Below are 56350 nucleotides of genomic sequence, written 5' to 3' on the forward strand. Positions count from 1 at the left end.
CTGCAGCGTCGGCTCCGGCCTGGCGACGTCTTCGTGGATGTGGGCGCGAACATCGGCTATTACAGCCTGCTCGCCTCGCGGTTGGTCGGGGATATGGGGGCTGTGGTTGCTCTTGAAGCGTCCCCTGACTTCCACCGGGTGCTGCTCAAGCAGGCGGCGATCAACGGGTGCGGCAACGTGCGTGCGGTGAACACCGCGATCTCCGACCGGGACGAGATGCTCACGTTCGTCCTCGCGAGCTCCCACAACATGGGGGCGAACAGCATCGTGCCGTATGCCGGCGAGGCCGAGTCCACCTTCGAAGTGGCTGCTCAGCCGCTGTCGGACGTCCTCAGCTCTGGGGAGATTGCCCGAGCGAGGGTGATCAAGGTTGATGTGGAGGGAGCTGAAGGCGCTGTCGTCCGAGGGCTGGTTCCGTTGCTCGACCAGCTTCGGCCCGACGTCGAGCTGGCGATCGAGGTGACTCCGCAGCGGATGCTTGAACTGGGGGATTCGGCCGACGAACTGCTGGGCGCGCTGAGGGCGAACGGATTCCACATGTACCGCCTTCAGAACGACTACGCCGCCGGACGCTACCCAGCAGCCTTGCGCCACGGATCAGAGGTTCCGATTCGGTGGCGGGAGCCGATCACCGAGGAGAGCGAGTTGCTCTTCTCCCGCGTTGACGCTGAATACTTGCCGTAGTTTCGAGGCGTATAGCCGCTCCGATGGCCGCCCCAGCACATCATCTACCCGACTTCACCAAGGCTTCAGCCGAAGGGCGTCGCGAGTGCCTTGCCCTCAGCGTGTGTCACACCGGACAAGGACTGCGCCGGCGGTGAGAGCACAGGCGAGCTCGGAGAGGTGGGCTGCGGGCCTCCTTCGGACAGAGTGTGGTCAGGCTCGTCGAACGTCACGCTGTTCAGCAATGCCACGATGTCGGAACAGTATGCGTCCCAATGGTCCTCGCACGGTGTTGTGAGGTTGAAGGAGACGAGACACTGCTCCTGAGTCTCCACGCCCTCTGGTACGGGCAAGTGCACCTGCATATCCGCCATCGGCAGGTTCAGCTCTTCCCCCGATGCGGAGGTGTCAGCGGGGATTACGAAGCCGTTTACGCCAGTCAGCACCGCAGCGGGACCGACAGGGGTATCGAGTACGGTTCCGGCCCAGGAGTCTCCTCGTGCGGCGACCAGGGAGCGCACCATACCGCCTGCCGCCACTGCCGCATATCCGAATGTGAAGGGCGTTACCGTAACAAGCAAGGTGCCGAGCGACAGTTCGCCTTCGTAGGGGCGCAAGCAGGTCCCGGCATACAGCGTCCCGGACTCTTCGAGCGCCTGGGACACCTTCTGCAGGTTACTCACATTGTTTTCGTAGCTACGGGCCTCGCTTCGTGAGCTTCCCGTGACACGCGCGACCTCAGTTCCTGTCGCGCTTCTTCGGCAGTCATCCCTATAGGAATCTCCGTAAAGCCCGCAGGTGCGATGAATTCCAACTCTAGTTTCCCTTCTGGTCATGGTGCGGGCTCGCAGAAGGGGAAGGAGGCGGAACGGGGAACTGGGCTGCCTGCTGACGACGGAAACGCTCAAGCAGTCGCAGATTCGCTTGGTGCCAGCTCCTCGTGTAGCGCGGGCCGAGGGCGGCTCCGGGCCAGGCACAGAAGTCCGAGGAGGCAAGAGATGACTGCGGCTGGCACCGTCTCACGAACGGCCCGCGCCAGTGCGAAGAGCCCCACAGCGACGACGCAGCACACGCTGACCAACTGAGCCGGGTGCCATCTCTCGTAGGCTTGGGCTTGCCTCTACGCACGCACGGCGCGTTCCGGATGGATCAGTGGCGGGTCGGTAGCCGACGGTACGTGAGGATCCGTGCCTGACCAAGGCTGGGTAACGGCGCTCCACGAGCCGGCCGCACGCACGCGCTCTGCGGTCGCTTGGGCACGTTGTCAGGCTGACGGGCTGTCGTCACGCCTGAAGTGCAGGCGGCGCTGCCCTCGTCCGTAAGGCTCATCGGTACTGAGCGAATAGCCCAACTCCGCGCCGATCCAGGCAACCCGGTCCGCGCGCATCGCCCCGTACCCGGTGAGGACGACTTCGACAGTCGGGCTTCCGTCAAATTTTGCCGCTACTGTCTCGTCATTCCGGGTGAGATGGGCGCCGCCGTCAAGGGCCAAGAGGGCATTGCGCAACCACCAGCCTGACCCCAGGCAAAGTCAAATGGCCACCGCGACATTGGCATGTCGTGTCGACATCAGGACGTGGCGAAGCGGGATAACGTGGAGCGGCTGTTGAGGGATGAGCTTCACCCCCAACAGCCGCTCCACGGTCGTAACTATGCGGTTCAGTACCGCCAATCGCTCATCCCCGCCAGAACCCGGGCCCGAGCCTCCACAACCGCGAACCGTGCCTCCCGCTCCCCCTCATGAACGTGAGCCGCCTGGTTAGTCGCTTGCCCAGGCCACTTTCGGTACAGCAGCCCCGTCTCGGCGGAGAAGTACCCGCGGCTGACCGCATTCAGAGCCATCAGCAGGCCCGTGTCCTCGCTCGCCGGCAGGGCCATCCAGCCGCCCAGCGCCAGGAGCAGGTCGCGGCGCACGAAGAGGGTCGCCGGGTGGACCTGGGCGCGGTAGTTGTGGGCCTTCCAGTGTTGGAGGACGGCGCCGCGTTCGATCGGGCCCTCGGGCGGGTCCTGGTCGAAGCCGACGGTGGAGCCGTCGGGGAGGAGGTCCAGTACGCGGGAGGTGGCCCAGCCGAGGGAGGAGTCGGATGCGAGGGCCTGGAGGTCGCGTGCCAGGGCGCCCGGGGTCAGCATGTCGTCGGCGTCGAGCACCTTGACGTACTCGCCCTCGGCGCGTGACAGGCCCAGTGTGCGTGCGATCGCGGCGCGGCCCTGTCGGCCCTGGCCGAAGGAGATGCGCGGGTCGTCGGGCAGGTGGGGCGTTACGCCGTCGGTCTCGCCGTCTTCCTGGATCACCCACTGCCAGTCCCAGCCGTCCGGCAGCTGCTGCTCGGTGAGCGACTTGTACGCGTCGGCCAGGAACTTGGCGGCCGGCGGGTGGACGGCTGTGATCACCGTGATGAGGTTCGTCATCGTCACCACCGGTCCAGACGGGTCGTGAAGACCAGCTCGGTGCGGTCACCGGGTCTGATCACGTCGGAGACGTCCACCACCCGTCCCTCGGTGTCGATGGAGATCTTGCGGAGCACGATCACGGAGACGCCCTTCTGGAGGCCGAGTTCCTCGGCCTCCTCTGATGTCGGAGGCCGGGCCATTATCCGCTCGACGATGTGGTCGAGCTCGTTGCCGACGGTGTACAGCCGGCTCTGCGTGCCACCCGGCCACGGCCACTCCTCAAGAGCGCTGGGCTCGATGGGAACCGCGGCCGATGCCCCGGTCGCCACCCGCGCCGTCGAGATGCCCAAGGTGCAGCGCCTGACCTCGGACGTCGTCCTCCGGGCACTGGCCTCCCTTCGACCAGGACCTCGCGGCCGAGGCCACCCGACGTCCAACCGGATACGCGGTCTGCTCACCCAGTTCCACCCCGGCCCGGAACGCGTCATGGCCCCCGCCTGGACCACCAGGCCGTCACCTGGCTGCTGGAACGCCACGGCTGCCCGGCCGCACTGCGCAAAGCCGGCCGCCGCAGACTCCTCGAACCGATCCGGCCCAAGGCCCCAGGCATGGCCGCCCGGCTCATCGACGACGTCTTCGACGCACTCGACGAACAGACCGACGTCGTACCGGACACCGCCACCCTCGACCTCGTCATCCCCACCCCGGCCGCATCCCTGGCCACCGTCCACACCCAGCGCCGGGCCCTGGAAGCCCAGATCAACACCGTGCTGCAGGCCCGCCCTCTTTCCCCGGTCCTGGCGTCGATGCCCGGCGTCGGCGTCAGGACCGCCACCGTCCTGCTGGTCACCGTCGGCGACGGCACCAGCTTCCCCACCGCCGCCCACCTCGCCTCCTACGCCGGCCTCGCCCCGACCACGAAGTCGTCCGGGACCTCCATTCACGGCGAACACGCACCCCGAGGCGGAAATCGGCAGCTCAAACGCGCCATGTTCCTCTCCGCCTTCGCCTGCATGAACGCCGATCCGGACTCCCGCACCTACTACGACCGCCAGCGAGCCCGCGGCAAGTCCCACCCCCAGGACCTCCTCCGCCTAGCCCGCCATCGCATCAGCGTCCTGTTCGCCATGCTCCGAAACGGCACCTTCTACGAACCCCGCGCCCCGAGGACATCGAACTCGCCGCATGACCCCGGCAAACCAAATCACCCCGAACCAAACCCGGGCACCTTGACGAAAGGCATAGAGGCACCCCCAAGCTTTCGTTTCGCTCGGGCGGGGAGGCCCCCTTCGCCACACCTCGTTGGCCCCGCTTCTCGCATCTGCCCATCAGCTCGCGGGCTCGCGGTCGACGTCCGTGAGCTGATCGACAGTCCAGTGCTTGTGTCAACATCTCGGCCTGGCCTGTAGGACCGGCTCGCTGATTCCCCGCCCAGGGCAGGGTGACCGCAGACCACTCTTCAGCACCCCAAACACTATGTACCTCCATAAGCAATGAATGACCTCCTGAGCCCCGGAGTGCGACAAGGTTCTCCAGCCACCCCCCGCTACTCAGTGACTGACTTCTGGTTGCCACCTTCCGGTAGGCGTGCATTATCCTTGACGGCGTGCATAGTTCTGATCAATTACCTTGAGGGGTGAATGATCGGCACCTGGACGGGGGCGCGAATGACTGGCAGGCTTGCGGCCGGAATTAGTAGTCTTGCAGCCAGGCTACGCGGCTACAGCGCACGGCTGATCCGCGTGCACAGCCTTAGAGCGCGACTGAACGGCACGAATATCGCCTTGCTTGCCGCGATTGCCGGCGCATTGATCGGCCTACTGCAATGGCAGTTTCCCAAGTCGACGAACGAGCTAGCTCCAGGCAGTCCATCAACCTCGAACACTTCCTCTGCCTCCAATGAGCGCGCAAGCACCCAGAATAGGCACTCAAGGTACCTGAAAATCGACTTGTTGCGGGCGGGGGACTGCGTAAAGGATCCCGACATTCGAGACACCGACAAGGCGTGGCCGGGAGTTTCCGAAGTGGTGCCATGTGAGACAGAGCATGACGGCGAGGTGTTCTACCGTGGGACTCTCGGGAAGACTGACGGGAAGTATCCCGGATACGAAGTTTTCAATGCGCAGGTTCGCAGCTCGTGCGAAAAAGAATTCCAGAAGTACATTGGCATCGCCTATCGCGAATCAAGCTTGGATTACACCTACGTCGCTCCAGACGTCGAACAATGGAACCAAGGGGATCGAAACATCCTTTGTGCAGCCTATCAACCCAACGACACCCTTTCGTGGAGCGTGCGGCGGTCTCACCGCTGAAAGTGGCCATTGATGCTGCTATGCGGTGAAGAGACGCCAGATCTGGGCAGCACTTTGCAGCACTTTCGAGAGCAGTATCCCCGGCAGCGATAAGGCCGACGACTCCTCGCTGGGGTTCTACGAGGACAAGGTCAGCGACGCGATTGAGCAGCTTCTCGCCGAGGACGCCACGGGCTGGGTGGTGTTCCTGCGCAAGGGCGATGTGCCCGGCAACCGGTCCATGGACGTCTTCCCCATCCGGATCGGCTCCCGGTCGCCGAACTACTCGACCGACAACGAGGCCGCGAAGTTCACCGTGTCGTTCTCGATCACGGAGAAGCCGACGCAGTACGCCGAGACTCCGGCCGCTGATACCCCGCCGCCGAAGTTCGACAAGTAACCCGGCCCCTCCCCGCTTCCGGCCGGGTACGCACACATCGGCGTCCCACCACCTCCTCGGCGTCAGCCCGCGGCCCGGCCGGGCCCCGTTCTCCTGGAGCCCTCCATGCCTGGGGCACCTCCCCTCTCCCACTGCCCCGCCCGCTGAGGTGATTGCCCGTGACGCGCACTGGGCGCGCAAGCTCGCCCGGCTCCGCGCCCGGCAGCTTCCCGAGTACACACTGCGGCTGTGTGACGACATGGCCGCGAAGAAACGTTTCGACCAAGCGAAACTGGAGGCCGCGCGGCTGCGCATGGCCGACGCCGATACGGGCGCCGACCCGGCCGAGGTTGAGCGCGCCGAGGTGGAGCTGAAGGAGGCGAAGGCCGCGTACGAGGCGGCGTCGCTGTCGCTGGCGTTCAGGGCGCTGCCGCGTCCGGTGCTGGACGGGCTGATCCAGTGCTGCCCGCCGACGGAGGAGCAGGCGGAGGACGGGGATGCCTGAAATCCCGAGACGTTCCCCGCCGTTCTGGTCGCCGCTGCCCACATCGAGCGGGACGAGTCAGGTGCGGCGGTCGGGGGCCTCTCCGAACAGGACGCCCAGGATCTGCTGGACGTGTGGCCGGCGAGTGAGACGAACGCGCTGTTCGCGGCGGCGTGGCGGGCCCAGCAGATCAGCCGGGCCAGTACGGAGGAGCTGGGAAAAGACTGATCGCGGACGCGCAGCTTAGGGCGGAGCTGGAACTGTGCGACCGCTACCGCACTCCCACTCTCTCTTTCCCGGCGCCGGGGACGGCCGCTGGTCCCAGACGGATCGGGCCAAGGCGCTGGCGTTCGAGGCGTACCGGCGCAGCGTGTGTGAGCAGTGCGGCACGCGGGCCGCGGAGTGGGACGAGGATCAGGGCAGTGACCGGTAGGCGTACGTGGGCACCACGGTGCGGTGCGTGGGCTGCGAGCTGATCGCCACGGAGCAGGACCAGGTGCCGGGCGGCCCCGACGGCTACGGGATGCGTATCGGTCTGATGCCGCGCGAACAGCACCACCGGCAGTAGCAGTACACCTTGGGGCGTTGGGGCGCCGCCAAAGGTGAAGGGCAGGGCGCGGGGAGTTAGGGCGCCGCCCGGTGTCGGACTACACGCTCAGGGTGCAGATGCGCGTTGATGCGGCACGTCTGCTCTCGCAGGTGCGCCAGGCGTCCCGCGCGATGCGGGACCTGCGGCGCGACACCGACGCCCTGCGCAGCGGCCTGAACATCATCGACCGCACGCCCATCACCTATAGCGCCGACGAATACGCCCCCGGATCAAGTAGCAGCAGAAAGCCCCAGGTCACCACCGGTGACCTGGGACCTTCTCTCTCCGAGCCCCCTGTCGGATTCGAACCGACGACCTACGCTTTACAAGAGCGTTGCTCTGACCAGCTGAGCTAAGGAGGCGTGCCTGGTGAAGTGTACCCAGGCTCGCAGCCTACCTGGCGCCGCTATTTCGTGACCCGCGGGCTACTGACACCGGGCGTCGGCGCGGGTACCGTCACGGTCAGTCCTCAGCAGTGGACTACACCACTCCTTTTACTCGGATCGTCCGGCACGTTCCTGCCGGTGAAGGGACACACCATGGCTACGGTCACGTATGACCAGGCAACCCGGATCTACCCGGGTTCCGAGAAGCCCGCCGTCGACAAACTGGACATCGAGATCGAGGACGGCGAGTTCCTCGTCCTGGTCGGGCCGTCCGGATGCGGGAAGTCGACCTCGCTGCGGATGCTGGCGGGGCTGGAGGACGTCAACGACGGTGCGATCCGTATCGGGGACCGGGACGTCACGCACCTGCCGCCGAAGGACCGGGACATCGCCATGGTGTTCCAGAACTACGCGCTCTACCCGCACATGACCGTCGCCGACAACATGGGCTTCGCGCTCAAGATCGCCGGCGTCAACAAGGCGGAGATCCGGCAGAAGGTCGAGGACGCGGCGAAGATCCTGGACCTGACCGAGTACCTGGGGCGCAAGCCGAAGGCGCTCTCCGGTGGTCAGCGCCAGCGGGTGGCCATGGGCCGCGCCATCGTGCGGGAGCCGCAGGTGTTCCTCATGGACGAGCCGCTGTCCAACCTGGACGCGAAGCTGCGCGTACAGACGCGTACGCAGATCGCCGGCCTGCAGCGACGCCTCGGGATCACCACCGTGTACGTCACCCACGACCAGGTCGAGGCCATGACGATGGGCGACCGGGTGGCCGTCCTGAAGGACGGGCTGCTCCAGCAGGTCGACTCGCCGCGCAACATGTACGACCGGCCCAGCAACCTCTTCGTCGCGGGCTTCATCGGGTCGCCGGCGATGAACCTCGTCGAGGTGCCGATCACGGACGGCGGTGTGAAGTTCGGCAACAGCGTCGTGCCGGTCAGCCGGGAGGCGCTGGCCGCCGCGGCCGACAAGGGGGACCGTACGGTCACCGTCGGCGTCCGCCCCGAGCACTTCGACATCGTGGAGCAGAACGGCAGCGCCGCCAAGTCGCTCTCCAAGGAGGCCGCGGACGCTCCGGCGGGCCTCGCCGTCACCGTCAACGTCGTCGAGGAACTGGGCGCCGACGGGTACGTGTACGGGTCGGCGGTCGTCGGTGACGAGCACAAGGACCTGGTCGTACGTGTCAACGGGCGGCAGGTTCCGGAGAAGGGCACTGAGCTGCACGTCGTGCCGCGTCCCGGTGAGACGCATGTCTTCTCCACGTCGACGGGCGAGCGGCTGAGCGACTGAGAGGCTGAGAGGCTGGGTGACGGGGCGGCTGGGTGACGGGGCGGCTGGGCGGCTGGGCGGCTGGGCGGCTGGGCGGCTGGGCGGCTGGGCGGCTGGGCGGCTGGGCGGCTGGGCGGCTGGGCGGCTGGGCGGCTGGGCGGCTGGACAATGTCGCTGATCGGCTGAGCCGCGGTCGCTGAGGCTCAGCTCCCGCCGAGTGGCCGAGCAGGTGGGTAGGTGAGCGGTCGGCCGGCAGGGATCAGCGCCCGGCATTCCGCAACGGGAAGCCGGTGTCCGCCCCCTCCCCAGCACCCGAATGCCGACGCCTGGAATCCAGCGTCCGAGCAGTGCCTCACAGCGATTCACACGGCGGTGTCGGCCCTTCGGGGCCGCCACCGCCGTTTCGCGTCCGGAGCGCGGCCCGCCCTTGCCCCCCTTGTCGACAAATACCCCGGCACAGCCGTCATTTCGAGCCTGTACGTCAACACCGCGCACCTTCCGAGAGCGAAAATATCGCTCGATTCGGTGACTAAATGTCGCCAAATCATCACTACTCGCTACCATCGCCCCGTGAACTCCGCAGCCCGCCGTATCGGCCGAACCCTCGCCCTCGTCCTTCCCGTCGTCCTCGTCCTGTCCGGGACGCTCGCTGTCACCCGCGTTCCGTGGGCGTCGCCCGGGACGGACTCGCAGATGCTGACCGCGTCCTCCGAGAACGCCTCCACCAAGGCCGGTTCCCGGGCGCCACAGGACGTGCTCCGCGACCGGCTCCTGGTGGAACTCCAGGACAAGAACCCCGGCGTCGCCCTGACCCACCTCCAGGAGGAGACCACCAAGCGGCCCTCGCTGGCCAAGCACTGCATGGCCATCGCGCGCGCCCTGGGCCGTGCCGCGGTCGCCAAGTACGGCGGTGCCACGCACCGTGCGCAGGCCTGGTCCCGGCCGGTCTGCGATACGTCGTTCGCCACCGGCGTCGCCTCTGTCCAGTGACCCCGGCTCGCACCGCATAGGGTGCGAACCATGACAGCCCCGTACCCGCACCCCACGCAGGCCGTGGTCCTGGCCGGAGGCCAGGGTTCGCGACTTCGCCCGTACACCGACGACCGTCCCAAGCCGATGGTCGAGATCCCCGGCACCGGGACCCCGATCATCGGCCACCAGCTCGCCTGGCTGGCCTCCGAGGGCGTCACGGACGCGGTCGTCTCCTGCGGCCACTTGGCCGAAGTGCTCCAGGACTGGCTGTCCCAGGCACAACTTCCCCTGAGTGTGACGACCGTTGTCGAGACCGAGCCGCTCGGTCGCGGTGGCGGTCTGAAGTACGCCGCCGCCTCGCTGCCCCGCCCGGAAGAGCCCTGGTACGCGACCAACGGCGACATCTGGACCCGCTTCTCCCTGCGCGAGATGGCGGACTTCCACCATGAGCGCGGCGCGGACGCCACCCTCGCGCTGGCCCGGCCGCGCATCCCCTGGGGCGTCGTGGAAACCGACGAGTTCGGCCATGTCCTCGACTTCATCGAGGCGCCGCCCTCCCCCTACCTGATCAACGCTGGTGTGTACGTCTTCTCCGCCGCCTTCACCGGGCTGCTGCCCGCGCGCGGGGACCATGAGCGCACCACGTTCCCCCGCCTGGCCCGCGAACGGCGGCTGGCGGGCTTCCCACTGCCGCACGGGGCGTACTGGCGGGCCATCGACACGGCCAAGGACCTGACCGAGGCGGCCAAGGAGTTGGGCGCGCAGGGGTGCTGAGCGCCTGCTCGGGTGCCGGTGCCGGTTCCGGTGTCGGTGTCGGTGTCGGTGTCGGTGTCGGTGTCGAGTACGGATGCCCCATCTCTGCCGGCTCGTGTACGTACAGCCGTACAGCTATGCCTGCGCCGCCGTAAGCCTGGCCCCGCGCCGCCGTACGCCTGGCCCCGCGCCAGGCAGGTGCGCTTCCCCGGCCCCCAGGGACCTCTGCCCTACAGCACGCCCCCTGCGGGCCCTACAGCGCGCGCCCCCGCAGCACAACGATCCGCCCCCATAGCCATTGCCATGGAGGCGGTTCGTCACGTGCAGTTCGGTTAAGGCCTGGCTCCCGTAAGGCGCCGCACAGCGCCCCAGGCCCGCTCTACCCCAGCAGCCCGCCCAGCGTGCTGCCTCGCCCCCTGCCGGTGCTGGAGCTGGTCGAACCACCCTCGCTCGTGCCTCCGTTGGCCCCACCGGCGGTGCCGCCGACGGAGGGCGCCTGGGGGGTCGTCGCCGGGGCCCGTGTCGGTACGGACTGTCGCGGCGGCGTGCCGTTGGGCGTACGGCCGGGCTGCTGTGCCGATCCGGTGACGCTGCCGGTGGCCCGTGCCGTGCCGGGTGCCGAGGCCGACGGGGCCTTGGACTTCGGGGAGCCCGCCTTGCGCGAGGCGCCCGCCGACGGCTTCCCGGGGTGCTTCGGCGTCTTGCCGGTGTGTCCGGGGCCGTGCTGCGCCTTCGAGCCGCCGCCCTGGGACTGCTGGGGCAGCGGTGAGCCGGGCAGGTTGTTCGTGGCGGGCTCGCCGGGCTTCGGTACGGACGGCACCGTGGCGGACCGTACGGCACCGCCCAGCAGCGACCCTGCCAGCAGCGTGAGACCGGCGACGACAGCCGTCAAAACTGCGCCGCGGCGCAGTACCCGGCGCCGCAGGTCCCACAGCTCGACCCGTGGGCCGAGCCGCCGCCACGCCTCCCCGGCCAGCCTGGCGTCCACCGAGTAGACCGGCGCGCCCGCGATGATCAGCGGGCTCCAGGCGGCGAGGTAGATGATGTCCGGCGCGTCGTAGACCGGTACGGTGCGCCAGCTCACCGTCATCAGGAGCGTCGCGGACAGCAGCGCGCCGAACGACGCGGCGACCCGCTGCCACAGTCCGCACATGGTCAGTACGCCGACCACGACCTGGAGGAAGGCCACGGTCAGGCCGGCCCCCACCGGGTGCGAGAGCGCGAAGTCGCGCAGTGGCGCCACCAGCGTCCACGGGTGCAGCGACTGGAGCCACTTGACCATCGAGCCGCGCTCGCCGCCGTCGAAGTAGACGGGGTCGCAGAGCTTGCCCATGCCCGCGTACACGCTGATCAGGCCGAGGAAGATGCGCAGCGGCAGCAGGACGACGCCGAGGTTCATCCGGTGGCCGGGGTAGTAGGCGTGGCGGACCGTCTCACCGCGCCGCTTGGGCCCGTCACCGTGGCGTTCGTACGCGGTGGTGTCGTCGTCGGCGTACGGCGGCTCGTCCTCGTAGTGGTCGTAGGCGCCCGTGGTCGGGCGTACGCCCTCCAGCAGGGTGGTGTCCGCGTCCACGGGGCCGCGCTGGCCGACCACGGTCGAGGACGGGCCGCCGGTGCCCGCGGCGGGCTGCTCCTCGTCGAGCCGGACCCTGGGCAGCACCTGGGTCGTGGTGCCGGCGTCCTCGCCCCGCTCGGCGGCGGTGGTGCGGCCGGAATTCCGTACGGCGTGCAGGAGTTGGCTGGTGGCCGCGGTCGTGCCGCCCGGCTCGGTACGGCCGCTCCACACCACGGGCGCGCGGCGTCTGCCCACGACCGGCTCCCGGACCACGGGGATGCGCGCGGTGTCGGCCATGGCGCTGCTGGTGGCGGCGGGCGCGGCGAGCTGCACACGGAAGCTGGCGTGATTGACGATGACCTGCGCGGGATCGCACGGCACCTTGACCGAGCTCAGCACCGGCTCGTCATCGAAGCCCGGCGAGCGTCCCCCCGTAGGTGTGCGGGGTGTTCTGGTGTCCACGCTCATCTAACCGAGTGACCCGCGTTTAAGACACTGCTTTGACCGCGTCGATCTGTCCGAGGCCCGTCAAGGGGAGAGCGGATCACCGGCGGTCGCGCGGGCGGCCTCCGCGTGACCGCGGGGAGGCCCCTGCCGTACGGACTCCGGCGCACACCAGCGCCGAACAGCCTTCCGGGTGACGGTTCGGACTCACGTACGAGGACGTACGTACGGGGATGTACGTACAGGGATATACGTACGGGGAGTGGACGTGCGGCCAAGGCCAGACCGAGGGCCAAGGGGCCAAGAGGCCAAGGCCAGAGGGCCAAGGGGCCAAGGGCCAAGGGCCAAGGAGCCAAGGCCCCAGGGCAGAGCCGAGGCCGAGGCGCGACAGGTCGGGGCACAGGTCCCAGCCCGTCAGGCCAGCCCGTCAGGCCAGCCCGTCAGGCCAGCCCGTCAGGCCAGCCCGTCAGCCCAGCCCGTCAGCCCAGCCCGTCAGCCCAGCCCGTCAGCCCAGCCCGTCAGGCCGGCCCGTCAGCCCCGCCCACGCGCCCTCACCACCTCACGCGCGCCGTCGCGCCGCCTCCCACAGGACCACGCCCGCCGCGACACCCGCGTTCAGCGACTCGGCGGCGCCCGGCATCGGGATGCGTACGCGTACGTCACAGGTCTCGCCGACCAGCCGCGACAGGCCCTTGCCCTCGCTGCCGACGACGATGACGACCGGGCCGTCCAGCGCCTCCAGGTCCTGGAGCTCCATCTCGCCGTCCGCCGCGAGGCCCACGACGGTCATGCCCGCCTTCTGGTAGGCCTCCAGGGCGCGCGTCAGGTTCGTGGCGCGCGCGACCGGCGTACGGGCCGCGGTGCCCGCCGAGGTCTTCCACGCGCCCGCCGTCATACCGGCGGCGCGCCGCTCCGGCACGACCACGCCGTGCCCGCCGAACGCGGCGACGGAGCGCACCACGGCGCCGAGGTTGCGCGGGTCGGTGACGCCGTCCAGCGCGACGATCAGCGGGTCCTCGCCGTCGTCGAAGGCGGCGGCCGCCAGGTCCTCGGGGTGCGCGTACTCGTAGGGCGGCACCTGGAGGACGAGGCCCTGGTGGTTGAGCCCGTTGGTCATCCGGTCGAGTTCGGGGCGCGGCGCCTCCATCAGGTTGACGCCGCGGTCGGTGGCGAGCTGCAGCGCCTCGCGCACCCGCTCGTCGTTGTCGATGAACTGCTGCACGTACAGCGTCGTCGCGGGCACGCCGTCGCGCAGCGCCTCGAAGACCGGGTTACGGCCGACGACCAGCTCCGAGGTGCCCTTGGCGCCGCCGCGGCGCGGGGCCGGGCGCCGGTTGGCCGCCTGCTTGGCCTTGGCGTTGGCGATGCGGTTCTTCACATGTCCCTTGCGCGCGGACGCGGGCGGGGTCGGGCCCTTGCCTTCCAGGCCCCGGCGCCGCTGGCCGCCGCTGCCGACCTGCATGCCCTTCTTGTTGGACGTGCGGCGGTTCCTGCGCTGGCTGTTGCCGGCCATGGGTCACCTGTCTCTTCACTGCTCTCGACGTCTCGCGACGTGGAGTGGATACGTACGTACGGATGTGTGTCTGGTGCGCCGGGCGCGGGTGTGCTGTGCGCGGATGCGCTGTGCGCCCGATGCGTGTCTGCAAGAAGTGTCGCCTGTAGGCGGCCGGTACGGCCAACCGGCCGGTGCGGCGCGAGCCGCTACCGACCGGTTGCCGTGCGGGCCTGCCTCGGCCGACGCCTCAGGACAGTGACCAGCGGGGGCCCGAAGGGGTGTCCTCGATGGCCAGGCCGGACTGCTGGAGCTGGTCGCGGATGGCGTCGGCGGTCGCGTAGTCCTTACGGGCGCGGGCCGCCTGGCGCTGCTCCAGGACCAGCCGGACGAGCGAGTCGACGACGCCGTGCAGGTCCTCGCCGCGGTCCGTGCCGCCGCCCGACCAGTGCTCGTCCAGCGGGTCCAGGCCCAGCACGCCGAGCATGGCGCGGACCTCGGCCAGGCGCGCGACGGCCGATTCCTTGTCGTCGGCGGTCAGCGCGGAGTTCCCCTGCCGGACGGTGGTGTGCACGATGGCCAGCGCCTGCGGGACGCCGAGGTCGTCGTCCATCGCCTCGGCGAAGGCCGGCGGCACCTCGGCGGCGGGCTCGACCGGGCCGGCCTTCTCCACCACACGCTGGACGAAGCCCTCGATCCGCGCGAACGCGGACTCGGCCTCGCGCAGCGCCTCCTCGCTGTACTCGATCATCGAGCGGTAGTGCGGGGTGCCCAGGTAGTAGCGCAGCACGATCGGGCGCCAGCGCTTGACCATCTCCGAGACCAGCACCGAGTTGCCCAGGGACTTGGACATCTTCTCGCCGCTCATGGTCACCCAGGCGTTGTGGCACCAGTAGCCGGCGAAGTCGTCGCCGTACGCCTTGGCCTGCGCGATCTCGTTCTCGTGGTGCGGGAAGACCAGGTCGACGCCGCCGCCGTGGATGTCGAAGGCGCTGCCCAGGTACTTGTGCGCCATCGCCGAGCACTCCAGGTGCCAGCCGGGGCGGCCGCGGCCCCACGGGGTCTCCCAGCTCGGCTCGCCCGGCTTCGCCGCCTTCCACATGGCGAAGTCGCGCGGGTCGCGCTTGCCGGTCTCGCCCTCGCCGGAGGGCTGGAGCAGGTTGTCCAGCTCCTGGTTGGACAGCTCCAGGTAGTCCGGAAAGGAGCGCACGTCGAAGTAGACGTTGCCGTCCGCCGCGTAGGCGTGACCGCGCTCGATCAGGCCCCGCATCATTTCGATCATCTCGGGGACGTGACCGGTCGCGCGCGGCTCGTAGGTGGGGCGCAGGCAGCCGAGCGTGTCGTAGGCCGTGTTGAAGGCGACCTCGTTCTCGTAGCCGATGGCCCACCACGGGCGGCCCTGGTCGGCGGCCTTCGTGATGATCTTGTCGTCGATGTCCGTCACGTTGCGGATGAACGTCACGTCGTAGCCGCGGTACAGGAACCAGCGGCGCATGATGTCGAAGTTCAGCCCCGACCGGATGTGTCCGATGTGCGGGGCGGCCTGCACGGTCGCGCCGCACAGGTAGATCGAGACACAGCCCGGCGTGAGCGGGGTGAAATCACGAGTCTGCCGGGCGCTGGTGTCGTACAGGCGAATAGTCACGCGTCAAGGGTAGTCCGAACCGGACAGTGCCCCGCGACCCCTGGGGCACTCGGTCACAGAAGCGTGATATTTCCCCTCGGCACGACGCGTGTGGTCACCGCGGCGTCAGAATCGGGCGATCACCTTGCGCGGAGTGATCCGGACGATGACACGCGGGGAGTCGTCCGGCGCGCCGGGGTTGAACTCGTCGTACGGCTTGCCGGTGTACTTGTACGACAGCTCGTCGATCAGCCGCCGCTCCTCGTCGAGGCTCAGGGTGGCCGTACCGCGCATCTCGGCGTACGTGTACGGCGCGTCGAACGGGAGCACGAGGGCCGTCACGCGCGGGTCGCGGCGCAGGTTGCGCTCCTTGCGGCGCCCGACGGTCGTGGAGACCAGCAGATCGTCACCGTCCCGCTTGACCCAGACCGGGGACGCCTGGGGGCTGCCGTCGGGCTGGATGGTCGCGAGGGTCACGAAGACCGGGCCGTCGAGGACGGTCTTGAGGGCGTCGGACAGGGCGACTGCCATGGTGAGTCCTTCCTGCGGGCGGGCGATCGGGCGATCGGGCGACCGGACGATCAGACGGGCGATCATGCGATCGGGCGATCGGCGACGGGCTGCGGGGTTCGGAGTACGGGGGGCCGGAGGCGGGCTGCGGACTGCGGACTGCGGAGTGCTGGGTACGGACGGATCCGTACTGCCGCCGCGCTCCCGACTCTGCCCAACTCCCCTCCCCCGCGCGGCATTCCCGTGCCACCTGACCGGTATTCGCCCCTCGGCGCCGGGGCGCGCGCCCGCGCGCGGCGGCTGAACGAGACGCCTCTTGCGCCCGCGCCCGCCTTGTACGCCGCGCCCGGCTCATACGCCCGCGCTCAGCCGATAATCCGCGCCGGTCGGCGCCCCGGTTCCTACCCCCGCGCCGGGTCCTGCCCCCGAGTCCCGCCGGGGCCTGTCCCCCCGTTCCCCCATCCCTAGCCCGCTAGTCCGCTAGCCTGCCGGCCCGCCGGCCCGCCAACCCCCTAGATCCCCGGCACCAGCAGGGCCGTGGCCACTGCCGCCAGCCCTTCCGCGCGGCCCGTCAGGCCCAGGCCGTCCGAGGTCGTGCCGGAGACCGAGACCGGCGCGCCGGCCGCCTCCGAGAGGACCTTCTGGGCCTCGGCGCGCCGCTTGCCGATCTTCGGGCGTACGCCGATGACCTGCACCGCGATGTTGCCGATCACAAAGCCCTCGGTCCGTACGATGCGGGCCGCCTCGGACAGCAGCGTCACGCCGGAGGCGCCGGCGTACTCCGGGCGGCTGGTGCCGAAGTGGGCGCCGAGGTCGCCGACACCGGCGGCCGAGAAGAGCGCGTCACAGGCGGCGTGTGCGACCACGTCGCCGTCGCTGTGCCCGGCCAGGCCGTAGCCGTCGCTCGCCGCGTCGTCCCAGAGGAGCCCGGCGACCCACAGTTCGCGCCCCTTCTCGAAGGCGTGCACATCGGTGCCGATGCCAACCAGCGGCACCCGCTGCGGCTCATACATAACCATCGGTGGCCCTCCTGCGGGCGAGTACGGCTTCGGCGAGCACCAGGTCCAGCGGCCGGGTCACCTTGAACGCTTCTTCGTGGCCGGGCACCACCACGACGGGCGCGCCGAGCTGTTCGACCATGCCGGCGTCGTCGGTCGCGCCATCACCCTGGAGGGCGACGGTCTCGTGGGCCTTGACCAGGGTCGCCCGGTCGAAGCCCTGCGGGGTCTGCACGGCGCGCAGCCGGGCCCGCTCCAGCGTGCCCACCACGGGCTCCGGCTCGCCGCTGCGCTCCCCGGTGCGCGGTTCGACCTGCTTGACGGTGTCGGCGAGCGGCAGCGCCGGTACGACGGCGGGGGCGCCGTCCCGTACGGCGGCGATCACCGAGTCGACCGTGTCGGCGGGGACCAGCGGCCGGGCCGCGTCGTGCACCAGCACCACGTCGATGGTGTCGGGCAGCGCCTCCAGGCCGCGGCGCACGGACTCCTGGCGGGTCTCGCCGCCGGGCACGACCTTCAGGTCGGTGCGTTCGGAGATCGGGTACTGGTCCAGCAGGTTGCGTACCTCGGTGGCGCCGTCCGGCGGGGCGACGACCACGACGAGGGAGACGGCGCGGGAGGCGGCCATGGCGCGTACGGCGTGCACGAGCATGGGCGTGCCGCCCAGCGCTCGCAGCGCCTTGGGGGCGCCCGGGCCCAGCCGTACGCCGCGTCCGGCAGCGGGGATCACCGCTGCGGTACGCAGCCGGGGTGCGCCGGTGTGACCGGCGGAATCTGGGGATACGTCTGACATCGGTCGCTCCGAAGCCCGGGGAGACCCCGGAATTAGCGCAGACAGGTTTGTTTCCTGAGCCGACATGGGTATGGCCGCAGTGTGCCGGGCGCGACGCCCCGATCCGGACCCTTCCGTGACGACCGGTCGGGACAGCTGCCCGGGCCCGGCACGCCATAAGCCGGCGAGACGGCGGATCTTGTCGGGACGAACACGGGGGCGATCACCACGGGTAACGATCACAGAGTGCGGTAGTGGTGCACCGTTCTGTGCGGTTTCCGCGGCTCTGCGCGGTTGCCGCGGCCTTCGCGGTGCGCCGCATGCGGTCCCCGTGGTGCGGGCTTCCCTGGGTGCGGTCTTCCCGGAGTACGGCGGAGTGCGGTCTTCCCGCGGTGAAGCGGGCAGCACGCAGACGCGGACCACAATGCGGACACAGGCAGAACGGCGCAGGCAGATATGCCGCAGCGCCCGGCAACTGACCGCTCCGAGCCGGAGTCGGCCGCCACTCGGGCACCGCGGCATTCTTACGTCGTCAGGACGCGAGGACCTCGTCGAGCAGGGCCTCGGCCTTGTCCTCGTTGGTGTTCTCCGCGAGGGCGAGTTCGCTCACCAGGATCTGGCGCGCCTTGGCGAGCATCCGCTTCTCACCGGCGGACAGGCCGCGCTCCCGCTCACGACGCCACAGGTCACGCACCACCTCGGCGACCTTGATCACGTCACCCGAAGCGAGCTTCTCCAGATTTGCCTTGTAACGACGGGACCAGTTCGTCGGCTCTTCGGCATACGGTGCGCGCAGCACCTCGAAGACCCGGTCCAGCCCGTCCTGGCCGACCACATCGCGTACGCCGACGAACTCCGCATTGTCCGCTGGTACACGAACAGTCAGATCGCCCTGGGCGACCTTCAGCACCAAGTAGGTCTTGTCCACGCCTTTGATCTGGCGAGTTTCGATGGCCTCGATCAGCGCGGCCCCGTGATGGGGATAGACCACGGTGTCGCCAACCTTGAACGTCATGTGACAGGTACCCCTTCCGTGGCTATCCATGCTAACACGGGAACGAGCTGTTCTGAATGGCGTTTTCGCAGGTCAGGGCATATCTCGGGGCTTGACAACAACGCCCGGAACGTGCTTCGGCGGCCCTCCGGGTGCAGGAATTCGCAGGTCGGAGGCGCTTCGCGCGCGGCTTGAAACACGTACGTCACACCCCGGAAGAGGTCCGGCGGGATGCCCGTACGTCCCGTTTTGCCGGGATCCGGATGCCGTAGTTCCGCTACTCCGTTCGGTTCCGGAGGACGGGTGTCCGCCGAATCGTGAATTGATCATCGGGCACCGGCCGCCGTACGTGATCAATTCCGGGAAGCCCTCGCATTCCCTGCGAATGCCGATTTACCTCCGGGGAAACCGGCGGGCTTCACCCGAACGGCCCCTTGCCCCATATTCGGGTTTCTTCTAGGAGCTCACCGGAGCCTTCCGCGGGGCGGGCCGGAAACTTCCCGGTGGCGGGCGGTCCGCGCCATTCGGACGCCCGGCGGAGGGCGTCCGTGGCGTGCTGTGGAGGGATGTGACGAGGGTGTGATCGTCCTGGGGGCGGGTCGGGTGCGGCGGCCCGGGGGCGGCTCGGTAACCTAGCGGCGCTGACACACCCTTAGGGCGGCTTTACGCGGACGTCGACACGGCGGCCGCGCACGGGCCGCCCAGCCGCCCCCGCGACCGGGCTCGAAGTTCGGCCGCCGTAGTTCGTCCAAGGAGATGCCGCCGCCGTGAGCCGCAGCCTTCGACGCGGCGTCCTCGCCGCCACCGTTCTCACGCTCTCGATCGCCACGCTCTCCGCGTGCGGAGCCGGGAACGACGCCCAGACGCTCCAGGTCAAGCCGGACAACGCCGCGACCAGCGTCGGCGACATCATGATCCAGAACGCCTCCGTCGTCACCCAGCCCGACCCGAAGGCCCAGGGCCCGGCCGTGGTGACCGCGACGGTGTTCAACAACGGCAGCAAGGACCAGACGCTGGAGTCCATCAAGGTCAACGGTACGAACAAGGAAGCCAAGCTGGCGCCCGCCAAGGGCTCCGGGCCGATCGTGGTCCCGGCCGGCGGCTCGATCGTCATCGGCGGCAAGAACAACGCCTCCGCCGTGCTGAACAGCGGCCGCGAGTCCGTGAAGAACGGTGACGCGCAGTCCGTGACCTTCGCCTTCAGCGACGCCGGGAAGGTCTCCCTGCGGGCCTTCGTCGTCCCGGCCAAGAGCTACTTCAAGGACTTCGGCCCGAGCGAGATGCCGACGCCGTCCGGTTCGGCCCGCCCGTCCGGCAGCCCCGCCTCGCCGTCCGGCAGCCCGTCCGGCGCGGCCACCCCGAGCAACTCTCCCAGCGGCAGCGCCACGCCCGGCGGCAACGGCACGCCGCAGTCGCCCGAGGGCCGCTGAGGCCGGGAGGCCGCCGACGCCGGTGGCGGCGCACAGCCGCCACCCGCAGGACGACCGCGAGCGCCGTGCGGCCCCGGGGTTCCGGGGCCGCACGGCGCTCGTATGGCTGTACGTACGTCCATCCGTCCGTACGTGAATTCACGTACGGACGCGGCGGGCATTTCCGTTGCCCGGTGGCAGGCGAGGGGGCTCGGTACCCCGTCGGATCCCTCCTCCCACCGCCTCCCACCATCTCCCGCCGCCTCTTACGGCTCGAACTTGTACCCCAGCCCGCGGACCGTGACCAGGTACCGCGGCGCGCCCGGGTCCGGCTCGATCTTGGCCCGCAGGCGCTTCACGTGGACGTCCAGCGTCTTGGTGTCGCCCACGTAGTCGGCGCCCCATACGCGGTCGATCAGCTGCATACGGGTCAGCACCCGGCCCGCGTTGCGCAGCAGCATCTCCAGGAGGTCGAACTCCTTCAGGGGCAGGTCCACCTTGCCGCCGGAGACCGTGACGACGTGGCGGTCCACGTCCATCCGTACCGGACCGGCCTCCAGGGCCTGCGGGGCGACCTCCTCCGGCTCGCCGCGGCGGCGCAGCACCGCGCGGATCCGGGCCACCAGCTCCCGGGTGGAGAAGGGCTTGGTGACGTAGTCGTCGGCTCCTATCTCCAGACCGACCACCTTGTCGATCTCGCTGTCCTTCGCGGTCACCATGATGACCGGGACGTTGGAGCGGCCGCGCAGCTGACGGCAGACCTCGGTACCGGGCAGGCCCGGCAGCATCAGGTCCAGCAGGACCAGGTCGGCGCCGTTGCGCTCGAACTCGTCCAGGCCGTCGGGGCCGGTGGCCGCCACGGCGACCTCGAAGCCCTCCTTGCGGAGCATGTACGACAGGGCGTCACTGAACGATTCCTCGTCCTCGACGACGAGCACTCGGGTCACGGAAGGACCTCCGGGGCGGGGTGAGCAGGGAGCGGATCGTTGAAGGTCTCGTACGGGCGGTCCTCGTCGTCGAGGCCTTCCGCCGACGGGTCGGAGGCGGTACGCGCACGGTCGCGCACGGCGCCGGCCTCCGGAAGACGCAGGGTGAAGGTGGAGCCCTGTCCCTCAGCGCTCCATACGGTGACCTCCCCGCCGTGCGAGGCGGCCACATGCTTGACGATGGCGAGGCCGAGGCCGGTCCCGCCGGTGGCGCGCGAGCGCGCCGGGTCCACGCGGTAGAACCGCTCGAAGATACGGTCGCGGTCCTTCTCCGATATCCCGATGCCCTGGTCGGTCACCGAGATCTCGATGAGGCCCCCGGTGCCGAGAGCCTGGGAGCTGCCCCCGCCGCCGTGCGCCTGGACGCGGCGGCCCGCGATACCGACCCGGGTACGGGCCGGCGAGTAGTTGACGGCGTTCTCGACAAGGTTGCCGAGGGCGGCGGCGAGCTGGCCGCGGTTGCCCCAGACGTGCAGGTCGGCGGTGCTGGCGGCGGCCATGGTGATCTGCTTCGTGCCCGCCTGCTGGCGGCAGCGGTCGATCGCCTCGGCGACCAGCTCGTCCACGCGTACCGGCTCGGCGTCCTCCAGCGGGTCGTCGTTCTGCACCCGGGAGAGGTCGATCAGCTCTTGCACGAGGTTGGTCAGCCGGGTGGCCTCGTTCTGCATCCGCCCCGCGAAACGCTCGACGGCCTCCGGGTCGTCGCTCGCGTCCATGACCGCCTCGGACAGCAGCGACAGCGCGCCGACCGGGGTCTTGAGCTCGTGGCTGACGTTGGCGACGAAGTCGCGGCGGACCGCTTCTATGCGGCGGGCCTCGGTCAGGTCCTCGACCAGGAGCAGCACCAGCCGCGAGCCGAGGGGCGCGACCCGCGCGGAGACCGCCAGGGCGTCGCCGCCCCGGCCCGTGCCCCGGCGCGGCAGGTCCAGCTCGATCTGGCGTATCTCCCCGTCGCGGCGGGTCTCGCGGGCCATCTGGAGCATCGGCTCGACGGCCAGCTTGCCGCCGCGTACGAGCCCGAGGGCGTACGCGGCCGAGCTGGCCTTGACGACGGCGTCGGCCTCGTCCAGGACGACGGCCGAGGAGCGCAGCACGGACAGGACCGTGTCCACACCGGGCGGCAGCACCGCGTCGGTGTGCAAGGAGGTACGGGTGGGCTTGGCCTGTTCCCGCTCGCTCCAGCGGAACGCCAGCATGGCGAAGACGCCGGTGCACAAGCCGGCGATCGCTGCCACTGCGGCGACGGCCGCGTCCACGTTCATGGCTCCAGGTTATGCGTCGGCTGTGACACTTCCCCAGCCGTTCGAGGGCCTGATCGAACATACGTCGCCCAGAGTTCACCTTGGTGTCGGCGCCGGTTCACTCCGGATGGCAGAACCGGTCGCGTTTGGCCCGGAACGTGGGAGCGTGGGGGTCCCGGCCCCCACGTCACCACCCCGAACACCAGATCACCATCCCGAGCGAAACGTCACCCCCCGAACCGAGAGAAGGTCACTGATGCGGGACGCGTACCACGAGGAGCTGGATTCGATCGGCGAGGGCCTCGTCGAGATGGCCAGGCTCGTCGGCTCCGCGATCGGGCGCGCCACCACGGCGATACTCGACGCGGACCTGAAGCTGGCCGAGGCCGTCATCGCCGCCGACGAGAAGGTCGACGATCTCCAGCGGGACCTGGAGGCGCGCGCGATAGCCCTCCTCGCCCGCCAGCAGCCGGTCGCCACCGACCTGCGCATCGTCGTCACCTCCCTGCGCATGAGCGCCGACCTGGAACGCTCCGGCGACCTGGCCCAGCACGTGGCCAAGCTCGCCCGGCTGCGGTTCCCGGAGCGCGCCGTACCGCGGGACCTGCACGCCACGATCCTGGAGATGGGCCAGCTCGCCCAGCGCCTGATGGCCAAGGCCGGCGAGGTCATCATCACCAAGGACGTCGACCTGGCGCTCCAGCTGGAGCAGGACGACGACGCGATGGACCTCCTCCACCGCACCCTCTTCCAGCACCTGATGGACGACCGCTGGAAGCACGGCATCGAGACGGCCGTGGACGTGACGCTGCTCGGCCGCTACTACGAGCGGTTCGCCGACCACGCGGTGTCGGTCGCCAAGCGCGTCGTCTACCTGGTCACCGGCGAGCACGCGGACGAGATCGCCGCGCCGGCACCGGTGGAGGGCGCGTAGCGGCGCCCACCGCCGCCCGGATGCCGTTCGACGGCGCGCCGTGCCACCGCGCGCCGTTGATGCGCCTCGGCGAGCGGGCCTCCAATGGAAGCGGACGACAAACAATGCCCCTCTTCCCAAGGAGGCACACCATGACGCGCTCCTCCACCCCCGACCCCCGGCTGTCCAACTGCGGCTGCGGCCCCGGCTGCTCCTGCGGCTGCCAGTCCGGCGGCCCGTGCCAGTGCGGGGGCGGGTGCGGGTGACCCCGGAGGCACCCACGGCCGACTGACCAGCAGCGGTCGCCCGAACGTTCCGGCGGGCGTTCGGGGTGTGATCGCGGTTGGGCGTTACGGGCCCCGCTCGACGGTGTGTGACGAGCGGGGCCTTTCTGCTGAGCGGGGAGCCGGCGGCCGGACAGAGGCTGCCGCGGCGCCCGTCATCGCCTCCGGCACCAAGCGGTCAGGACACCCGGATATCCGGCTGGTACATGTCCAGCCAGGTGGCGATGTCGATCGTCCGGTCGAGCTGCTCGCGTACGGCGTCCGGCATCTTGGCCGGGTCCAGCTTCACCATCTCGTCGATCGTTGAGCGGGTGACGAGCTGGAAGACCGGGTGGTCCGCCTCGGAGAGCAGCTGCCTGCCCATCTGCTGCAGCCCGCCCGCGTAGCGTGCGTCCTGGGTGGACGGGTAGGGGCTCTTCAGCCGGTCCACCACCGACTGCGGGAGCAGATCGCCGGCGGCTGCGCGAAGCAGGCTCTTCTCCCTGCCGTCGAAGCTCTTCATCGACCACGGGGTGTTGTAGACGTACTCCACCAGCCGGTGGTCGCAGTACGGCACCCGGACCTCCAGGCCGACCGCCATGCTCATCCGGTCCTTGCGGTCGAGCAGCACCTGGAGGAACCGGGTGAGATGCAGGTGGCTCATGACACGCATGCGCCGTTCGTGCTCGTCCTCCCCGGGCAGCATCTCGACGTCGGCAACCGCCTCGCTGTACCGGTCCCTGAGGTACGTCATCAGGTCACTGGTGGTCAGCAGGTCCGGGTTGAGCCCTCCCCCCACGCTCGCCCTGGACCACGCGGACATGACGGGGACCATCCACGGGTAGATGCCGGCGCGCTGCGCCACCGGGTCCTGGAACCACGGGTAACCCCCGAAGAGCTCGTCGGCCGACTCGCCGGAGAGCGCGACCGTGGAGTGCTCGCGGATCGCCTTGAACAGCACGTACAGCGATACGTCCACGTCGGCGAGGCCGCTGGGGAAGTCCTTCGCGGCTATGACCGCTCTGCGCGCATCGAGATCGGTGAGCGCGGTGTAGGGCAGCACGACGTCCTGGTGCAGCGAGCCGACGTGGTCGGCCACGTCGTGCACGTACGGCGAGTCCGGGGTGGCCCGCATGCTGTCGGGCCGGAAGTTGTCGGCCAGGCCGGTGAAGTCGACGGAGAAGCTGCGCACCTTGTCGCCGTGCGCGGCCAGCTCCCGCGCGGCCAGCGCCGTGATCGAGCTGGAGTCCAGTCCGCCCGAGAGCAGCACGCATTGCGGCACGTCCGCGACGAGTTGGCGCCGCACGATGTCTTCGAGCAGGTCACGGATCGTGGCGACCGTGGTGTCCCGGTCGTCGGTGTGCTCCTGGGTCGCCAGCTTCCAGTACGTCCGCTCGCGCACTCCGGCCCGGTCGACCACCACGAGGCTGCCCGGCCGGACCTCACGCATGTCGGCCCAGATCGCGTGCCCAGGCGTCTTGCACACGCTCAGCAGCTCGAACAGGCCGTCGGCGTCGATCACCCGCTTGAACATCGGGTGGGCCAGGATGGCCTTGGGCTCCGAGCCGAAGAGCACGCCGTCGGCGGTGGGCTGGAAGTAGAAGGGCTTGATGCCCATCCGGTCGCGGATCATGACGAGTTTCTCGTGGCGGGAGTCCCAGACCGCGAAGGCGTACATACCGTTGAGCCGGTCGGCCAGCGCCTCGCCCCACTCCAGGTAACCGCGCAGCACGACCTCGGTGTCGCTGGCCGTCCGGAAGCGGTGTCCGTGGCGACGCAGCTCCTCACGCAGTTCCGTGAAGTTGTAGACCTCGCCGCTGTAGGTGATGACCACCGGGCCGTTGGGGGTGTCGACACGCATCGGCTGCGTGCCGCCCTCGATGTCGATCACCGCCAGCCGGCGGTGGCCGAGTGCCACGTGCCGGTCCACCCAGGTCCCTCCGGCGTCGGGGCCCCGGTAGGCCATGGTCCCGGTCATCGCGTCCACCGTCGCCTGCTCTTTGGTCAGGTCGTGGTCGAACGCGAGCCACCCAGAGATTCCGCACATCTCGGCGCTCCCGTCGTCGTCGGTTGAAATGCCAACGGCCGGATCGTCCCGCGGATCTTTTAGGGATTTCTTTACAGTGACCGGTAAGGCTCCGTGGAGCGTTCCCGATCATGGTTGGGGGAAGGGCCCGGCGGCGGCCACCTCCGGCGCACGTCGCGGCAGGCCCGCGGACGGCCCGAAAGAAACGACGGCCCCTCATCCGCACCGAACGTGCGGATGAGGGGCCTGATCGCGATGCTTACTTCTTCTTGCCCTGGTTCTTCACGGCCTCGATGGCGGCCTTGGCGGCCTCCGGGTCGAGGTAGGTGCCGCCCGGGTTGACCGGGTGGAAGTCGGCGTCGAGCTCGTAGGAGAGCGGGATGCCGGTGGGGATGTTGAGGCCGGCGATGTCGGCGTCGGAGATTCCGTCGAGGTGCTTGACCAGGGCGCGGAGCGAGTTGCCGTGGGCGGCGACCAGGACGGTGCGGCCGGCGGCCAGGTCGGGGACGATGCTGTCGTACCAGTACGGCAGCATGCGCACGACGACGTCCTTGAGGCACTCGGTGCGCGGGCGCAGCTCGCTGGGGATGATCGCGTAGCGCGGGTCGTCGATCTGGGAGAACTCGGCGTCGTCGGCCAGCGGGGGCGGCGGGGTGTCGTACGAGCGGCGCCAGAGCATGAACTGCTCCTCGCCGAACTCGGCCAGGGTCTGCGCCTTGTCCTTGCCCTGGAGCGCACCGTAGTGGCGCTCGTTCAGGCGCCAGCTGCGGTGGACCGGGATCCAGTGGCGGTCGGCGGCCTCCAGGGCCAGCTGCGCGGTGCGGATGGCGCGCTTCTGGACGGAGGTGTGCACGACGTCGGGGAGCAGGCCGGCGTCCTTGAGCAGCTCACCGCCGCGGACCGCCTCCTTCTCGCCCTTCTCGTTGAGATTGACGTCCACCCAGCCGGTGAACAGGTTCTTCGCGTTCCACTCGCTCTCGCCGTGGCGAAGGAGAATCAGCTTGTACGGTGCGTCGGCCATGCCTTCGAGCGTAATCGACATCCGGCCATGGGATCGCCGCGGCCCACTGTGAAGGGCCACGTACGGGGCGGGTGCATGCCGGGGACGGGTACATGCCGGGGCGAGTACGTGTCGGGGACGGGTACATGCCATGGACCTGTGGCGGGGACGGGGAGCTGCAGAATGACGGTGTACACGCGACGTGCCTGTGTGCTGGCGGGGCTGGGGGCGGTGGGGGCTCTCGCGCTCACGGCCCCGGCGGCCAGGGGGACGGAGGGCGGGCGCGGGCGTCGCCCGCGGGGCTCGGGGCCGGTCCGGATGGTGTTGCCCGCGCCGACGGGGCCGTATCAGGTGGGGATCGCCTCTCTGCACCTGGTGGACGGCGGCCGGCGCGACCCCTGGGTGGCCGAGCGCCGGTACCGGGAGTTGATGGTGAGTGTGCGCCATCCGGCCCGTGAGGCCGGCGGATGTCCGCTCGCGCCTCAGATGCTGCCGGGTGAGGCGGCGGCGTTCGAGGAGTGGAGCAACTTCTCGGGGGACATCGCGAAGGGTCTGGCCGACTGGGGCGCCACTCTTACGCACGCGCACCTCGGCGCGCCGGTCGCACGGCATGCCGGGCGGGGGTTCCCGGTGGTGCTCTACTCGCCGGGGGCGGGGGACCCGCGCTCGCTGGGCAGCACGCTCGCGGACGAGCTGGCCTCGCGGGGTTACGTCGTCGTCAGCGTTGACCACACGTACGAGGCTCCTGGGGTGCAGTTTCCGGACGGGCGGGTGGCCCGTACCCGTATGCCGGAGGAGGCCGGGAAGGCGCAGCGGCCCGAGCAGGTCGTCGCGCTGCTGAAGAAGCTGACGGCGGTGCGGGTGGCCGACACGCGGTTCGTCCTGGACGAGCTGGCGCGGCCCGCGGCGCTTCCGCGCGGGCTGCGGGGCGCGCTGGACCTGCGGGCGGTGGGGATGTTCGGGCAGTCCGGTGGTGGGTTCACGGCGGCGCAGGCCATGCACGACGACCGCCGGATCAAGGCGGCGGTGAACATGGACGGCGTGATGGGGTATACGCAGCGTGATGACGATCCCGCCAATCCGTCCACGGTCGGTACGGACGGGCTGGACCGCCCGCTGCTCCTGATGGGCAAGGAGGGCGACGACCACCACACGGTCGCCTCCTGGAAGGCGGTCTGGGAGCACAGTTCGGGGTGGCACCGGGATCTCACCCTGACCGGTGCCGCGCACGCGAGCTTCACGGACGCGCAGTCGCTGGTGCCGCAGCTGGCCGGGGCGGGTGTGCTGCCGCGCGAGACCGTCGAGAAGCTGGTGGGTACGGTCGCGCCGGACCGTTCGGTGGCCGCGCAGCGGGCGTATGTGACGGCGTTCTTCGACCGGTGGCTGCGGGGGTGCGACGGTGGGTTGCTGGACGGGCCGTCGGCCCGGTTCCCGGAGGTCCGGTTCGTACGGTGAAGTCCGTATGTTCGTACGGCGAAGTCCGTATGTTCGTACGGTGAAGTCCGTATGGCGGTCTTCGTGCAGGGATGTCCACGCGGAGACGGAGGGGTAGACGGAGCTGCGGCCCCTCAGTCCGACGGGCGCTGCGTCAGGTGGCTGAACGCCTCCAGGTTGCGCGTCGACTCCCCTCGCGCCACCCGCCACTCGTACTCCTTGCGGATGGCGGAGGCGAAGCCCATCTCCAGGAGGGTGTTGAAGCTGCCGTCGGCGTTCTCCAGGACCGTGCCGAGGATGCGGTCGAGTTCGTCCGCGGTGACGGCCGTGAGCGGGAGTTTGCCGACGAGGTAGACGTCACCGAGCTTGTCGATCGCGTAACTCACGCCGTACAGGCGGGTGTTGCGCTCCAGGAGCCAGCGGTGCACGGCCTCGTGGTTCTCGTCCGGGCGGCGGACGACGAAGGCGTTGACGGACAGGGAGTGCTTGCCGACGATCAGGGAGCAGGTCGTGGAGAGCTTGCGGGTGCCGGGCAGGGTCACCACGTACGTGCCGTCGGTGGGCGATTCCCACGTCAGGCCGGCGTCGTCGAGAGCCGCCTCGATCACCTGTCGTGCCGCGTCGTCAGCCATGGGGAGATCGTAGGTGACGGCGCCGCTCCTGCATCGCGGCGGTGTACACCTCGGCGGTCGCGGCGGCGGCGGTGTCCCAGCCGAAGGACCGGGCGTGCCGGGCGGCGGCCCCGCCCATCCGGCCGGCCAGGGAGGTGTCCCGGGCGAAGCGGCCGAGGGCGCGGGCGTAGTCGGCCGGGTCGTGGCCGGATATCAGGAACCCGCTGACGCCGTCGCGCACGGCCACCGGCAGACCGCCGACGGCGGCCGCGACGACCGGTGTGCCGCACGCCTGGGCCTCGATCGCGACCAGGCCGAACGATTCGCTGTAGGACGGCATGACCAGGACGGACGCGGCGCGGTACCAGTCGGCGAGCTGCTCCTGCCCGACCGGCGGGCGGAAGAGCACGACGTCGGTGATGCCGAGCCGGGCGGCCAGCTTCTGCAGGCCCTCGGGCTTGGCCAGGCCGCTGCCGCTGGGGCCGCCGACCACCGGGACGACCAGGCGCGACCGCAGCGACGGGTCCTCGTCCAGCAGGACGGCGACGGCGCGCAGCAGGATGTCGGGGGCCTTCAGCGGCTGGATGCGGCCGGCGAAGAGCGGGATCAGGGCGTCCTGGGGGAGGCCGAGGCGGGCGCGGGCGGCGGCGCGGGAAGCGGAGGTGTCGAGGGCGGCGGTGTCGGGGGCGGCGGAGACGTCGGCGCCGGGGGTGCCCCCGTCCGCGGGGCGGAACCGGTCCAGGTTCACCCCCGGATGCACCACGGCCACCTTGCTCCGCTCGGCCTCGTAGTGGTGCATCAGCTCCCCGGCTTCCTCGTCCGTGTTGGCGATGAGCCGGTCGGCGGCGCGCACGATCTGGGTCTCGCCGATGACGCGCGCGGCGGGTTCGGGGGTGTCGCCGGCGGCCAGCGCGGCGTTCTTGACCTTGGCCATGGTGTGCATGGCGTGGACGAGCGGGACGCCCCAGCGTTCGGCGGCGAGCCAGCCGACGTGGCCGGAGAGCCAGTAGTGGGAGTGCACCAGGTCGTAGTAGCCGGGGCGGTGGCCCGCCCACGCCTGCATCACGCCGTGGGTGAAGGCGCAGAGCTGGGCCGGCAGCTCCTCCTTGGCCAGGCCTTCGTACGGGCCGGCGTCGACGTGCCGTACGAGGACGCCGGGGGCCAGCTCGACGGCGGGCGGGAGCGTGCCGGTGGTGGCGCGGGTGAAGATCTCCACCTCGATGTTGAGGGAGGCGAGCTTCCTGGCCAGCTCGACGATGTAGACGTTCATGCCGCCGGCGTCGCCGGTGCCCGGCTGGTGCAGCGGGGAGGTGTGCACGCTCAGCATGGCGACCCGGCGGGGGCGGCGGGCCGTTCCGGGCAGCCGCAGCCCGGAACGGCCCGGGAACGGACCGTAGGGACGGCTGCGGAGCCTGGACACGTATTGGCTCACTGCGGGCTACCTCCTAGCCGGTACGGCCTGGGCCGGGGCGTGCGGCGCCTCCGAAGCCCGTAACAACGGAATCCGGGCATCCATTTCCCTGTGAGCCCGCTCTCCCGCCACTTTGCCAAAGCGTGACCTTGGAGTGTTTCCCGGCGCGCCCTTTGGACGGCGGGCCCCGCCGCCACCGCGGCCGCAGCCTGCCGGAATGGCCAGGCCCACCCTGCCGCAGCAGCCTGCCGGGACGGCCAGGCCCACCCTCCGGCAGCAGCCTGCCGGGACGGCCGGGCCCGCCGTGCGCATAAAGTCAGGACATGGTCCGCAGCACGTCCGCGTCTCCCGCCTCTCCCCCGCCCTCCCGCCCCCTCGGGAACGCGACCCGCGGAACCACCAATCCGAACCGGCTGCGGCGCATGGACCGCTGGATCGCCGCCACCCACGCCGCCGCGCTGCGCCGCGGCCCCGCCCCCGTCGCCGTGGACCTCGGCTACGGCGCCGCGCCGTGGACGGCCGTGGAACTGCTGGCCCGGCTGCGTACGGTACGGGCCGACGCGCAGGTGGTCGGCATCGAGATCGACCCGGCGCGGGTCGCCGCGGCGGCGCCGTACGCGTGCCCGGGGCTGGTCTTCGCGCACGGCGGTTTCGAGGTGCCGCTGCCGGGGCGGCGCCCGCCGGTGCTGATCCGGGCGGCGAACGTACTGCGCCAGTACGCCGAGGACGAGGTCGCCGCCGTCTGGGAGCGGCTGTGCGCGCGGCTGGCGCCGGACGGGCTGCTGGTGGAGGGCACCTGCGACGAGATCGGGCGGCGGCACGTGTGGGTGGCGCTGGGCCCGGAAGGGCCGCGCACGGTGACTTTCGCGGCCCGGCTCAGCGCCCTGGAAACCCCGTCCGACCTGGCAGAGCGCCTGCCGAAGGCACTGATCCACCGCAATGTGCCGGGCCAGCCCGTGCACGCGTTCCTGCGGGACTTCGACCGGGCGTGGGCGGCGGCCGCCCCGTACGCGTCGCTGGGCGCGCGGCAGCGGTGGATGCGCAGTGTGCTCGCCCTGAGTACGGCATGGCCGCTGGCCGACGGGCCGCGGCGGTGGCGGCAGGGGGAGGTCACGGTGCGGTGGGAGGCACTGGCGCCGGTGTGACCGCGGGGCCGCGGGCCGACCCCACCGCGCTTCCAGGCCCGCGCTACCCAGCCTCCAGGCCGGCGCTACCTCGCCCCGGACCCGCATCACCGCGCCTTCAGGCCCGCCCTACCGCGCCCCCGCCCCCACCCCCACCCTCCGGGCGAGCTCCCGCAGCTTCCGGTCCGTCGGTGAATCGCGCGGCGCCGTGTAGGTGCACAGCGTCTGCTCGGCTTCCTGGGGCAGCCGGAAACTCTCGTAGCAGAGGACGAGTTCGCCGGCCTCGGGGTGCCGCACACGCTTGGTGCCGCTGCACTTCTCCTGTACGGACTGGGCCTCCCACAGGCGCCGGAAGTCGGCGCTGTGGTCGAGGAGTTCGCCGATGACGGCGCACAGCCGGGGGCTTTCCGGGCTGCGTCCGGCCTCGGCGCGCAGATTGCCGACGACGCTCTCCGCGATCGTCTCCCAGTCCAGGTGGAGGGTGCGGGCGGACGGGTCGAGGAAGATCAGGAGGGCGTTGTTGCGCCGGGCGGGCTCGATCGCGTCGTAGTCGAAGGCGAGGCGGGCGGCGAGGCGGTTCCAGGCGAGGACGTCCATGCCGGGGCCCTGGATGTACGCGGGGACGGTCTCGTCGAGGGCGTCCAGCAGGTGCCGGATCTCGGGCCGTACGCGCCGCTCGGGCTCCGGGGCCGGGGCGGAGCGCCGTGGTCCGGCCACGTTGCGCAGGTAGCGGGCCTCGGCGTCGGTCAGCCGCAGGGCGCGTTCGATGGCGTCCAGCACCGGTTCCGAGATGGCGTTGGCGCGGCCCTGTTCGATGCGCGTGTAGTAGTCGACGCTGATACCGGCCAGCTGCGCGACCTCCTCGCGCCGCAGGCCGCGCACGCGGCGCCGGGTGAGGCCGTCCGGCAGGCCGAGTTCGGCCGGGTCCAGCGCGGCGCGGCGCGCCTTGAGAAACGCTCTGATCTCGGGTTCCGTGTGCACGCCCATCGCTCCAGTATGCGGCGCGGTGCGCGCGGGACGGCCCGGCGCCGGCCGCCGTCCGTCAGGGTGGTTCCGCCGGACCCGGGTTACGGCGGGCCTGGCGCGGCGCGGGGGCGGCGGACAGGGTGGTGGGACGACACCGCAGGGGCACGCGAGGCGCGCCCCCACGAGAAGAGGATTCATGCAGCGCAGGATTCTTGGCGGCACCGGCATCTCGGTCAGCGAGTACGCGCTCGGCGCGATGATGTTCGGGGCCTGGGGAAACAAGGACCATGACGAGAGCGTGCGGATCGTGCACCGCGCGCTGGACGCGGGGATCAACTTCATCGACACCGCGGACGTGTACGCGGCGGGCGAGTCCGAGGAGATCGTCGGCAAGGCGCTCCGGGGGCGGCGCGAGGACGTGGTCCTGGCCACCAAGTTCTTCAACCGGATGGGGCCGGACGCCAACCACGGCGGCAACTCGCGGCGTTGGATCGTACGGGCGGTGGAGGACAGCCTGCGGCGGCTGGGCACCGACTACATCGACCTCTACCAGGCGCACCGCCCCGATCCGGCGACCGATATCGACGAGACGCTGGGCGCGCTCTCGGATCTCGTACGGTCCGGGAAGGTGCGGGCGGTGGGCAGTTCCACCTTCCCCGCCGAGGCGATGGTCGAGGCGCAGTGGGTCGCCGAGCGCCGGGGCCATGTGCGCTTCCGCAGCGAGCAGCCGCCGTACTCGATGCTGGCGCGCGGCGTGGAGGCGGCGGTACTGCCGACCGCGCAGCGGTACGGGATGGGCGTGCTGACCTGGGGGCCGCTCAGCGCGGGCTGGCTGTCCGGGCGGGACCTGTCGGCCAGTGGGCGGGCCGCCCTGGAGAACGCGAAGTTCGATCTGTCCGTCCCGGAGAACGCGCGCAAGGCGGAGGCGGTCACCGAGCTGGCGAAGGTCGCGTCCGAGGCCGGGCTGACGCTGCCGCACCTGGCGACGGCGTTCGTACGGTCGCATCCGGCGGTCACGTCCGTGATCATCGGGCCGCGCACGTACGACCAGCTGGAAAGCCTGCTGGACGGTGCGGAGGTGAGGCTCGGCGCGGACGTGCTGGACCGTATCGACGCGATCGTGCCGCCGGGCACGGACCTGAACAAGGCCGACAGCTACTACACCCCGCCGGCCCTCGCGGACGCGTCGCTGCGGCGGCGGTAGACCGCGCTCGGCGGAGAGCGGGCTCGCCGGTAGAGCGGGCTCGCCGGTAGGCCGGGCTCGCAGGCAGAGCCGGCTCGCAGGCAGAGCGGGCTCGGCGGTGTGCCGGCCGCGCGGCCGTGGTGCCGCGCGGCCGGCCCTGGTCAACGGGACATCCGCCGGATCATCGGGACATCCGCCGGCTCACTGGGAAATCTGCCGGCGCGAGCTGCCGCCCGTGATCTGGATCTTGCGCGGCTTCGCCTGCTCCGCGACGGGGATGCGCAGCGTCAGGACGCCGTTCTCGTACGACGCGTCCACCCGCTCGCTGTCGAGCGTCTCACCGAGGAACAGCTGCCGGCTGAACTTGCCGGTCGTCCGCTCGCTCGCGATCATCTCGGCGCCCTCCGGGGCGGCGGCGGCGCGCTCGGCGCGGACGGTGAGCACGTTGCGCTCGATGTCGAGATCGATGCTCTCCGGGTCGACCCCCGGCAGGTCGAAGTGGATCACGAATTCGTCGCCGGACCGGTAGGCGTCCATCGGCAGCGCCGCCGGACGCGCCGCCGTGCCGAAGACCTGCTGGGTGAGGCGGTCGATCTCGCGGAACGGATCGGTGCGCATGAGCATCACGGGTCATCTCCTTCCGAAGGCACTGGGTGCGATGCCCTTCGCCTTCTGGTATAGCGCGGCGAAGGAAACTTGACAAGCCCGGACTCAGGTTAGTTGCTGACCTTGGACAGAGCGGCAGGTGGGGCGGGGGGCGGGCCTCCGTCCCCCATGCAGGTGACAGCCCACGCATTCACCCCAAATCGGCGCCCCGACCCGGAATACTCCGTCCCCCACCGACCGGAGGAACCCACCCGGAGGAGCTCACTCATGGCCTGGATCTGCCCGCGCTGTGACCGCGCCGAGGGGGTCGCCTATGTGGCCAATGGAGGCGGGCTGACACCCTTTCCCTGTCTGCACTGCGACCGGAACGCCGTGTATCCGGCTCCGCCGGAAAGGCGGGCGGTCGGGAGCGCGCCGTGCCGGACCGACCGGTGCGCGGGAATGGTGTGCGATGTCTTCGAGTACGACGTGAAGGGGCGGCTCTACCGGGTCGTACGGGCTCCGTGTCAGCAATGCGGGCAGTCGTCGGCGCGGGCGATCCAGCACGGCCGGCGGGGGCCGAAGGAACGTCTCGCGCCACGGCCCGTGATGTGACGCCCCCACCGGCCCCGACCGCTCCGGCCTCGCCCTTCAGCCCCCGCCCACCTCGTGCAACGCTTCCAGCAGCGCGTCGACCAATTCCCGGTCCCGCCCCTGCGTGAGAATGCGCCGGGCCTGTTCCGGGGGCAGCCACAGCAGTCGGTCGACCTCGTGGTTCGGCTCGAAGTCGCCCCCGATCGCCTCGGCCGCCCAGTAACGGACCTCTTTGGGGCGGCCGTTGGCCAGGTAATGGACGGTGGGGAGTCCGGCGCCGGGGTGGCATCGCATTCCGGTTTCCTCGGACACTTCGCGCAGGGCGCCGGCGAGCCAGTCCTCGTCGCGTTTCAGTTTCCCTTTCGGGTGTGACCAGTCGTCGTATTTCGGCCGGTGGACCAGGGCTATTTCGAGTCCGCCGTCGTCGGGGGAACGACGCCACAGCACACAGCCCGCCGCCTTGACGGGTTTCCCGGGCACCGACATCTCTCCCTCACCCCTTCCGGACCGGCTGGGCCGCCTCGGGTACCGGGCCCGGAAGCCAGGCCCGGCCGAACACGAAGCGCGCCGCCTCGACCTCGTGGCGCTGGTCGGCGTGCAGGACGCCGAGCGCGTAGGCGGTGGCGGGGGCGATGCGCGGGGTGCGGGCGGCGGCCGCCGCGGCCGCCGCGGCCTCGGCGGCGTCGCGGTGGCGTTCCAGGGCCCGGCCGGCCTCCGCGAGCCGGGGGTCGATGTCGTCGGGGTCGAGCACTTCCTGTGCGTACCGGCTCAGACGGGCCAGGACCCGGACCTGGTGCCAGGGCGCGTCCTGCCGGGCGTCGGAGGTGAGCGCGTCCGCGTTGTACGGGTGTCCGGCGCGGGCCAGCGGCAGTACGGCGACGGCTTCCGCGAGCCGCCGGTGGGCCTGTTCGGCCAGCGGCGGCAGTACGTCCTCCGCCGGCCGGTCCGCGGCGGCGGTGAGCGGCGCCTCCGAGGCCAGTACGGCCACGGCGTCGGCGACCGCGTGGAAGCGGGAGGAGCCGAGCGCCTGGAGGGCGGCGGAGTGCGCGCGGGTGCGGGCGAGGGTGATCTGCCGTTCCAGCAGGGCCCCGGCCCGGGCGGCTCCGGTGGCGAGGACGGTGTCGGTCTCACCGGCGTCCGCGCCCTCCCGGCCGGAGGAAGGGGGCGGCCCTTCGAGCGTGGTGGCGTTCCCCTTGGCCGTACGGACGGGGACGGCCTCGCGGTCCCGCTCCGCCCGGCCGGTCAGCCGTTGCAGCGCTCCCAGCAGGCGGTCCAGCCGAGCCGTACTGGCGTGTTCGCGGCCCAGCGTCCCCGACAGCCAGGCCAGTTCGCCGCGCAGCTGGTCGGCCCACTTCTCGTCCGTGAGCGGGCGGAAGGTGTGCAGCGCGCCGCCGATCCGCCGGGCGGAGGCACGCAGTTGGCGGGCCGCCTCGCGGGTGCTTTCCGCGTCGGAGCCGCTGTCGCGGTGGGAGCGCAGGCTGCGCAGGAAGTCCGTCGCCTGGTGGTGCAGATAGGCGGCGAGGACTTCGCGGGCGGTGCGTCCCGTAAGAGCGGCGCCGACGGTCCCGTACGGGCGTGGCCGGCCGCCGGGGCGCGACGGCGGACCGGGGCGTGCCGGGCCGTCGGCCAGCGCGGCGGGCGCGCCGACGGACCCGGCGGGCTCGTAGCGGAGCGGGGGGAAGTCATGTCGCTGGGCCACGCCGGCGCCTCCGGGCGTCAATGAGCATTTCCTGTACGTTGCGCAGCGGCGCGCCGTCCGCGTCGACCGCGTGCCGGGTCCAGTTGCCGTCCGGCCCCAGGTGCCAGGACGAGGTGGTGTCCGACGTGCCGGTCTCCAGGAGCCGGTTGAGGGCGGCGCGGTGGCCCTGGTCGGTGACCCGTACCAGCGCCTCGATCCGCCGGTCGAGGTTGCGGTGCATCATGTCGGCGCTGCCCAGCCAGACTTCGGGCTCGCCGCCGTTGCCGAACGCGAAGACCCGGGAGTGTTCGAGGAAGCGGCCGAGGACGCTGCGGACCCGGATGTTCTCGCTGAGCCCCTCGACGCCGGGCCGCAGGGCGCAGATGCCGCGGACCCACACGTCGACCGGCACACCGGCCTGCGACGCGCGGTACAGCGCGTCGATGACGGCCTCGTCCACCATCGAGTTGACCTTGATGCGGACGTAGGCGGGCCGCCCCGCGCGGTGGTGGGCGATCTCCTTGGTGATGCGCTGGACGAGGCCGTCGCGCAGCGACTTGGGGGCCACCAGCAGCCGCCGGTAGGTCTCCCGGCGGGAGTAGCCGCTGAGCCGGTTGAAGAGGTCGGAGAGGTCCGCGCCCACCTGCGGGTCGGCGGTCAGCAGCCCCAGGTCCTCGTACAGCCGGGCAGTCTTGGGGTGGTAGTTGCCCGTCCCCACGTGCGAGTAACGGCGCAGCATCTCGCCTTCCTGGCGGACGACCAGCGACAGTTTGCAGTGCGTCTTGAGCCCGACCAGCCCGTACACGACATGGCAGCCCGCCTCCTCCAGTTTGCGCGCCCATTTGATGTTGGCCTGCTCGTCGAAGCGCGCCTTGATCTCGACGAGGACGAGCACCTGCTTGCCGGATTCGGCGGCGTCTATCAGGGCGTCGACGATCGGTGAGTCTCCCGAGGTGCGGTAGAGCGTCTGCTTGATCGCCAGGACGTCCGGGTCGGCCGCGGCCTGCTCCAGGAAGGCCTGTACGGAGGTGGAGAACGAGTCGTACGGGTGGTGGAGCAGCACGTCGCGGGCGCGCAGCGCGGCGAAGACGTCGGGCGCCGAGGCCGACTCGACCTCGGCGAGGTCGCGGTGGGTGCCCGCCACGAACTTGGGGTACTTCAGCTCCGGGCGGTCCAGCGCGCCTATGCCGAACAGGCCGGTCAGGTCCAGGGGGCCGGGCAGCGGATAGACCTCGGAGTCGGAGACCTTCAGCTCCTGGACGAGCAGGTCCAGTACGGCGGGGTCGATGGTCTCCTCGACCTCCAGGCGCACCGGCGGCCCGAAGCGGCGCCGCATCAGCTCCTTCTCCAGCGCCTGGAGCAGGTTCTCCGCGTCGTCCTCCTCGACCTCCAGGTCCTCGTTGCGGGTCACCCGGAACATGTGGTGCGCCCGCACCTCCATCCCCGGGAAGAGTTCCTCCAGGTGGGCGGCGATCACGTCCTCGATGGGCACGTACCGCTGCGGCGCGGCCTCCAGGAAGCGGGAGAGCAGCGGCGGCACCTTCACCCGTGCGAAGTGGTCGTGGCCGCTGACCGGATTGCGTACGACGACGGCCAGGTTGAGGGACAGGCCGGAGATGTACGGGAACGGGTGCGCCGGGTCGACCGCCAGCGGCGTGAGGACCGGGAAGATCTGCTGCCGGAACAGGGTGAACAGCCGGGCCTGCTCCTTCTCGGTCAGATCGGGCCAGCGGATCAGGTGGATGCCCTGGTCGGCGAGTTCGGGGGCGACGTCCTGCTGGTAGCAGGCGGCGTGCCGCGCCATCAGCTCGCGGGAGCGGGTCCAGATGAGGTCCAGCACCTCGCGGGGCTGGAGGCCGGAGGCGGAGCGGGTGGCGACGCCGGTCGCGATGCGCCGTTTGAGGCCCGCGACGCGGACCATGAAGAACTCGTCCAGGTTGCTCGCGAAGATCGCGAGGAAGTTGGCCCGTTCGAGCAGCGGGGTGGCCGGGTCCTCGGCCAGTTCCAGCACCCGCTCGTTGAACGCCAGCCAGCTCCGCTCGCGGTCCAGGAAGCGGCCGGCGGGCAGTTCCTCGCCGTCGGCGCCGGGCGCGCCGGACTCCTCGTAATCGTCCAGGTCGGCGTCGAGGTCCGGCTCCAGCTCGGGCACCGGCACGGCGACCGCGTGCGGTCGGTGCGCGGCTATGGAGCCCACCGACGGCTGGGCGGACGGCGGCACGGGGGCCGCCGCCCGGGACGTGGCCGTCGACGCGCTCGTCTCGGTCCGGTCCGTCGCCTGGGCGCTGGGCTGCTGGTTCATGGCCTTATTCTTCCGCGCCGAGGGCGGTACCAGCCCGTCGGACGGAGTCGGTACGGGGCGCAGGCGGCGACCGTCGGCGTTCGGGACAGCGGGCTGCATTCAGCGATGCTCGCAAGCGACGTTGAATCACCGGTAACGCGGACATGGCGGCCAGGCAAGCGGGCCGCTACCGGCCGGTGTTTACATTCCCGTGTCTTGTGCTCAGAGGGGCGCGCCCCAGGGCGCACGAGGGGGCGCGCGAATGCTCCGGCGTGCGCCCCCGGTCGTGGCCGCGGCGCCACGGTGCTTGCCCGACGTCATGGTGCTTGCCCCGGCACGGCGGGCAACAGGGCCGTACGGGTCACTTACCGGGTCCAGGGGGACGTACTCGCTCGTTTCGTCCGCGATGAGGGTGTCCGGACCGACGTCGGCCCCTCCGCGGTGGGCCACCGGCATGCGAGGCCCGTTCGCCCACACGTGAATCACCCGTTCAGCGGCGTCGTGGTGCCGGACCGGGCGCCCGATCAGCGGACCGAGCGCGTCAGCCGTACCCAGAACGTGACGACGGCACCCCGGGACCGGTCGCCGTCGCCCCGGCCGATCTCCAGGCCGTCCGTCAGCTGCCGTACGGTCCACAGGCCCCACCCCGTGGGGCTGCCCAGCCCGGGGGCGCGTTCCGGGACGACGGACGGGTCGAAGCCCGGGCCGTCGTCGCAGACGCGGCAGCACACCAGGGGCCCGTCGCGGTACAGCGCCAGCCGCCCGCCGCCCCCCGCGTGCCGGATCGCGTTGTCGGCCACCTCGTTGGCGGACAGCAGCAGCGCCTCGCGCCCGCGTCCCGCCAGCCCCAGGTGTGCCGCGTACGCGCCGGTCAGGACGCGCAGCCTCGGCAGGCCGGCCGAGGTGAAACCGGTCTCCAGGCAGCACTCCTCGGGCGGCAGGTCCGGGTCCGGTCCTCCCGGCGGCCGCTCCGGCTCCCCGGCCGGGGAACCCTCGGTCGTCGGTCCCATGCGTCACTCGCCTTCCACGGTCAGCTGCGGGATGTCGAGCGCCCCCAGAAGCAGGAACGTGTGGACGTGTATGCCGCCGCACCGGACGACGACGTGCCGGTCGTCCGCGGTGCCGGCCAGCCGCAGCACGGCCCGCGCGCAGTAGACGTCGAGGAAGGTCAGCTCGGTGAGGTCCAGGACGGCGCGCGGCGCGTCCGAGGCGGCGATACGGCGCAGGGCGGTGTCGAACCGCTCGCGCGTGGACAGGTCGGCCTCGCCGATCAGCCGCAGCCCGTACGTGCCGTCCCCGCCCTCCGTGAACGGGACGGCCAGCAGGGTGCCGGGTCGTTCCAGCAGGGCCGTGGGGTGCCCGGCCGACGCCCGGTCCAGTACGTCGTCGCTGAAGCCGGTCTCGTCGTAGGTACAGATCTCGGTGTACCGGCCGTCGCGGAACAGGTAGTGGCAGCCCTCGCTCTCCCGCCACAGCACCTGTTCGATGTCCGCGCCGAAGGACGCCACCCAGGCCATGTCGATGGCGCTGCGGACACTCGTGTACCCCTCGCCCAGCGCGTCCTCGACCTCCCGCCGCAGCCCGGCCATCTGCCGCTCCACCGAGAGGGTCCGCGGCAGCCACATCCGGTCCATGGTGAGCAGCTTCAACTGGCCGCGCCGCACGGAGAATCCGACCGGCGGGCCGTAGGCCTCCAGGCGCTCCAGCACGGTGTCCTCCGACAGGGCCGGGTCCGCGAAGAGCAGCACCCTTTCGCCACGGCTGATGCCGGCGTGGGTGTACGAGCCGAGCGTGGCCCAGCACGACTCCTCGTCCGTGTAGCTCGCGAAGGCGTGGTCGCCCGGCCGCAAGCGCTCCACCGACACGATGCGGGCATGCTCCTCGGCGTGGAAGGGCAAGGAACTCTCCTACGTTTGGCGCCGTTTCGGCGTCCGCCGCCCTGTCGGCCCGGCCGCGCCGAGTGCGGTACACCCGGCCGTACCGAGTGCGGGCACTCGGCGGAAGGTTACTGAGGTTGTCCGGGTGTTGTCGTAAGGGCTGACTTCTGGTGATCGTCGCAGTAGGCCGAAGTCATGAGGTATCCGCAAGGCGGTGGCCTGACGGCTGAGCGGCGGGCGTTTCGCGAGCGCATCCGGATGGATGCGGCCGCGATGTTCGCCGCCGGGCAGGCCAGTGATGTGATCGCGAAGCGGCTGCGGGTCAGCGTCCGCTCGGTACAGCGGTGGCGCCGGATCTGGCAGGACACGGGGCGGCAGGGCTTGCGCTCGCAAGGGCCGGCAGCCCGGCCAGCACTGAGCGAAGCCTTGTTCTCGGTGCTGGAGCAGGAACTGGCCAAGGGGCCGGTGGCGCATGGCTGGCCGGACCAGACCTGGACCCTGGCACGGATCCGCACGCTCATCGGACGCCGGTTCCACAAGAGCTTCACCCTCTCGGGTATCGCGAAGATGCTGCGGCGGCACGGCTGGTCCCATCAGGTGCCGGCCCGGCGGGCGCTGGAGCGCGATGAGGAGGCGGTGGCCGGCTGGGTGAAGGACACGTGGCCCACGGTGGAAGCGGTGCGGCGGCGCTCGGGGCCTGGCTGTGCTTCGAGGATGAGGCCGGCTTCTCGGTGACGCCGCCCATCCGCCGCACCTGGGCCCAGCGCGGCCACACGCCGCTCATCCGGGTCCGGGGACGTTCCCAGCGCCGCTTTTCGATCGCCGCTTTGGCCTGCTACCGCCCCGGCCGACGCTCCCGCCTGATCTATAGGCCCAAGCGGCACGGCAACGTCAAGGAGGCCAGGCGCCGCAGCTTCACCTGGAGCGATTACCGTGACCTGCTCATCGCAGCCCACCAGCAGCTGGGCGGCCCGATCGCCGTCGTCTGGGACAACCTGAACGTGCACAAGGACGCCCGACTGCGGGCTTTCATCGACAGCCGAGACTGGATCACCGTTCACTACCTGCCGCCCTACGCTCCCGACCTCAACCCCGTCGAAGGCATCTGGTCCCTTCTGCGTCGCAGATGCCAGGCCAATGCCGCCTTCACCGATCCCGACGACCTCATGCAGGCCCTCCGCCGCGGCCTGCGCCAGCTCCAGCACCGCAGCGACGTCATCGACAGCTGCCTCGCCGCAACAGGACTGCCTTTAACGACAACACCCGGACAACCTCAGTAGCGGGACGGCGGACGCCGTCGGCCCGGGAGACGGGACAACGGCGTCCATGGCCCGCTGCGCGGCGGAAGGTGATCGGTTGTGGTCGTTGTCCGGCTCAACTGGTCTGCTTTGCGGGTTGGTTACGCATAGGGGTGCCAGCCGCGAGCCGGGGGCGGGGCAGACCCGGCGGCCGTACGGTGACGTGTCGGCCCCCACCGGGCCACCGGGCCACCGGGCGTACGGTGGCGTACCGGCCGCCCGCCGCCGCACCGGCCGTACGGTGTCGCGCGCCCCTCACGTCACCGTGCCCTCACGTCACCGTGCCTCACGTCTCCGTGCGGTACATCAAGTCCGTCTCGTGCGTGGTGAACCCGAGCCGCTCGTAGACCGAGACGGCGGGCCCGTTGTCCGCGTCGACGTACAGCATCGCCGTCGGCACGCCCTGTGCCGCCAGGTGCCGCAGGCCGATCGCGGTGAGCGCCTTGCCGAGGCCGCCGCCCTGCGCGTCCGGCCGGACCCCGACCACGTACACCTCGCCCAGGCCCTCCTCCGAGTGAATCTTGGTCCAGTGGAAGCCGATCAGCCGGCCGCCGCGCTCGGCGAGGAAGAAGCCCTTGGGGTCGAACCAGGGCTCGGCCTTGCGGTCGTCGAGGTCCCGCTGGGTCAGCGAGCCCTGTTCGGGGTGGTGGGCGAAGGCCGCCGCGTTGGCCTCCAGCCATGCCGCGTCGTCCGTACCCGGCTGGAAGGCGCGTACGGTCACGCCTTCCGGAAGCACCGGCTCCGCCAGGTCCAGGTTGCCCAGCGGGCGGCGCATCTGCCGCAGCTCGCGGAAGAGCGTCATGCCGAGGGTCTGGGCGAGGTGGCGGGCCGCCGAGTGGCCGCCGTGCGCCCACACCCGCAGGCGGCGGCCGGACTGCTCCAGCAGCCCGGTGCCCAGCGCGCGGCCGTGGCCGTGGCCCCGGTGGGACGGGTGCACGACCAGCTCGGCGGCGGGCGCCTCCACGGGATCGGTGTCCTCCAGCTGTGCGTACCCGGCGAGCACCCCGGCCTCGTCGTCCGGCCCGCCCGGTACGTACAGCAGCAGGTGCCGTACGCCCTCGCGCCGCCCGCCGCGCAGCTGGAGCCGTCCCTGTTCGGACACCGCGGGCTGCCCGTCCGTCGCCGCGGCCAGCTCGATCAGTTCGAGGACGGCGGCGGCCGCGTCCGGCGCCAGTTCGTCCGCCACCTCGATCCGCCGGCCGGTCCGGGCCTTGTCCTGTGCTGCGTCAGTCATGCCTCGAAGCGTACGACCCGGAGGCCGGTACACCCGATGCACACCGGTCCGTCACCCGGTACCCCCTGTTCCGCTACGCGCGTTGACCGTACGCTACGTCCGCTCGGGCACCGGACGCCGGATCCGTCCCGAACCCGCTCGGACACCAGCCCACAAGGGGGACCACCTCATGTCACCGAGACCTCAGCGGCGGCGCGCGATGCGCGCCCTGACGGCCGGGGCGGCGGCGCTCGCCGTGGCCGCCGGCCTCACGGCGGCGGCCGCGCCCGCCGGTGCCGAAGGCGCCGCGACCGCCTCGCCCGCCCGGCACGGCGGCCACGGACACGGCGGCCACTCCGGCCGCACCGTCGACGTCCAGCTGCTCTCCTTCAACGACTTCCACGGCAACCTGGAGGCCCCGCAGGGCTCCTCCGGCACCGTCGAGGAGATCCAGCCCGACGGCAGCCGCAAGAAGGTCGAGGCGGGCGGCGTCGAGTACCTGGCCAACGCGCTGCGCACGGCGCGCAAGGGCCACCCGTACTCGGTCACCGCGGCGGCCGGTGACATGGTCGGCGGCAGCCCGCTGCTGTCCGGGCTCTTCCACGACGAGCCGACCATCGAGGCGATGAACAAGCTCGGCCTGGACGTCACCTCCGTCGGCAACCACGAGTTCGACGAGGGCCGCGCCGAGCTGACCCGCCTCCAGAAGGGCGGCTGCCACCCGACGGACGGCTGCTACGAGAAGGGCAAGCGCTTCAAGGGCGCCGACTTCCCCTACCTCGCCGCGAACGTCACCGACGAGAAGACCGGCCGCCCGATCCTCAAGCCGTACACCGTCTGGAAGCACAAGGGCGTCAAGATCGGCTTCATCGGGGTCACGCTGGAGGGCACCCCCAACGTGGTCAGCGCCAACGGCGTCAAGGGCCTGAAGTTCCACGACGAGGCCGAGACCATCGACAAGTACGCCAAGGAGCTGGACCGGCAGGGCGTGAAGTCGATCGTCGCGCTGATCCATGAGGGCGGCATGCCCGCCTCCACCGCGTACAACTACGACTGCGACAGCCCCGGGCCCGGGTCGGGGATCTCCGGGCCGATCGCCGAGATCGCCAAGAAGGTCACACCGAAGGTGGACGCGCTGGTCACCGGCCACACCCACCAGGCGTACACGTGCACGATCCCGGACCCGGCCGGGATGCCGCGCACCGTCACCTCGGCCGCGTCCTTCGGCAAGCTCTACACGGACACGACGCTCACCTACGACCGGCACACCAAGGACATCGTCCGTACGTCGGTGAAGTCGGCCACCGCGCGCAACCACGTCGTCAACCGCACCCAGCCCAAGGCCGCCGACATGACCGCGCTGATCCGGCGCTGGAACAAGCTCGCCGCGCCGGTCGCGAACAAGCCCGTCGGCTACATCTCCGCCGACATTCCGGGCCGTGGGCAGGCGACGCCCGAGACGCCGCTCGGCGACCTGATCGCCGACGCGCAGCTGGAGGCCACCAGGGCGGCGGACAAGGGCGGGGCGCAGCTCGCGCTCATGAACCCCGGCGGCATCCGCTCCGACCTGGCGCACAAGGCGTCCGGGAGCGAGGGCGACGGCGTGGTCACGTACGGCGAGGCCTTCACCGTGCAGCCCTTCACCAACATGACCAACGTGGTGAGCCTCACCGGCGCACAGCTGCTGACCGCGCTCCAGCAGCAGGTCAGCGGCCCGAACGAGGCGTCCCCGAAGATCCTTCAGATGTCGGAGGGGCTGACGTACACGCTGGACCTGACCAAGTCGGGCGCCGCCCGCGTGGTCGCGGACTCGGTACGCCTGGACGGTGCGCCGCTGGACCCGGCGAAGACCTACCGCGTCGCGATGAACGAGTTCCTGGCCGGCGGCGGTGACGGCTTCACCGCTCTGAAGGAGGGCAAGGACAAGTACGTCGGCCCGTCCGACCTGGACGCCTTCACCGCGTACCTGACCGCGCACTCCTCGGCCGCCGCGCCGCTGGCGCCGCCGAAGGCGGACCGGATCACGGTGACGAAGTAGCGGCGGGAGCCGTCGGTAGGGATTGGGCCGCGGTCCGGCGGGGAGGGTTCCGCCGGACCGCGGCCCGTAGCAGGCCGGTCAGTCCTCAGCGCTTTCCCTTGGCGCCCGCCACGAAGCCGGTGGCCAGGTTGTCGTACGGGTATGTCGTCCCGAGCAGCCAGTCCGGCCCCAATTGGTACCCCACCGTCTGATCGAAACGCTTGCGCACCGATTCCTCCCTGTCCATCACCGCTTCCGAGCACCGCTTGTCCGTGGTCGGTTCGGCCTGCGAGAACTTGATGGTCTTCGGGCCGATGCCGGCCTTGCCCCGGTAGTCGTTGCAGCCGAAGTTCCCGTGGAAGGTACCGTCCGCGTCGAGGACGACATACACCTTGCCGATGCCCGGGGCGTCTTCGTGGATCGGCCACTCCTCGTCCATGTAACTGAGCTTGGTGACATCCCATTCAGTGCCGACGAGGGGGAAAGGCCGGTTCTTGTGCAGCACGAGTTTCGACCCGTGCGAGTCGGTCAGGTTCACCCAGGAGTAATTGGTGGTGATCTTCAGCTTGCCGTCGAGGATCTGCCGAACGTCCTTTTCGTAGCCCAGCTGCCGCGCGTCACAGCTCTTTGCACCCTCCGGGCCCGGCAGGGTCTCCCGGTCCCGCACCGCCACCGTGTCGCCCTTGATATCGGCCTTCGCCCGGAACCCGTGGCAGCCGAAATTCCCGGACGCCGCACCGGCACCGTCGAACGTCACCCAGGCCGCACCCCGCGGCGCCCGCTTCAGCCCGCTGTCCCCGACGGACAGTTCCCATATGTCCCAGTGCGGACCGGCCAGCGGGAGCCGATTCTCCGCGTCGGACGAGGAACCGTCCGACGCGGGTGCCGTGCCGGCCCCGCCGCCCTCTTGGCCCTGCGTCGTACGGTCCGCGCCACAGCCGACGAGACCGGCCACGCCCACCAGCAGGGCGGCCGACGCCATGGCCGTGCGCCGCGCTCCCCTGCCACCGAATGGCGTGTGGGTCACTTGCCCTCCCCCTCCTTCTGCTCTTCTTCCGTGACGACGGCCTTTCGCGCGGAGAAGCCGCCCACCAGGGCCGGGACGTCATTTCCGGTGCTGACGCCCATCGTGTCGTGGTCCAGGCGGTATTTCGCTTGCTCACGGAAGACCTTCAACAGGCGCTTCTCCACCGCCTTGGCGCTGTCGTCGCACGTTCGGTGCGTCGTGGTGACCGGATCGGAGAACCTGATGGTCGTCGCGGCGACCTCCGCCCTCGCCTCGAAGTCGTTGCAGCCGAGGTTGCCGCGTACGGTGCCGTCGCCCGCGAAGACCACGTGGACCTCACCGATGCCCGGGGCGATCTCGGTCAGCGGCACCTGGGTGTCCTCCTCGTACAGGGATTGCACGGACCATTTGGTGCCGATGAGGGGTGCGGGGGCACCGCGTTGCAACTGGAATCCGTCCTTGCGGGGGTCGACGAGAAACCCCATGTCCGCCGAGGGGCCGCTGTCGACCCGCAGACCGCCGCGCAGCAGCGTTTTCACGTACTTCTCGAACGTGACCTGTTCGCGGCTGCACTCCCGCTGCCCGCCGTGCCCGGAAGCCGACGAGGCATCGGAAACCCGTACTTCTCCGATGCGTACCTGCCTCCCGTCGATATCGGCGTCGGCCCGGAAGCGGTGGCACCCGAGGCTGCCCGTCACGCGCCCGCGACCGTCGAATGCGAACCAGGCCGAGCCGTGCGGGGCCGCCGTCACGCCGTCGTCCAGCCGCAGCCGTTCGATGTTCCAGTGCGTGCCGGTGAAGGGGACGCGGGAGGGTGTCGGTTCCGGCGTGGTCCCGCGCGGCTGGGCGGCTCCGGTTTCCTCGCGCTCCGCGTCCTTGACCCCGGTGTGCGTCCCGCACGCCAGCAGTACGCCGGTCAGCGCCAAGGCGCCGGCCGGCCGGATGACGGACCGGCAGTACCGGCGAGTCCGCCGAAACCACCCATTCCCCAACGCCACGGCTCCCCACTCCCCCAGACTCGACAGGCCCGCTCTCACTCACCACCCTCTCAGCGCGTCGCAGCACAAGGGAAACGGCCCACCTCACGCTTTCCTTCCCGAAGGGAACAGCCGATGACACCGACCTCCGACCGCCTCTCCCGCACCTCTCGCGGACCCCGCCGCTCCCGGTCGCGCCTGGCCGCGGTCACGCTCGGCGCCGCGCTCCTGGGCGCCGGCGCGCCCACCGCGTACGCGGCACTCACCGACGATGACCGGCCCGCCGCCACGAGCGCCGCCGTCCCGTCCCGCCAGGCCGAGGGGCGCCCGTACATCGAGACGAGCCTCCTGTTCGGCACCGCCCGGCCGAACGGCGGGCCCCCGGTCACCGACAAGGAGTTCCACGCCTTCGTCGACGCGTACGTCACGCCGCGCTTTCCCGCCGGGCTGACGGTGCAGGACGGCTACGGGCAGTACCGCGACTCCCACGGCACGATCGAGCGGGAGCGCTCGTACGAGCTGATCCTGCTCTATCCGACGTCCGAGGCCGGGCCCAACGACCCGAAGATCGAGCAGATCCGCGCCGCCTACCTGAAGCGCTTCGGCCAGGAGTCCGTGGCCCGTATCGACGACCGCGCGAGGGTGGACTTCTGATGGTGGCCGAAGACCCGTCCAGCGATGTCCCCGGCCGGACGGCGACCACGCCTCAATCATGTTCACCCATAGGAGAACATGGGCTAGGGTGGCCCCACCCGGCCGGGGGCGACAGGGGGGTGCACCCGCGCGCCCGGCCGGGCCGACGATCCGCCACGACAGCAGCGAGGTTGAGGGCCATGACGACTCTGGGAATCATCGGCAGCGGGCACATCGGCGCGGCGGTCGCCCGGCTGGCGGTGGCCGCCGGCCTGCCCGTCGTCCTGGCCAACTCCCGCGGCCCGGAGACCCTTGGCCGGCTCACCGGCGAACTGGGGCCGTCGGCCACGGCGGGCACCGCCGAGGACGCCGCGCTGGCCGGTGACATCGTCGTGACCGCCGTCCCCCTGACGGCCGTGCCCAGCCTCCCCGCGTCCGCCCTGCGCGGCCGGATCGTCCTGGACACCAGCAATTACTACCCGCGGCGCGACGGCCGGATCACCCCGCTCGACACCGAGGAGCTGACCACCGGCGAACTGGTGCGGCAGCACCTGCCCGGGGCCCGCCTCGTCAAGGCGTTCAACAACATCCTGGCGCACCACATCCCCCAACTCGCCCGCCCCACCGCCGCACCGGACCGGTCCGCGCTGCCCATCGCCGGCGACGACGGCGACGCGAAGCGGTCGGCGGCGGCCCTGATCGACCGGCTCGGCTTCGACACGGTGGATGTCGGGCCGCTGGCCGAGAGCTGGCGCTTCGAGCCGGAGTCGGCCGCCTACACCCGGCTGTACGCCGCCGACCCGGACGCCCCGCGCGAGCGCCTGTCCGACGTGCCGGGCCTGCCCGTACCGGCCGAGGGCCTGCGCACGGCCCTCGCCCACGCCCAGCGCGTACGCGTCGCCCACCGCACGTACTGAGCGGCGCCGCCCGCCCGCACCCGGCCTACTCGCCCCCGCCCTTCTCCTTGTCCTCCGCGAGGGTGTGCGCGACCAGCGCGTTGGCGTGCCCGTGCCCCATCCCGTGCTCGGCCTTGAGCCAGCCGACCAGCTCCATGTGCTTGCCCAGCGGCGAAGCGCGGATGAGGTCCTTCCACTCGGCTATCGGCTTCCCGTACTTCTTCTCGATCGACGGGAAGTAACTGGCCGGACCCTTGACAACGGTTTCAGTCATGTCCGCAGTCTGGCACCCACCACTGACAACGCCTCTGCCTCCGCCGGAAAATGAGAGGTCGGGCGGCTGGTCCCCCTGCTATGTTGCGCCGATGTCGGCAATCAGGCAGGTACAGATCACCTTCGACTGCGCGGAACCCGAGCGCGTCGCCCGCTTCTGGTGCGAGGTGCTGGGGTACGTCGTACCGCCGCCACCGGAGGGGTTCGCCACATGGGACGCATACGACCGCTCGCTGCCGCCGGAGCGGCAGGGCGCGTCGTTCGCCTGCGGCGACCCCACGGGCGTGGGCCCGCGCCTGTACTTCCAGCGCGTCCCCGAAGGCAAGGTCGTCAAGAACCGGGTGCACCTCGACGTACGGGTCGGCACCGGGCTCGTGGGCGAAGAACGCCTCGCCGCGCTCGAAGCCGAGTGCGCACGACTGGTCGCGCTCGGCGCGACGCGCGTGCACGTGCTGCTGGCCGACGAGTTCAACGAGTCGTGCATCCTCATGCAGGACGTCGAGGGCAACGAGTTCTGCCTCGACTGAGCGGAACTAGCCCCTCCGGTCGAGCCTGCCCGCCTTGACGTGGGCTATGAGGCCGCGCAGCCCCTGCGGCGCGGCCCTGAGGACGGTGTCGGGGGCGTCGCTCTCCATCAGGCTGATGCCCTCACCTCCCTCTTCCGCGGCTACGTATACGCAGTTCGCCCCCTCGCCGCTGAACGACGACTTCTGCCATGTGCCCTGGTCCATCAGTCCCCTTTCACAGTTCGCGGATGACGCCGTGGATCAGATCGCGGGACTTGTCCGGCGTGAGGGCGCACCCTTCCATTCGGTCGAGCACCGACCGGTACTTCCCCAACTGGGCCTCCGCGTCCAGGAACTCCTGCCCGTGGTCCGTGTCGAGCTGGACGGTGTCGAGCTGCGGTACCGCCGCGGATACGTACACGATGGGCTGCTCGGAGCCGGGGAAGGCACCTCCTCCGAACGGGATGACCACGACGGTCACGTGGTCGTTCTCGCCCATCTCGTTCAGGTGCTTCAGCTGCTCCCGGGCGGTCTCCCGGCCTCCGAAGCCCATGCGCAGGGCCGCCTCGTGCAGCACCACCGTCACCGGCGTCGGCTGGTCACCGTGGAGTATGGCCTGCCGCTTGATCCGGTGCGAGACCCGATGTTCGATCTCATAGGCCGCCAGCTTCGGGACAACCTCGCTGAAGATGGCCCGGGCGTGAGCCGCAGTCTGGAGGAGCCCGGGCAGGTGGACGACGGACGCGACGCGCAAGGCCGTGGCGTGGTGTTCGAGTTCAGCCAGGTCGAGCATGCTGCCGGGGAGCAGCTCGCGGTACTCCTCCCACCAACCACGCGTGCGTCCGCCCGTCATGGCGGCCAGGGCACTGATGAGCCGATCGTCAACGCACGCGTAGTTGTGGGCCATGACCCGCACCCGTTCGGGTCCGACGGCGTACCTGCCCGACTCGATGTTGCTGATGCGCGATTGGTTGACGCCCAGCATCTCGGCTGCCCCGGTCGTGGACAGGCCTGCACGCTCGCGAAGTTTGCGCAGCTCAATCCCGAGTCGCCGCTGCCGCAGCGTTGGTGGAGCACTTGATGGCACCAGCATCCCTTCCTGCCCCCTGGGTCACCCACACAGAGGGACTTAGCCTTCATTCCGTCGTCGCGATGGAATATAGGCCACCTGTAGCCCTACCGTGTGTGCCACGTCACTCCTCGCATCCCCTGACGGGAGACTGCCATGGCCACCGTATCCCCGCCCCAGAACTGGGCCTACACCCTCCAACTCCCCCGCTCCCCCGGGGCACCCCGCATCGCGCGGGTGATACTGCGTGCCGCGCTTGACCACCACGGCATGGAGGAACTGACCGAGGTGGCCGAGCTGTTGACCAGTGAGCTGGTGACCAACGCGTACCAGCACACCGACGGGCCCTCCTCGGTGCGGGTGCGGCGCGTGCGGGAGGACCGGGTTCGGGTCAGTGTGTGGGATACCGATCCGGTGATTCCGGCGTCGTTCGACCGGCCTGTTGATGTGTTCGGCGGCGGGCCGGGTGCCGCCCCGGACGCGGAGGCCGGACGCGGGCTGTTGCTCGTCCGGCTCTGCGCGGCCAACTGGGGCGGGCACCCGATCGGGGCGGAGCTCTTCGGGCTGGACGGGAAGGCGCTCTGGTTCGAGCTGGTCACGGGGCGCGACGCGTTCGACGTCGCGGCGTGAGGAAGGGCGTGGGGAAGCGAGCCGCGGGCGCCCGGCGGGTCAGCGGAAGTCGGCGGCGTGGTCCTCGGCCCACTGCTCGAACGTGCGGGCCGGGCGGCCGGTGATCTGCTCGACGGTGTCCGTGACCGGGGCCGTCGTGCCGACGGCGGTGGCGAAGAGGCGGAAGAGCTGGAGCAGGGTCTCCTTCGGGATCCCCGGTGTCGCGCGCTCCTCGGCGGCCTGCTCCTCGGAGATCGTCTCCACCCGCGTCGGGCGGCCGACGACCCGGCCGATGATGGCGACCTGCTCCTCCCGGGTGAGGGACGCCGGTCCGGTGACGACGTACGCCCGGCCCGCGTGCGCGCCCGTGGTGTCCAGGAGGGCCGCGGCGGCGACCGCGGCGAGGTCGTCCTCGTGCACGGGCGAGGTGGCGGCCCCGGGGTGCGGGTCGCGGACCACGCCGCCCTCCCGGATCTCCGCGGCCCACTGGAGCGCGTTGGCGGCGTACGCGCCGCCGCGTACGAAGGTCCACTCCAGGCCGGAGGCGCGTACCGCGTCCTCCACCGCGCCGTGCATCCGGGCGAGGAAGTTGTCGTCGTCCTGCGGGCCGTCGGTGACGGCGATGGAGGAGTTGAGGACGATACGGCGCACCCCGGCCTTCACCGCCGCGTCCACGACGGCGCGGGCCGCGTCGCCGCCGCCCGCCGCCAGGTTGAGGAAGAGCGCGTCGGCACCGTTCAGGGCCGGTTCGAGCGAGGACGGGTCGGTCAGGTCGGCCCGTACCGTCTCGGCCGCGGCCGGCAGTCCGGCCCGCTCGGGGTCGCGGGTCAGCGCGCGTACGGCGGCGCCCTCCGCGAGCAGGTGGCCGACCAGACTGCGGCCGATGTTGCCGGTGGCGCCGGTTACTACGATCATCGCGAGGCCCTCCAAAGGGTGCGGCGAGGCTGTTGCTTCCGGTCAACGCCGGGACGCGCGGGGAATTCCCGGCCGGACGGTTCCGGACAAGCGGGCGGTACAAGCCCGCGCATACCTCACTTACCGCCAGTAGGACTTGCGTTCGAGGGTTGTACGCATGGTGGGATGTCCTGATGCGCATCCCCACACGCATACCCTCACCCTCCTCGGACCCTCCCCCCACACCGGACACCTCGGAAGCAAGAACAGCGGCGCAGACGGCAGCAGCGGACCGGCGATCCCCCTCCGCGGCCGCGCGTGACGAACAGGGCAGCACGGGCGATATGGGCAGTACAGCCGGTACGGGCGACGGCGGCGGAACGCACCGGGACGGCGGCCGGGCCCCCGGCCCGGACACGGGCGACACCGCGAAGTTCGAGAAGATCAATCCGTACGCGGACCTGGCCGCGCTGGCCGACCCCGAGCCGGACCCGGGCGCGGAGCCCGCGAGCGGCCCGGCGCGGCTGACCCGGCGTACGTACCTCAACGAGCGCGACGACAGCGACGACCCGCTGGGCCTGGGCCTGCGCTCGGAAGAGGACGACCCGCAGGCCTGGACGCCGCCGAACCACCGCCGCCGCAAGCGCGGCATCGGCCGCTTCGCCGCGGTGCCGAAGACGGCGAAACTGCTGGTCGCGGTCCTGGTGTGCGCGGCGTTCCTGGCCCTGTCCGACCGGTTCGCCGTGCTGTACGCGCAGCACGCGGCCGCGGAGAAGATGAAGGACTCGCTGCATCTGAACGCCGCTCCGGAAGTGGACATCAAGGGGTTCCCGTTCCTGACGCAGGTCGTCGGCAAGCGGCTGGACCAGGTGGACGTCACCATTCCGGACCTCGCGGCCGACCGGGTGTCGCTGGCCAAGGTCGAGGCGACCGCGAAGGACGTACGGATCGTCGGCGACCTGCCCACCTCCCTCACGGGCGCCACGGTCGGCAGCATGCAGGGCACCGTGCTGCTGTCGTTCGACGACATGAACCGGGAACTGGGCGCTTCGCAGGTCAAGTTCAGTGAGCTGGGGCCGAACTCCGTGCGCGCGGTCGGGCAGCTGCCGATCGCCGGGCACGAGCTGCGCGTCCAGGCGGAGGCGCACATCCGGCAGGCCGGCGACCGCGGGATCAGCACGGACATCAGCAAGATGCGGCTGGACATCGCGGACGTGGCCGTCTACCGGCCGGGCACCGGCAAGGAGGAGGGCCTGCGGCTGACCCGCAAGGCCGCGGCCGAGGTGGCCCGGCAGGCCGCCAAGGTGAAGGCCATGCTGGGCGTGCCCGCCATCGCGGAGCGCCTCGGGATTCCGCGGCAGGCCATCGACGAAGCGCTGCGGAACGAGAAGAAGCTGCACGAACTGACCGGCGCGCCGCGCTTCATCGAGCAGCTGATGCAGGTCAACCTCGTCGACGTGGTGGTCGACCACCCGTGGCTGCTCCAGAAGGTCGGCATCGACCCGAAGATCCTGGGCGCGCTGTCCGGCCTGACCAAGCCACAGCTCGCCGACCGGCTGTCGCTCTCCTTCCGGCTGCCCAAGACGCCCGGTGACGTGCGGCTGCGGGACATCTCGGTGGAACGGGACGGGATCCGGGTGAAGTTCTCCGGCGCGGGGCTGCCGATCGGGAGCGCGGCCAAGGCCAAGGGGAAGTAGGCCCCGCCGGGGTCGCGCCAGCGGCCCCGGCGACGGCCCCATGTCCCTCCGGCAGGCCCGGCGGCTCAGCCCTCCGGCCGGCCACGCCGCCCCCTACCCCACCGGCAGGTCCGGCGGCGGCGTGGCCGCCCCGGGCAGGGTGAGCAGGGCCTCCGTGCCGCCGCCCGCCGCCGCCCGCAGCTCCACCGTGCCGCCCGCCTGGTACGCCGTACGCGCCACGATCGACAGGCCGAGCCCGCTGCCCGGCAGGCTGCGGGCCGACGGGGAGCGCCAGAACCGTTCGAAGACGTGCGGCAGTTCCTCCTCGGGGATGCCGGGGCCGTGGTCGCGGACCCGCAGCTCGCCCTTGTGCAGGCCGACCTCGACGGCGCCGCCCTCCGGGCTGAACTTGACCGCGTTGTCGAGCAGGTTGACCACCGCCCGCTCCAGCGCGGCCGGCTCGGCCCGTACGTACCAGGGGTCCAGCTCGGCGGTGATGTCCAGCGTCGGGCCGCGCAGCCGGGCGCGGCGCAGGGCCGAGTCCACGATGTCGTGCAGCGCGACGACCGGTACGGCGGCCGCGCCGCCCGGGCCGGTCTCCGGCGTACGGGAGAGTTCCTGGAGGTCGCCGATGAGCGCGGCCAGCTCCCCCATCTGCGCCTTCACCGAGGACAGCAGCGCCTCCTTGTCCCCGGGGGGCAGCTGCCGCCCGGACTGCTCGCTGCGCACCAGCAGGTCGATGTTGGTACGCAGCGAGGTCAGCGGCGTCCGCAGCTCGTGTCCGGCGTCCGCGATCAGCTGCTGCTGGAGGTCGCGGGAGGAGGCCAGCGCGGCGGTCATGGAGTTGAAGGAGCGCGAGAGCCGGGCGATCTCGTCCTCGCCCTCGACGGGGATGCGGATCGTCAAGTCCTCCGTACGGGCGACGTGTTCCACGGCTTCGGTGAGCCGGTCCACGGGTTTGAGACCGGCCCGGGCCACCCACAGGCCCGCGCTGGCGGCGCCGAGCACACCGATGCCGGTGACGATCAGGAGGATGAGGGCGAGCTGGTTGAGGGGCTGGGTGACCGGGTCCATGGGGGTCGCGATGGAGACGGCGACCTGGTGGCCGGACGCGTCGATCAGCGGGCCGCGGTACGGACGGGTGATCACCCTCATCTCCGTCCCGTCGGCGGCCCGGGTGGTGTGCAGCGCCTCACCGGACCGGCCCTGCGCCACATCCACGTCGGACGCCTCCGCGGGGATGCGGGTCTTCTCCCACCAGGTGCAGACGCTGCCGTCGGACATCACGATCTGCACCGTGTACGGCGTGGGCAGCCGCAGCTGGACGTTGCCCGGCACCGGGCTGTTGCACCTGCCCGCCAGGTCCTGCACGTACTCGGCGGCCACCCCCTGGCGCTTGAGGGTCTCGTCGACCTGTTCCGTCAGCCGGTCCCGGGTCACCACCCAGCACGCGGCGGCCGACGCGGCCACGGCGATCGCGACGGCGACCGCCGTGAGCATGGCCAGCCGGGAGCGCAGCGGGAGCTGCCGGTAGCGGTGCGCGACGCGCTCCTTGAGGCCGGGTCCCCTCCCGGCGGCGGGAGCCGGTGCGGAGCCCGCCGGTTCCCGTCTCATTCGGCGCCGCCCTCGGTCCGCAGCACGTATCCCACCCCGCGCACCGTGTGCACCAGCCGCGGCTCGCCGCCCGCCTCCGTTTTGCGGCGCAGGTACATCACGTACACGTCCAGGGAGTTGGAGGTCGGCTCGAAGTCGAAGCCCCAGACCGCCTTGAGGATCTGCTCGCGGGTGAGCACCTGGCGCGGGTGTGCGAGGAACATCTCCAGCAGCGTGAATTCCGTACGGGTCAGCTCGACCTGCCGGCCTCCGCGGGTCACCTCCCGTGTGGCCAGGTCCATCCGCAGGTCGGCGAAGGTCAGCGCGTCGCCCTCCGCGGGCTGCGCGCCGGCCGCGGCCGCGTAGGAGCTGCGGCGCAGCAGGGCGCGGATACGGGCGAGGAGTTCGTCCAGCTCGAACGGTTTGACGAGGTAGTCGTCGGCGCCGGCGTCCAGCCCGGTCACCCGGTCGCCCACCGTGTCGCGGGCGGTCAGCATCAGAATCGGTACGGTCACGCCGCTCGCCCGCAGCCGCCGGGCGGCCGTCAGCCCGTCCATCCGGGGCATCAGCACATCGAGGACGATCAGTTCGGGGTCGTACGAGGCGACCTTCTCGACCGCGTCGAGGCCGTCGACGGCCTGCTCGGTCCCGTACCCCTCGAAGGCGAGGGAGCGTTGCAGCGCCTCGCGGACGGCCGGCTCGTCGTCGACGATCAGGATGCGGGCGGGCTGATCACCGTGCTCGGCGGGGCTCATGGCTGTGACTACCTCGGATGTCGATGTGGGCGGCTGACCGGGGGTTCCGCGGTCCTGCCTGTCAGCCTCGCACGTCGGCGGCCGGGGCACGCCACTCGGCACGGTGTCCAGGGCGCGCGGGGGCGCCGGCACCGCGCGGCCGGGGCACGGGGGCGTGGCGCTCACCTCCGGGCGGCGGCTGCCCGGGGCGGCCGGGCCGGGTTCGCGGCGGCGGGCCGCTTGGGGCGGGTACGCGCCGCGACCTCGGCCGGACGCCGCGTACGGGCTCCCGCCACCCGCGCCTCGGCCTCCGCCAGGTCGAGGGCCAGGTCCAGGTCGGCGGGTCCGGTGCGGGCGTCCGCGCCGTGGTCGACGGTCCACACGCCCGCGCTGCGGCGTTCCTCGCCGGCGCTCCAGGCGATGGCGGCCGCGAGGACGCGGCGGGCACGGTGGACCGGGACGGTGATCTTGCTGGCCATGGGGGCCTCCTGGTACGTGAGGTTCGGGGAGCGGTGCGGGAGAAGGAGGCAGGAGGGCGGGCGGAGCGGAAACGTTTCAGGGGTGGTGGTGCCGGGGCTTCGGGGTGCTGAAGGCTTCAGGATGCGGAGGTTTTCGGGTTACCGAGGGCTTCGGGTGCGGAGGTGGCGCCGGGTCGGCCTCCGATGTGGCCGTGGGCGGGCGGGTCACCGCACCCCTCGGACGTGGCCGTACGCGGGCCGGTCACCGCACCGCCTCAGCTGTCGCTGCCGCCCCCCGCCCGCAGCTTCGCCAGATCCGCCTTGACCGTGTTGATCGGGATGGCGAAGCCCAG

The 56350-nt window shown here is 71.0% G+C and carries 53 protein-coding genes, 1 tRNA gene and 2 pseudogenes (2 of these 56 cut by a window edge); 21 read left to right on the forward strand and 35 right to left on the reverse strand.

The window, feature by feature from the left end:
• On the forward strand, window positions 1–684 hold the 3' portion of the coding sequence (locus CP973_RS36570; RefSeq protein ID WP_150250780.1) for an FkbM family methyltransferase. Its footprint begins 240 nt before the window's first position; 684 of the gene's 924 nt are visible here — the last part of the coding sequence; the start codon falls outside the window, past its left edge; it ends in the stop codon at window positions 682–684.
• A 65-nt stretch (window positions 685–749) separates the two neighbouring features.
• Here the strand turns inward: CP973_RS36570 and CP973_RS36575 are convergent, their stop codons facing one another.
• The 3 genes and pseudogenes from CP973_RS36575 to CP973_RS41265 all read right to left on the reverse strand — a co-directional run.
• Window positions 750–1346, reverse strand: coding sequence for a hypothetical protein (locus CP973_RS36575; RefSeq protein ID WP_150248540.1), 597 nt, complete (start codon window positions 1344–1346; stop codon window positions 750–752).
• A gap of 976 nt (window positions 1347–2322) precedes the next feature.
• Window positions 2323–3072, reverse strand: coding sequence for a glycosyltransferase family 2 protein (locus tag CP973_RS36580; RefSeq protein WP_150248543.1), 750 nt, complete (start codon window positions 3070–3072; stop codon window positions 2323–2325).
• A 2-nt stretch (window positions 3073–3074) separates the two neighbouring features.
• Window positions 3075–3332 (reverse strand): annotated as a pseudogene (locus CP973_RS41265) (UTRA domain-containing protein); the annotation flags it as partial.
• Between the two features lie 119 nt (window positions 3333–3451).
• On the opposite strand from CP973_RS41265, the pseudogene CP973_RS36590 reads away from it, so the two are divergent.
• The 5 genes and pseudogenes from CP973_RS36590 to CP973_RS41535 all read left to right on the forward strand — a co-directional run.
• A pseudogene (locus CP973_RS36590) lies at window positions 3452–4243 on the forward strand (transposase); the annotation flags it as partial.
• A 451-nt stretch (window positions 4244–4694) separates the two neighbouring features.
• Window positions 4695–5366 carry a septum formation family protein gene (locus CP973_RS36595; RefSeq protein ID WP_150248550.1) on the forward strand — a complete coding sequence of 224 codons (672 nt, stop codon included), beginning with the start codon at window positions 4695–4697 and terminating at the stop codon, window positions 5364–5366.
• A 25-nt stretch (window positions 5367–5391) separates the two neighbouring features.
• Entirely contained in the window at window positions 5392–5745 is a 354-nt protein-coding gene (locus tag CP973_RS36600) for a phage tail tube protein (RefSeq protein ID WP_150248553.1), read from the forward strand.
• Window positions 5746–5893: 148 nt separating this feature from the next.
• Complete coding sequence (locus CP973_RS36605) at window positions 5894–6229, forward strand: hypothetical protein (RefSeq protein WP_150248556.1); 336 nt, start codon at window positions 5894–5896, stop codon at window positions 6227–6229.
• A gap of 418 nt (window positions 6230–6647) precedes the next feature.
• Entirely contained in the window at window positions 6648–6776 is a 129-nt protein-coding gene (locus CP973_RS41535; RefSeq protein ID WP_280119048.1) for a hypothetical protein, read from the forward strand.
• Between the two features lie 309 nt (window positions 6777–7085).
• On the opposite strand, the gene CP973_RS36610 is transcribed toward CP973_RS41535, so the two are convergent.
• A tRNA-Thr gene (locus CP973_RS36610) sits at window positions 7086–7159 on the reverse strand.
• 177 nt (window positions 7160–7336) lie between these two features.
• Between CP973_RS36610 and CP973_RS36615 the strand changes: the two genes are divergently transcribed.
• From CP973_RS36615 to CP973_RS36625, 3 genes are all read left to right on the forward strand, one after another.
• The gene (locus tag CP973_RS36615) at window positions 7337–8473 is read left to right on the forward strand and encodes an ABC transporter ATP-binding protein (RefSeq protein WP_030592419.1); all 1137 of its coding nucleotides are present in this window, start codon (window positions 7337–7339) and stop codon (window positions 8471–8473) included.
• A 549-nt stretch (window positions 8474–9022) separates the two neighbouring features.
• Entirely contained in the window at window positions 9023–9442 is a 420-nt protein-coding gene (locus tag CP973_RS36620) for a hypothetical protein (RefSeq protein WP_030372937.1), read from the forward strand.
• A 30-nt stretch (window positions 9443–9472) separates the two neighbouring features.
• Window positions 9473–10198 (forward strand): nucleotidyltransferase family protein, encoded by a 726-nt coding sequence (locus CP973_RS36625; protein ID WP_150248559.1) that lies wholly within the window; start codon window positions 9473–9475, stop codon window positions 10196–10198.
• 358 nt (window positions 10199–10556) lie between these two features.
• Here the strand turns inward: CP973_RS36625 and CP973_RS36630 are convergent, their stop codons facing one another.
• The 7 genes from CP973_RS36630 to CP973_RS36660 all read right to left on the reverse strand — a co-directional run bounded on the left by CP973_RS36630 (window position 10557) and on the right by CP973_RS36660 (window position 18587).
• Entirely contained in the window at window positions 10557–12200 is a 1644-nt protein-coding gene (locus CP973_RS36630; protein ID WP_167538581.1) for a DoxX family protein, read from the reverse strand.
• 535 nt (window positions 12201–12735) lie between these two features.
• Window positions 12736–13689, reverse strand: coding sequence for a 23S rRNA (guanosine(2251)-2'-O)-methyltransferase RlmB (rlmB, locus tag CP973_RS36635; protein ID WP_150248562.1), 954 nt, complete (start codon window positions 13687–13689; stop codon window positions 12736–12738).
• A gap of 229 nt (window positions 13690–13918) precedes the next feature.
• Window positions 13919–15313: a cysteine--tRNA ligase gene (gene cysS, locus CP973_RS36640; protein WP_150248565.1), complete on the reverse strand. Its 1395-nt coding sequence runs from the start codon at window positions 15311–15313 to the stop codon at window positions 13919–13921.
• A gap of 105 nt (window positions 15314–15418) precedes the next feature.
• Window positions 15419–15823, reverse strand: coding sequence for a PPOX class F420-dependent oxidoreductase (locus CP973_RS36645; RefSeq protein ID WP_150248568.1), 405 nt, complete (start codon window positions 15821–15823; stop codon window positions 15419–15421).
• A 491-nt stretch (window positions 15824–16314) separates the two neighbouring features.
• Window positions 16315–16815 carry a 2-C-methyl-D-erythritol 2,4-cyclodiphosphate synthase gene (ispF, locus tag CP973_RS36650; protein WP_150250784.1) on the reverse strand — a complete coding sequence of 167 codons (501 nt, stop codon included), beginning with the start codon at window positions 16813–16815 and terminating at the stop codon, window positions 16315–16317.
• Window positions 16808–17593, reverse strand: a complete 786-nt coding sequence (gene ispD, locus CP973_RS36655) for a 2-C-methyl-D-erythritol 4-phosphate cytidylyltransferase (RefSeq protein WP_150248572.1) — start codon at window positions 17591–17593, stop codon at window positions 16808–16810. The genes ispF and ispD overlap by 8 nt, the downstream gene beginning before the upstream one ends.
• Before the next feature lie 511 nt (window positions 17594–18104).
• Window positions 18105–18587, reverse strand: a complete 483-nt coding sequence (locus tag CP973_RS36660) for a CarD family transcriptional regulator (protein ID WP_003953493.1) — start codon at window positions 18585–18587, stop codon at window positions 18105–18107.
• A 746-nt stretch (window positions 18588–19333) separates the two neighbouring features.
• Here CP973_RS36660 and CP973_RS36670 point away from each other — a divergent pair.
• Window positions 19334–19996 (forward strand): copper chaperone PCu(A)C domain-containing protein, encoded by a 663-nt coding sequence (locus CP973_RS36670; RefSeq protein ID WP_150248575.1) that lies wholly within the window; start codon window positions 19334–19336, stop codon window positions 19994–19996.
• A 245-nt stretch (window positions 19997–20241) separates the two neighbouring features.
• Here CP973_RS36670 and phoP read toward each other — a convergent pair whose 3' ends face one another.
• Window positions 20242–20913, reverse strand: coding sequence for a two-component system response regulator PhoP (gene phoP / locus CP973_RS36675; RefSeq protein ID WP_466118394.1), 672 nt, complete (start codon window positions 20911–20913; stop codon window positions 20242–20244).
• Between the two features lie 5 nt (window positions 20914–20918).
• Complete coding sequence (gene phoR, locus CP973_RS36680; protein ID WP_150248582.1) at window positions 20919–22223, reverse strand: two-component system sensor histidine kinase PhoR; 1305 nt, start codon at window positions 22221–22223, stop codon at window positions 20919–20921.
• Between the two features lie 235 nt (window positions 22224–22458).
• Here phoR and phoU point away from each other — a divergent pair, with 235 nt between their 5' ends.
• Window positions 22459–23136, forward strand: coding sequence for a phosphate signaling complex protein PhoU (phoU, locus tag CP973_RS36685; protein ID WP_003981264.1), 678 nt, complete (start codon window positions 22459–22461; stop codon window positions 23134–23136).
• 441 nt (window positions 23137–23577) lie between these two features.
• On the opposite strand, the gene asnB is transcribed toward phoU, so the two are convergent.
• Together asnB and CP973_RS36695 are read right to left on the reverse strand one after the other, a co-directional pair.
• Entirely contained in the window at window positions 23578–25425 is a 1848-nt protein-coding gene (asnB, locus tag CP973_RS36690; protein ID WP_150248585.1) for an asparagine synthase (glutamine-hydrolyzing), read from the reverse strand.
• 238 nt (window positions 25426–25663) lie between these two features.
• Complete coding sequence (locus tag CP973_RS36695) at window positions 25664–26425, reverse strand: phosphoglyceromutase (protein ID WP_150248588.1); 762 nt, start codon at window positions 26423–26425, stop codon at window positions 25664–25666.
• 330 nt (window positions 26426–26755) lie between these two features.
• On the opposite strand from CP973_RS36695, the gene CP973_RS36700 reads away from it, so the two are divergent.
• Window positions 26756–27859 carry an alpha/beta hydrolase family protein gene (locus tag CP973_RS36700; RefSeq protein WP_244410213.1) on the forward strand — a complete coding sequence of 368 codons (1104 nt, stop codon included), beginning with the start codon at window positions 26756–26758 and terminating at the stop codon, window positions 27857–27859.
• A gap of 113 nt (window positions 27860–27972) precedes the next feature.
• Here the strand turns inward: CP973_RS36700 and CP973_RS36705 are convergent, their stop codons facing one another.
• Window positions 27973–28470, reverse strand: coding sequence for a type III secretion system chaperone family protein (locus CP973_RS36705; RefSeq protein ID WP_150248591.1), 498 nt, complete (start codon window positions 28468–28470; stop codon window positions 27973–27975).
• Window positions 28463–29881 carry a glycosyltransferase gene (locus CP973_RS36710; protein ID WP_425282057.1) on the reverse strand — a complete coding sequence of 473 codons (1419 nt, stop codon included), beginning with the start codon at window positions 29879–29881 and terminating at the stop codon, window positions 28463–28465. The genes CP973_RS36705 and CP973_RS36710 overlap by 8 nt, the downstream gene beginning before the upstream one ends.
• 302 nt (window positions 29882–30183) lie before the next feature.
• On the opposite strand from CP973_RS36710, the gene CP973_RS36715 reads away from it, so the two are divergent.
• Window positions 30184–31005, forward strand: coding sequence for a class I SAM-dependent methyltransferase (locus CP973_RS36715; RefSeq protein ID WP_150248597.1), 822 nt, complete (start codon window positions 30184–30186; stop codon window positions 31003–31005).
• Window positions 31006–31113: 108 nt separating this feature from the next.
• On the opposite strand, the gene CP973_RS36720 is transcribed toward CP973_RS36715, so the two are convergent.
• Window positions 31114–31971 carry a helix-turn-helix transcriptional regulator gene (locus tag CP973_RS36720; RefSeq protein ID WP_150248599.1) on the reverse strand — a complete coding sequence of 286 codons (858 nt, stop codon included), beginning with the start codon at window positions 31969–31971 and terminating at the stop codon, window positions 31114–31116.
• Between the two features lie 175 nt (window positions 31972–32146).
• Between CP973_RS36720 and CP973_RS36725 the strand changes: the two genes are divergently transcribed.
• A complete protein-coding gene (locus CP973_RS36725) occupies window positions 32147–33154 on the forward strand; it encodes an aldo/keto reductase (protein WP_150248602.1) in 1008 nt (335 codons plus the stop codon).
• 180 nt (window positions 33155–33334) lie between these two features.
• Here the strand turns inward: CP973_RS36725 and CP973_RS36730 are convergent, their stop codons facing one another.
• The 6 genes from CP973_RS36730 to CP973_RS36755 form a co-directional block, all read right to left on the reverse strand.
• Window positions 33335–33757: an Hsp20/alpha crystallin family protein gene (locus CP973_RS36730; protein WP_150250788.1), complete on the reverse strand. Its 423-nt coding sequence runs from the start codon at window positions 33755–33757 to the stop codon at window positions 33335–33337.
• Window positions 33758–34369: 612 nt separating this feature from the next.
• Window positions 34370–34798 carry an NUDIX hydrolase gene (locus tag CP973_RS36735; protein ID WP_150248605.1) on the reverse strand — a complete coding sequence of 143 codons (429 nt, stop codon included), beginning with the start codon at window positions 34796–34798 and terminating at the stop codon, window positions 34370–34372.
• Window positions 34799–34805: 7 nt separating this feature from the next.
• Window positions 34806–36032: a CHAD domain-containing protein gene (locus CP973_RS36740; protein WP_150248608.1), complete on the reverse strand. Its 1227-nt coding sequence runs from the start codon at window positions 36030–36032 to the stop codon at window positions 34806–34808.
• The gene (locus tag CP973_RS36745; protein WP_150248610.1) at window positions 35995–38289 is read right to left on the reverse strand and encodes an RNA degradosome polyphosphate kinase; all 2295 of its coding nucleotides are present in this window, start codon (window positions 38287–38289) and stop codon (window positions 35995–35997) included. The genes CP973_RS36740 and CP973_RS36745 overlap by 38 nt, the downstream gene beginning before the upstream one ends.
• A 503-nt stretch (window positions 38290–38792) precedes the next feature.
• Window positions 38793–39278, reverse strand: a complete 486-nt coding sequence (locus CP973_RS36750; RefSeq protein ID WP_150248614.1) for an ATP-binding protein — start codon at window positions 39276–39278, stop codon at window positions 38793–38795.
• 3 nt (window positions 39279–39281) lie between these two features.
• On the reverse strand, window positions 39282–40166 hold the full coding sequence (locus CP973_RS36755; protein WP_150248617.1) for an MEDS domain-containing protein: 885 nt from the start codon (window positions 40164–40166) through the stop codon (window positions 39282–39284).
• 174 nt (window positions 40167–40340) lie between these two features.
• Here CP973_RS36755 and CP973_RS41885 point away from each other — a divergent pair.
• Window positions 40341–41425 (forward strand): IS630 family transposase gene (locus CP973_RS41885; RefSeq protein WP_483025201.1). Its coding sequence is split into 2 segments (ribosomal slippage): window positions 40341–40788 and window positions 40788–41425, totalling 1086 coding nucleotides; the frame shifts between segments, so codons are not numbered across the junction.
• A 304-nt stretch (window positions 41426–41729) separates the two neighbouring features.
• On the opposite strand, the gene mshD is transcribed toward CP973_RS41885, so the two are convergent.
• Entirely contained in the window at window positions 41730–42677 is a 948-nt protein-coding gene (mshD, locus tag CP973_RS36770; RefSeq protein ID WP_150248620.1) for a mycothiol synthase, read from the reverse strand.
• Between the two features lie 169 nt (window positions 42678–42846).
• Between mshD and CP973_RS36775 the strand changes: the two genes are divergently transcribed.
• On the forward strand, window positions 42847–44694 hold the full coding sequence (locus CP973_RS36775; protein WP_150248623.1) for a bifunctional metallophosphatase/5'-nucleotidase: 1848 nt from the start codon (window positions 42847–42849) through the stop codon (window positions 44692–44694).
• A gap of 85 nt (window positions 44695–44779) precedes the next feature.
• Here CP973_RS36775 and CP973_RS36780 read toward each other — a convergent pair whose 3' ends face one another.
• Both CP973_RS36780 and CP973_RS36785 read right to left on the reverse strand, forming a co-directional pair.
• Window positions 44780–45700, reverse strand: coding sequence for an META domain-containing protein (locus CP973_RS36780; protein WP_150248626.1), 921 nt, complete (start codon window positions 45698–45700; stop codon window positions 44780–44782).
• Entirely contained in the window at window positions 45697–46605 is a 909-nt protein-coding gene (locus tag CP973_RS36785; RefSeq protein ID WP_167538582.1) for an META domain-containing protein, read from the reverse strand. The genes CP973_RS36780 and CP973_RS36785 overlap by 4 nt, the downstream gene beginning before the upstream one ends.
• A 186-nt stretch (window positions 46606–46791) precedes the next feature.
• Between CP973_RS36785 and CP973_RS36790 the strand changes: the two genes are divergently transcribed.
• Window positions 46792–47310: a DUF3574 domain-containing protein gene (locus CP973_RS36790; protein WP_150248631.1), complete on the forward strand. Its 519-nt coding sequence runs from the start codon at window positions 46792–46794 to the stop codon at window positions 47308–47310.
• A 179-nt stretch (window positions 47311–47489) separates the two neighbouring features.
• Entirely contained in the window at window positions 47490–48206 is a 717-nt protein-coding gene (locus CP973_RS36795) for an NADPH-dependent F420 reductase (protein WP_150248635.1), read from the forward strand.
• Between the two features lie 25 nt (window positions 48207–48231).
• Here CP973_RS36795 and CP973_RS36800 read toward each other — a convergent pair whose 3' ends face one another.
• A complete protein-coding gene (locus tag CP973_RS36800; protein ID WP_150248638.1) occupies window positions 48232–48459 on the reverse strand; it encodes a DUF4287 domain-containing protein in 228 nt (75 codons plus the stop codon).
• Between the two features lie 91 nt (window positions 48460–48550).
• Here CP973_RS36800 and CP973_RS36805 point away from each other — a divergent pair, with 91 nt between their 5' ends.
• Complete coding sequence (locus tag CP973_RS36805; RefSeq protein ID WP_150248641.1) at window positions 48551–48985, forward strand: VOC family protein; 435 nt, start codon at window positions 48551–48553, stop codon at window positions 48983–48985.
• Between the two features lie 6 nt (window positions 48986–48991).
• Here the strand turns inward: CP973_RS36805 and CP973_RS36810 are convergent, their stop codons facing one another.
• Window positions 48992–49189 (reverse strand): DUF397 domain-containing protein, encoded by a 198-nt coding sequence (locus CP973_RS36810; RefSeq protein ID WP_150248644.1) that lies wholly within the window; start codon window positions 49187–49189, stop codon window positions 48992–48994.
• A 10-nt stretch (window positions 49190–49199) separates the two neighbouring features.
• The gene (locus CP973_RS36815) at window positions 49200–50057 is read right to left on the reverse strand and encodes a helix-turn-helix domain-containing protein (protein ID WP_150248647.1); all 858 of its coding nucleotides are present in this window, start codon (window positions 50055–50057) and stop codon (window positions 49200–49202) included.
• Window positions 50058–50189: 132 nt separating this feature from the next.
• Between CP973_RS36815 and CP973_RS36820 the strand changes: the two genes are divergently transcribed.
• Entirely contained in the window at window positions 50190–50663 is a 474-nt protein-coding gene (locus CP973_RS36820; protein ID WP_150248650.1) for an ATP-binding protein, read from the forward strand.
• A gap of 39 nt (window positions 50664–50702) precedes the next feature.
• On the opposite strand, the gene CP973_RS36825 is transcribed toward CP973_RS36820, so the two are convergent.
• Window positions 50703–51557, reverse strand: coding sequence for an SDR family oxidoreductase (locus tag CP973_RS36825; protein WP_150248653.1), 855 nt, complete (start codon window positions 51555–51557; stop codon window positions 50703–50705).
• A 323-nt stretch (window positions 51558–51880) separates the two neighbouring features.
• Between CP973_RS36825 and CP973_RS36830 the strand changes: the two genes are divergently transcribed.
• Entirely contained in the window at window positions 51881–53233 is a 1353-nt protein-coding gene (locus CP973_RS36830) for an LmeA family phospholipid-binding protein (protein ID WP_150248656.1), read from the forward strand.
• 93 nt (window positions 53234–53326) lie between these two features.
• On the opposite strand, the gene CP973_RS36835 is transcribed toward CP973_RS36830, so the two are convergent.
• From CP973_RS36835 to CP973_RS36850, 4 genes are all read right to left on the reverse strand, one after another.
• The gene (locus tag CP973_RS36835) at window positions 53327–54826 is read right to left on the reverse strand and encodes a sensor histidine kinase (protein WP_425282058.1); all 1500 of its coding nucleotides are present in this window, start codon (window positions 54824–54826) and stop codon (window positions 53327–53329) included.
• Window positions 54823–55560: a response regulator transcription factor gene (locus CP973_RS36840; protein ID WP_150248659.1), complete on the reverse strand. Its 738-nt coding sequence runs from the start codon at window positions 55558–55560 to the stop codon at window positions 54823–54825. The genes CP973_RS36835 and CP973_RS36840 overlap by 4 nt, the downstream gene beginning before the upstream one ends.
• A 161-nt stretch (window positions 55561–55721) precedes the next feature.
• Window positions 55722–56018: a hypothetical protein gene (locus CP973_RS36845; RefSeq protein WP_150248662.1), complete on the reverse strand. Its 297-nt coding sequence runs from the start codon at window positions 56016–56018 to the stop codon at window positions 55722–55724.
• Between the two features lie 254 nt (window positions 56019–56272).
• Window positions 56273–56350, reverse strand: the final stretch of a protein-coding gene (locus CP973_RS36850) for a S1C family serine protease (protein WP_150248665.1). 1017 nt of this gene lie beyond the right edge of the window; the window shows 78 of its 1095 coding nt (coding positions 1018–1095); its start codon lies off the right edge, out of view — the gene reads right to left on this strand; the stop codon is at window positions 56273–56275.

Origin of the sequence: Streptomyces albofaciens JCM 4342, from assembly GCF_008634025.1 — a bacterium.
Classification (GTDB): Bacteria; Actinomycetota; Actinomycetes; order Streptomycetales; family Streptomycetaceae; genus Streptomyces; species Streptomyces albofaciens.

Bases quoted from the DNA above. Each gene is read 5' to 3' on its own strand.
- CP973_RS36580 (WP_150248543.1), bottom strand. From the start codon at position 3,072: ATGACGAACCTCATCACGGTGATCACAGCCGTCCACCCGCCGGCCGCC.
- CP973_RS36595 (WP_150248550.1), top strand. From the start codon at position 4,695: ATGATCGGCACCTGGACGGGGGCGCGAATGACTGGCAGGCTTGCGGCC.
- CP973_RS36615 (WP_030592419.1), top strand. From the start codon at position 7,337: ATGGCTACGGTCACGTATGACCAGGCAACCCGGATCTACCCGGGTTCC.
- CP973_RS36625 (WP_150248559.1), top strand. From the start codon at position 9,473: ATGACAGCCCCGTACCCGCACCCCACGCAGGCCGTGGTCCTGGCCGGA.
- CP973_RS36630 (WP_167538581.1), bottom strand. From the start codon at position 12,200: ATGAGCGTGGACACCAGAACACCCCGCACACCTACGGGGGGACGCTCG.
- rlmB (WP_150248562.1), bottom strand. From the start codon at position 13,689: ATGGCCGGCAACAGCCAGCGCAGGAACCGCCGCACGTCCAACAAGAAG.
- CP973_RS36645 (WP_150248568.1), bottom strand. From the start codon at position 15,823: ATGGCAGTCGCCCTGTCCGACGCCCTCAAGACCGTCCTCGACGGCCCG.
- ispF (WP_150250784.1), bottom strand. From the start codon at position 16,815: ATGTATGAGCCGCAGCGGGTGCCGCTGGTTGGCATCGGCACCGATGTG.
- ispD (WP_150248572.1), bottom strand. From the start codon at position 17,593: ATGTCAGACGTATCCCCAGATTCCGCCGGTCACACCGGCGCACCCCGG.
- CP973_RS36660 (WP_003953493.1), bottom strand. From the start codon at position 18,587: ATGACGTTCAAGGTTGGCGACACCGTGGTCTATCCCCATCACGGGGCC.
- phoR (WP_150248582.1), bottom strand. From the start codon at position 22,223: ATGAACGTGGACGCGGCCGTCGCCGCAGTGGCAGCGATCGCCGGCTTG.
- phoU (WP_003981264.1), top strand. From the start codon at position 22,459: ATGCGGGACGCGTACCACGAGGAGCTGGATTCGATCGGCGAGGGCCTC.
- asnB (WP_150248585.1), bottom strand. From the start codon at position 25,425: ATGTGCGGAATCTCTGGGTGGCTCGCGTTCGACCACGACCTGACCAAA.
- CP973_RS36695 (WP_150248588.1), bottom strand. From the start codon at position 26,425: ATGGCCGACGCACCGTACAAGCTGATTCTCCTTCGCCACGGCGAGAGC.
- CP973_RS36705 (WP_150248591.1), bottom strand. From the start codon at position 28,470: ATGGCTGACGACGCGGCACGACAGGTGATCGAGGCGGCTCTCGACGAC.
- CP973_RS36715 (WP_150248597.1), top strand. From the start codon at position 30,184: ATGGTCCGCAGCACGTCCGCGTCTCCCGCCTCTCCCCCGCCCTCCCGC.
- CP973_RS36720 (WP_150248599.1), bottom strand. From the start codon at position 31,971: ATGGGCGTGCACACGGAACCCGAGATCAGAGCGTTTCTCAAGGCGCGC.
- CP973_RS36725 (WP_150248602.1), top strand. From the start codon at position 32,147: ATGCAGCGCAGGATTCTTGGCGGCACCGGCATCTCGGTCAGCGAGTAC.
- CP973_RS36730 (WP_150250788.1), bottom strand. From the start codon at position 33,757: ATGCTCATGCGCACCGATCCGTTCCGCGAGATCGACCGCCTCACCCAG.
- CP973_RS36735 (WP_150248605.1), bottom strand. From the start codon at position 34,798: ATGTCGGTGCCCGGGAAACCCGTCAAGGCGGCGGGCTGTGTGCTGTGG.
- CP973_RS36745 (WP_150248610.1), bottom strand. From the start codon at position 38,289: ATGAACCAGCAGCCCAGCGCCCAGGCGACGGACCGGACCGAGACGAGC.
- CP973_RS36750 (WP_150248614.1), bottom strand. From the start codon at position 39,278: ATGGGACCGACGACCGAGGGTTCCCCGGCCGGGGAGCCGGAGCGGCCG.
- mshD (WP_150248620.1), bottom strand. From the start codon at position 42,677: ATGACTGACGCAGCACAGGACAAGGCCCGGACCGGCCGGCGGATCGAG.
- CP973_RS36775 (WP_150248623.1), top strand. From the start codon at position 42,847: ATGTCACCGAGACCTCAGCGGCGGCGCGCGATGCGCGCCCTGACGGCC.
- CP973_RS36790 (WP_150248631.1), top strand. From the start codon at position 46,792: ATGACACCGACCTCCGACCGCCTCTCCCGCACCTCTCGCGGACCCCGC.
- CP973_RS36795 (WP_150248635.1), top strand. From the start codon at position 47,490: ATGACGACTCTGGGAATCATCGGCAGCGGGCACATCGGCGCGGCGGTC.
- CP973_RS36800 (WP_150248638.1), bottom strand. From the start codon at position 48,459: ATGACTGAAACCGTTGTCAAGGGTCCGGCCAGTTACTTCCCGTCGATC.
- CP973_RS36805 (WP_150248641.1), top strand. From the start codon at position 48,551: ATGTCGGCAATCAGGCAGGTACAGATCACCTTCGACTGCGCGGAACCC.
- CP973_RS36810 (WP_150248644.1), bottom strand. From the start codon at position 49,189: ATGGACCAGGGCACATGGCAGAAGTCGTCGTTCAGCGGCGAGGGGGCG.
- CP973_RS36815 (WP_150248647.1), bottom strand. From the start codon at position 50,057: ATGCTGGTGCCATCAAGTGCTCCACCAACGCTGCGGCAGCGGCGACTC.
- CP973_RS36820 (WP_150248650.1), top strand. From the start codon at position 50,190: ATGGCCACCGTATCCCCGCCCCAGAACTGGGCCTACACCCTCCAACTC.
- CP973_RS36825 (WP_150248653.1), bottom strand. From the start codon at position 51,557: ATGATCGTAGTAACCGGCGCCACCGGCAACATCGGCCGCAGTCTGGTC.
- CP973_RS36830 (WP_150248656.1), top strand. From the start codon at position 51,881: ATGGGCAGTACAGCCGGTACGGGCGACGGCGGCGGAACGCACCGGGAC.
- CP973_RS36835 (WP_425282058.1), bottom strand. From the start codon at position 54,826: ATGAGACGGGAACCGGCGGGCTCCGCACCGGCTCCCGCCGCCGGGAGG.
- CP973_RS36840 (WP_150248659.1), bottom strand. From the start codon at position 55,560: ATGAGCCCCGCCGAGCACGGTGATCAGCCCGCCCGCATCCTGATCGTC.
- CP973_RS36845 (WP_150248662.1), bottom strand. From the start codon at position 56,018: ATGGCCAGCAAGATCACCGTCCCGGTCCACCGTGCCCGCCGCGTCCTC.